Raw genomic sequence first — 40,396 nt, forward strand, 5'->3', positions numbered from 1 at the left:
TTGCAGCCGCTCGCTAGTAACCCCTTTCGACCCCTAGCTGACAGCCGTAGCCGTGCTGCAGCCAAAAGGAGGGCTCAGTTCACCATCACTTCGTCCAGCGCCCGTTCAAGGGTGCTGACCGTGCGCTCGATATTGTGCAGTTTTTCGAGCCCGAACAGACCAATACGAAAGGTTTGGAAGTCGGCCGGCTCATCACATTGCAACGGCACTCCGGCGGCTATCTGTAGGCCGTGTTCTGCAAATTTCTTACCGTTCTTGATGTCGGGATCATCGGTGTAGCTCACCACTACACCCGGGGCCTGAAAGCCGGCTGCGGCCACGCTTTTGATGCCTCTGCCGGTCAACATGGCGCGGACGCGATCGCCCAACGCCTGTTGTTCACCGCGCACCTTGTCGAAACCGTAGGCTTGCATCTCGTTCATCACGTCGTTGAATCGCGCGAGAGAATCGCTGGGCATGGTCGCGTGGTAAGCATGTCCGCCCTGTTCGTATGCCTGCATGATCTGAAGCCACTTTTTCAGGTCGCAGGCAAAGCTGCTGCTATGCGTCTGCTCGATGCGCTCGAGGGCCAAAGCACTGAGCATCACCAGCGCGCAGCAAGGGGAGGCGCTCCAACCTTTCTGCGGCGCGCTGATCAGCAGGTCGACTGCGCACTTGTCCATATCAACCCAAAGCGTGCCTGAGGCGATGCAGTCCAGAACGAACAGCCCCCCCACTGCATGCACAGCGTCGCCAATGGCCCGCAAGTAATCGTCGGGCAGGATAATCCCGGATGACGTTTCAACGTGTGGTGCAAAGACAATCTGCGGTTTGTGCGCCTCAATCGCCGCTAACACTTCGTCCAGAGGCGGGGGCGCGTAGGCTGGCTGGCGACCCGTGTCGATCGGTTGGGCTTTCAGCACCGTGGTAGCCGCCGGAATGTTGCCCATCTCAAGGATCTGGCTCCAGCGATAACTGAACCAACCGTTGCGGATCACCAGGCACTGCTGGCCGGTGGCAAACTGCCGCGCTACCGATTCCATGCCGAATGTACCGCTACCCGGCACTACTGCAACAGCCTGAGCGTTATAGACCTGTTTCAGGGTGCTGGAAATGTTCTTCATCACGCCTTGAAATGCCTGCGACATATGATTGAGCGAACGGTCGGTGTAGACCACCGAATACTCAACCAGCCCCTCAGGATCAATACTTGGATATAGCTTTGACATGCGGTGACTCCTTTGGCAGAGATGTCATTGGTATGGACCCAGTCCTAAGCCTTGGCAACTGAGAAGTTAGAACATGGCTCGGACGGAGGTCGTTCACGTCCGGTTAGTCGACAGCAGGCGGTGGTGACTGTCTGCTATCACCCCACCCAACAAGCCATTAAGCTACCGCACTGTCTGACCGCTCTCTCAGGACGAGGCCAACCATGTTCGATCACCCGATCCACCCCGAAATCGCTGAATGGTTTACCCAGTTCAATGTCCCTGAGGTGTCCTACAGCGTCTGCTCCATTGACCTGAGCAATGAGCCGCCCGAGCACTGGTTTTACAAACGCAAGAAGTTGCGGCCTGAAAGCCTGAAACTCGATCTGCACATCCCGGCCAACGGCAGCTGGTGGGTCGACCTGTCGCGTCATGACAAGCTCTTCAACGTCCAGTGGCGCCCCAACGATGACCTGCGCATCGAGTCGCAGCAACTGCGCTACCGCAAGCAGATCAAGTGGCCCCGCCTGCACAACCTGATGGGCTTCCCCTTGCTGGTCGAACAGTTGCAGCAGTGCCTCGAGGTGACCTTCCTGCGCCATGCCAATATAGGGGCGCGCTTGCTGGAACCCGAAGCGTTGGCGCGCAATCCAGAACTACGGCAATGGCTGGCACCCTGTGCCGACACTTTTGGCTGGAACAGGCGAATGCAGCCGGAATAACAGGGCCGTGCGATTCACTTACGAGCTCAAGCGTCGCCCGCTACCCATCAATCCGATCAATCTCCTCCTGGCTCAGCGCACGCCAATCAGCCGGCAAAATCCCGTAATCGGCGCGCGCGGACTCAAGGGCCTGCGCCAATGACAGCATCAGGTGATCGCCTTCAACCTGTTGAGCGCAGTAATCGATGAAGCGAATCTCCAGATAAACCGGCGGGTCCTCCCCTCCTTCGACCTCAAGACCAAACAGCACGATGGCCGTTACGTTGGGACGATATTCACAGGGTTGCCGCACCTTGGCGAACAGGTACACGGGCTTTTCCGTCATTCGTTCAACTCCGTTACATGCCCGGGTACAGACCCGCAGGGGGTTGGTAGTCGGGGTCTTCGAAGCGACTGTTACTGTAAGTCGTTTTGGCCGTTGGCCCGCTGTGGGGGTACGTCACTTGCGGGTTGGGGACGAGGTGCCACTCGGCGCCGTCTTTGTCGTGCTCAATCAACGTGGGATACAGCGTGCAGGTACCGCCTGAACCGGAGGTCAACCTGAACTGATAGTAGCGCCCTGCCTGGGGCGTGAACTGAGTTACGACCATGCAGGATTGCGTACGCGGCCCCTCCCAGAACATGCCCACCTGCGTTTTGATACCGGGCCTGACACGGGTTTCGAAGTAGTCGAACGTCAAGTCCTGCCCGGCTTTGGGCATCCCCTGGTCCTGTGTATTGATGAACGGCAGCGGCCCGGTGCGGATCACGCCGCCCGAGCGCACGCCGTTTTCGTATTGGTAAATAGTGGCATGCTGCGTGAAGTTGACGACGCGAACCCACGCGGGATCCGGCTCGTTTTCAGGCGCGACGAAGTAATCGGTATGAGGTAAATATTGGCAGCCCGCAAACAACGGCAGAAGCAGCAAGCAGCGTGCAGTACGTATCGACATGGCGCATGTCCTTTGCAAAGTGCCTGTACAGACCACACGAGCGGGGATGCATTCCCTAGCTGCTTCAAGAATGTCACGCTTAGCCGTCGGCCAAACGGTCATGGCGAATCGCCTTGAGGGGGCTATCGTTGCTTGTCTGGGCAACGACTACCGACCGAGGGCGGGGCGATGAACACCAGTGATCTTCTTGAACAGTTACTCCGGGCCGGGCAAGGCTCGCAAGCGCAACAAGGCAGCGGTGGCCTGTCATCGCAAGATGGCCTGGGCGGTTTGGGCGGCTTGCTGGGTGGTTTGCTTAACGGCGGCAGTGCCGCGGGTGGCGGCGGTGGCCTTGGCGGTCTATTGGGCGGCCTGTTACGGGGTGGCGGCAGCGCAGGCGGCGTTAGCCAGGGGCGCGCCACGGGTGGCACCAATTACGCGGCCCTGGCGTCGCTGGGCATGATGGCGTTCCAGGCCTATCAAAGCTGGCAGCGCAGCCAGGCGGCAGCCCCGCAACAGGCCATGCGTACTGTCGATCAATTGTCCGGCCCCGAGGCCGAGGGCCACAGCCATGCAATATTGCGCGCGCTAATTGCGGCAGCCAAAGCTGACGGGCGCATCGACGAGCAAGAAGAACAGTTGATCTACGCAGAAATCAAACGTCACACCAGCGACCCGCAACTGCAGCAGTGGCTGGATGACGAAGTCAGCAAACCCCTCGATGCTGCCGAAGTGGCACAGTCGGCACAGGACCCGGCCATGGCTGCGGAGATGTACCTGGCCAGCGTGATGCTGGTGGATGACCAGCAGGCCGCAGAGCGGGCCTACCTTGATGAACTGGCCAGCGCTCTGCAAATCGACCCGACCTTGCAGGTGCACCTGGAACAACAGGCCAAGGGAGCCGCCTGACCGGGCTGAGATGCCTGCGCGCTTCATCAACCTGAAGCCCGCGCAGGCATGGCCCCGAGCGTAAACAGCCTGTGAGGTTGTGCTGTTTAGCTGTCACCTTCCTGCACACTGACCCTCACGCCCGTGCTAGCGATTTCGTACTCGGATTCCGATATCTGCCGCACGGCCCCACCGAATTGCATTTCATAATGCACCGGACCTTCATGCCGAATCATTCCATTGGGCGAGCGCTCAACGGTCTCATCCTGATAGATGTTGATCACGTAGACCACATTATCCGTACCCACCCCGACTTTTTTCCCAACGTATTTGTCCGCCATATCCTTACGCCTTGAGTGAAACCTCACAGCCGCTGCACCTGGGATGCAGACCGTTAAAGCCTGTGCGCAATGGCGCAAGCGGTCTGTGCGCTACCGTACAGACGCTTCGAATTAGATAGCTGCCGCAGGCTAATTAGACAGGCTGGATGGTATCCTCCAGCGGTTTTACCCCGTTGGCAGTAGCGGACGGCGAACAGGACAAAAGGAAAATGTCATGCGTACACGCACCCTCCTCGCGGCATTCGGCGCCGCGTTCACACTGCTGTCAGCCCCGGCATCGGCCACCCAGCCGGCGCCCGTGACGCCGGCACAGGTGAACAAAGACCGCATTTCGGTAACGGTCGAAGGCAGCGGCCCTGATGTGATCTTGATCCCAGGCTTGGCGTCTTCCCGCGAGGTGTGGCGTGATCTGGCCACCCGCTTGCAGCGCAGCCACCGCCTTCACCTGGTACAGGTCGCAGGTTTCGCCGGGGCACCTGCGGTGTCCGACTCGCGTGGAGAAGTCGTGGCGCCAACGGCCGAGGCCATCGCTGACTACATCCGCACCCAGCACCTCAAGGCCCCGGTCATCATTGGTCACTCGTTGGGTGGCGAGGTGGCGCTGATGCTCGGCGCGCGTCACCCCGATCAGGTCGCGCGCTTGATGGTCGTCGATGCCCTGCCCTTCTACACACTGCTCATGAACCCTTTCGCAACCCGCGAGACAGCCGAACCGCAGGCGGCTGCATTCCGCGATTCGCTGCTGGCGTCAACGCCTGAGCAGGCTGAAGCCCTGCAGCGTGTATCCATTGCCCGCTTGGTAAAAAGCGAAGCAGCCCGGCCTGTGCTGCTTGCGGCGGCGACAAGCTCGGATCGGCAGACCACGGCCCAAGCCACTTACGAACTGATGACCACCGACCTGCGCCCGGAGCTTGATCGCATCCAGGTGCCGGTCGAGGTCGTCTATGCCTATGACCCGGTGTACGGCATCCCCGCGGCCAATGTCGAGGCGACCTTCCGCAACGCCTATGCCAATACCCCGCACATCAACTTCACGCGCATTGACGACAGCTTCCACTTCGTCATGCTCGACCAGCCAGAAGCGTTCGCCAACGTGGTCACCGATTTCCTGCAGCCCTAGCGGGCGCCTGCCACCGCCGTTCAGCGCTTGAGCAGGGCAATGAAAAACAGCCCGCCAAGCGCTGCGGTGGCAATGCCGATCGGCAGGTCTTGCGGGGCGATCAGGGTGCGTGCAGCCACGTCTACCCAGACCAGGAAAATCCCCCCCAGCAGTGCACTCACCGGCATCAGCCGGCGGTTTTCCGCCCCCACCAGCGCCCGCGCCATGTGCGGTACCATCAAGCCGACAAAGCCGATGGCACCGGAGAGCGACACCAGCACACCGGTCAGCAACGAGGTGCAGGTGAACACCTGCAGGCGCAGGCGTCGGCCGCTGAAGCCCAGGCTCACTGCGGTCTGCTCACCGCTCATCAGCGCATTCAGCCCGCGCCCCATGACCTGCAAGGCCACCAGCCCCAGCACCACGCAAAGCGCCGGCAACCAGAGGACATGCCAACGCGCCGCCCCCAAGCCTCCCAGCATCCAGAACACCACCGAGGCGGCGGCGTGCTGGTCGCCCGTGTACAGCAGCAGGTTGACCACGGCCATCAACACGAACGACACGGCGACGCCCGCCAGCAGCAGGCGGTCGCTTTCCATGCGGCCATGGCGCCGCGCCACGGCGATCACCAGCAGCATGCTCGCCGCCGCGCCCATGAACGCCGCCAACGGCAGGCTGAAGGCGCCGATGAATTCGCCGAGGTAGAGCATCACCAGCACCGCCCCCAACGCCGCGCCGGAGCTGACGCCCAGCAGGTGCGGGTCTGCCAGGGGGTTACGGGTCACGGCCTGCAGCGCCGTGCCGACCAGTGCCAAGCCGGCACCCACCAAGGCCCCCAGTAAAACCCGGGGGGCGCGAATCAGCCAGACGATCTGCGCCTGGCTCTGGGCCCACTCCCCTGGCATGTCGATGCCCAGTTGCTGGCCTACAATCCCGGCCACGTGGGCCAGCGGTACCGATGCGGGGCCGAATGCCAGGGCGATCAGGCACGACACCAGCAACAGTGCGCTCAGCATCACGATCAACCACCGGTAGGCCACAGGGCTGTGCCCGACCCTCATTGAACGGCACCTTGGAACAGCTGTGGATGCAGGGCAGCAGCCAGCTTCTCGATGGCCAAGGCGTTCTCGACAGCGGGCGTTACCTCCAGGTAAGTCAGCACAATGAAGCGCTGCTCACGAATCGCCTGCACGTCTTTCAACGCCGGCTGGCGCAGCAAGAAATCGCGCTTCTGCTGCCAACTGCTCGGGCCATAGTCGACGATCAGAATGACCTGCGGGTCGCGCTCCACCACACTCTCCCAGTTCACCTGGGTCCAGCTGGCAGACACGTCGTCCATCACATTGCGACCGCCTGCCGCCTCGATCAGGGCCTGGGGTACGCCCAGCCTTCCCGAGGTGGTCGGGCGGTCTTCGCCACTGTCGTACAGAAACACACGGGGCGCAGCCTGCACGTGTTCAAGCCGGCGCTGCACGTCACCGATGCGCGTGCGCATGCTTGCGATCAAGGCGTCGGCCTGGGGCTGGACGGAAAAGATCCGGCCTAGATTGCCCAGGTCGCGATAAACGTCATCCAGGCTAGCCCGTTGCTGGGCCATGACCCACGAACACGACTCGCTCAGCTCGTACACCGGGATACCGAACGGCGCGAGGGTGCTGGGCGTGACTGGCCCACCGACCTGCATGCCGTAGTTCCAGCCGGCAAAGAACAGGTCGGTTTCAGCCGCCAGCAAGGTTTCGATGGCAGGGTAACGGCTGGCCAGCGGTGGTACGCCCTGCAGCGCTGCATCCACCCACGGGTCGCGGTGTTTGCTGGCAGTGAAGCCGGTGTAGCCGATGATGTGCTCGCGCAGCCCCAGGTGCAGCAACATGGCGGTCATGTTCACGTCGTGCACCACGACCCGCTGCGGTGGCTGGGTGAACGTTACGTCGCGGTCACAGCTGCGCACGCTCAGGGGGTAATCGCTGGCCATCGCAGGCAGCGCGGTCAGCAACGCCAACAGGCCGATCAGGTAGCGGACAGTCATGTTCGGGTGATCCAGGTAATGCGTGGGTAGGGATGCAGAGGATGCGGGTCGACCAGCGCCTCGACGCCGAAAACCTGCAGCAGCAGCGCGGGGGTCAGCACCTGCTGTGGCGTACCGCAGGCGACGATGCGCCCGCCATCGATGACGTACAGCCGATCGCAAAACGCAGCCGCCAGGTTGAGGTCGTGGAAGCTGGCCAAAATGCTCAGGCCCAGGCCACGCAGGTGCTGAAGCAGCTCCAGCTGGTAGCGTGGGTCGAGGTGGTTGGTTGGCTCGTCGAGTAGCAGCAGCTGTGGCGTCTGCACCAGCGCCCGGGCCAGCAGCACGCGCTGCTTCTCGCCGCCAGACAGGCTGGCAAAGGCCCGTTCGCCCTGGCCGGCAAGGCCAACTTGCGCCAGTGCCTGGGCCACTTGCCGGGCGTCCTCGGCCGTGTCGCCGTCGAACAAGCCCTTGTGCGGTGCGCGCCCCATCGCAACGATGTCGCCAACGCTCAAGCCAAACGCATCGGGAAACTCCTGCAGCACCACCGCGATGCGTTGTGCGCTCCAGCGTGCGCTGCGTTGCCAAAGGTCATCACCGCCAAGGCGCACACGGCCCTCGGCAGGTTCGTTGGCGCGGTAGGCGCACCGCAGCAGGCTGGTCTTGCCGCTGCCATTGGGGCCGATCAAGCCGACGAACTCGCCCTGCTCCACCCGCAGGTCCACACCCTGCAGCAGCGGGCGCGGCGGCTGTCCCCGTTCAAGCAGGGCCCAGTCCAGGGCCTCGATGTGCAGTTGCGTCATGGGCATCACCTCCAGGAAGCACCGGCCAGGGGCCGGTGCGACAGGCTCAGAAGCTGTAGTCAGCCGTGACGAAGAACGAACGCGGTTCGCCCAGGTACCACTGCCGGCCGTTGTTACCCGTGGTGGTGGCGTACTGGCGGTCGAACAGGTTGTTCAACTGCAGGCCCAGGGTCAGGTCCGGTTGCACGTGCCAGTCGATGTTGGCGTCAACCACGGTGTAGCTGGGCACCTCGACGGTATTGGCGTTGTCGGCGTAGCGGCTGTCGACATAGCGCGCCCCGGCGCCGGCACTGAAGCGTTGGCCGAAGTCTTTGCTCAACCACAGGTTGGCGGAGCGGCGCGGCACGTTGATCGGCTGGTTGCCGGCGTAGTCGTTGGCGCCACTGGCAAACTCGTCATACTCCGCGCGCACCCAGGCGGCGTTGGCAGACAGTTGCACGTCATACGGCAGGCGCAGTTCGAGGGTGGCCTCGATGCCGTCCGACGACTGTTGGCCGACCTGCTGTTGCAGCGTGGGGTTGAGCGGGTCGGTGCTCAGCAGCTTTTTCTTGACGATGTGATACGCCGCCAGGGTCCACTCGCCTCGCCCGTCAGGCAGCCTGTGCTTGATGCCGGCTTCGGTCTGTTTGGCGGTGCTCAGGTCCCATTGCTGCTGCGCGGCGTTGAGGGTGAGCAGGTTGCTCACACCTTCGGTACTGGTAGCGTACTGGCCATAAACCGACAGGTCCTCGGTCAGCGCGAACACCAGGCCGGCGCGCCAGTTGTCGCCAGACAAGCTGCGATCGGTGCGGGTATCGGCATCCAGGTCGTCGCGGTTCAGGTGCACCTGATCGCGGCGTGCACCGGTGATCAACGACAGGCGCTCGGTGAGTTGCGTGCGGTTTTCGGCGAACAGCGAGAATTGCTTGGCCTGGTTGGCTTCGCGCGAGCGGTAAGGGTCGTTGCTGATGTACTCGCCCCCACCGGAACCGGACAGCGGCACGGTATCGGTCAGGGTGTTGCCGAAGTCGTGCTTGCGCACGAAACGGATCGTGTTGTAGTCGGCGCCCACCACGGTCTGGCTGTCCAGGCCGAACAGTGGGTGTTGCAGGGTGAACGACTGGCGATCGCCGAGCTGTTCCTGGGTCTGCTTGATGCTGATGAAGCTGCTGCGCCGCACCTGGTCGCCTGGCAGCCAGGTGTAGGTCTCGGCGTTGCGCCAGCGGCGCTGGGCCTTGAGGAAGTACAGTTGGTTGCTGGCGGTGAGGTTGTCGTTGATTACCCAGTCGGTGACTAGCCGTGTGGACTGGTCGTTGTAATGCACTTCGGCGTTGTCGACGTTGTAGTTGTGATCGCGCAGCGACTCGCGGTAATGCCCGTCCACCAACGGCGTCCCCATGTACTGCTGCGGGTCTTGGTCACCGTAGTCGTGGCTGAGGGTGAAGCTCAGTTCATCGCTGGGCTGCCAGCGCAGCGCGCCGCTGATGGCGAGGCTCTGCGAATCGCCCCGGTCGACCCAGCCGTTGCTGGCCAGCTTGTTGAGGTTCAGGCGGTAGCTCAAGGTGTCGGTCAGCGAGCCGCCGCTGTCCAGGGCCATCTGCCGACGGTCATCCGAGCCGTAGCCCAGGCGCAGGTGATTGCGGATTTCGCCTTCAAAGGGCTTCTTCGGCACGACGTTGACCACCGCACCGGTAGCGCCCTCTCCGTACAGCACCGAGGCCGGGCCGCGCAGCACATCGATGCGCTCGACCGACCAGGTATCGACCGGGAAGGTCACGGTGCCGGCGCCCACGTACAGCCGGGTACCGTCGTACAACTGCATGGTCGAGCTGTGCCCGGTGAAGCCGCGGGCCGACAAGGCCGTGCCGCCGTTACCGGGGGTACCGATGAAGGTGATGCCGGGCGAACGGGTGACCGCGTCCTGCACCGTGGCGTTGTTACGCGTGAGGATTTGCTCGGCACTGATACTGGTCACGCTGGCTGGGGTTTCCAGCGGCGTCAGGCCAAGCCTCGAGCCACTGGTGCCTGGGGTATGCAGGTCGGGCTGAGGGTTGTGCTCGGCCGTGCCGGTAATGTCCGTGGCCGGTAGCGCCAGGGCGTTGTCCGCCTCGGCGGCGTGGGCGGCAACAGAGAGAAAAACACAGGGCACCAGGCTGGCGTGCAGCAGCGTACCTGGCAGAGAATTGAACAGCGAATAACGGGACATGTCGTTCCACTTGAAGCAGGAATGAAAGAATCCCGGAGGGAACAACGCAAAGAGGAATCGCGGGCGAGCACGCCCACGGAAACCGGCCTGCGCCCGCCCACCGCGGGTTTGCCAAACGATGCTTCAGGCCGGTCTCCGGGCTCGCGAGGGTCATGAAGCCTTCACCTTCCCATGCCAGGGCACAGTGGTGTCTTGAATGCTTCGCTCGCATACCGTTGCGGGGGCAGCGCCGGACTGATCATCGAACGATGACGAACCGGCTTCCCGTTTCACCCCATGCACGGCGGCAGGGGGCACCTGAAACAGGCGCGCAGATGACCATCAAAAGCCCGCTGCGTCAACCGGCTTGTGGCAAACAGGCCGCCTGAGCTCGCCACTTCAGGCCCTGGGCGAACGCGTCACGGTTCAATCATCGCCAGGGCTTTCTATTGCCTTTTGTGGCGCGGCATTTTGTAACGTTCAGTAAGAAGTTTTTGCATGGACATCATTCCCACCACTCTTTAGCCTTACGCCTCCGTCGAAGTGGGGACCCCGTGTGAAGCAGCAGTCAGCTAAACGAAAGCCCGCCCTCTGGGGCATTCTCATGGTCGCCGCGAGCCTCTGCGCACACGCAGACAGCACACCCCAACAAAGCCCGACGCTGGTGTATTCCTGGCCCGTTAACGCAGGCCCGCTCGACCCACGCGGCTACTCGCCCAATCAGATGTACGCCCAGGCCATGGTGTATGAACCGCTGGTGCGTTACACCTCGGCGGGCACTGTAGAGCCTTGGTTGGCACAGGCTTGGCAAGTCTCCGACGATGGCAAGACCTACACCTTCAACTTGCGAGATGGCGTGCGCTTCAGTGACGGCACGCCATTCGACGCTGCAGCTGCCAAGGCCAACCTGGATGCCGTCCTGGCCAACAGCCAACGCCATCGCTGGATGGAGCTGGTCACCACCCTCGACCACATCGAGGCCCCTGACCGGCTGACCTTGCGCCTGGTGCTCAAGCACCCGTATTACCCAACGTTGATGGAACTGGCCCAAGTGCGCCCGCTGCGCTTCGGCGCCCCACAGGCCAAACCTGGCGAACCCGCCGGCACCGGCCCATGGATGCGCGTCGAATCGCGCTTGGGCGAGTATGACCGCTTTGCCCGCAACCCCTTTTACTGGGGCGCAAAGCCGGCCTATGGCGAGGTGCGGGTAAACGTCATCCCTGATCCCAACAGCCGCGCGCTGGCCCTGCAGGCCGGCGAGCTCGAGCTGATTCAAGGGGCCGCCGGCGAGATTACCGCCGGCACGTTCATGCGCCTGCGCGACCAAGGCTTCGCCACCGCCCTCTCGGCACCGCTGGCTACCCGCACCCTGGCGATGAACACCGGGCATGGCGCCACCCGTGACCTGGCCGTGCGTCAAGCGATCAACCAAGCGGTGAACAAGCAGGCCATCATCGACAAGATTCTGTATGGCCTCGAGCCCCGTGCCGATACCCTGTTCGCCAGCAACATGCCCTATGCCGACATCGGCCTGAAACCCTACGCCTACGACCCTGCCCAAGCCGCCCGCGAACTTGACGCTGCCGGCTGGACCCTGACGGCAGGCACAACGGTACGTAGCAAGGCCGGTGAACCGCTGTCGATCGAACTGGTGTTCCTCGGCACCAGCGCACTGCAGAAGAGCCTGGCCGAAGTGCTGCAAGGCGAGCTGGCTAACGTCGGCATGCGCATCGAGCTGCGTGCGGTCGAAGAAGGTGGGCTGGTCCGGCGCCAGCGCGATGGCGACTTCGGCATGATCTTCGCCGACACCTGGGGAGCGCCCTACGACCCGCACTCCTTTGTCAGCTCCATGCGCTATGCCGGCCATGCCGACTACATGGCGCAGCGTGGTTTGGCGATCAAAACGAACTGGACCAACGCATTGGCCAGGTACTGGCAAGTACCGACGCGCAGCAACGCGCCGAACAGTACCGGTTCATCCTCACCACCTTGCATGAGCAAGCCGTGTACCTGCCGATTTCCTACCTTACCGCCATCAGCGTTCGCCGCGACTCCGTTGCCCATGTGCAATTCGGCAGCACGCTGTTCGACGTGCCGTTCGAAGCCATGACACCGAAGCAGGGAGACTGACATGCTGCGCTATATCCTGTTGCGGCTGGCACTGCTGGTACCGGTAATGCTCGGTGTTTCACTGCTGGTCTTCGTGCTGCTGCACCTGGGCAGCACCGACCCGGCCCTGGACTACCTTCGCCTGTCGCACATCCCGCCGACTGACGCGGCCATTGCCGAAGTCCGCCATACCTTGGGCCTCGACCGGCCGTTGCTTGAGCAGTACCTGACCTGGCTCGCGAAGGCCGTGCAGCTGGACTTCGGTATTTCATACCTCACTGGGCGGCCGGTGCTCGACGACCTCCTTTACTACCTGCCCGCCACCTTGCAACTGGGCGGCCTGGCCCTGGCCTGCACCCTGCTGCTGTCGATTCCGCTGGGCCTGGTTGCTGCGCGCTGGCAAGGGCGCTGGCCCGATCACGCCGTCCGCGCGGTGACGTTCCTGGGTGTCTCGATGCCCAACTTCTGGTTGGCGTTTCTGCTGATTGCGCTGTTCTCCCTTTGGCTGGGCTGGTTACCGCCACTGGGCCGCGGCAGTGCCGGGCATCTGGTGATGCCGGTACTGGCGATTGCCCTGATGTCGATGTCGATCAACGCCCGCCTGTTGCGGGCAAGCCTGCTGGAGGCCAGCGGCCAGCGTTATGTCACCTACGCCCGTGCCCGCGGGCTGCCCGAGCGCCGGGTATGGCGTGACCACGTGCTGCGCAACGCCTGGCTACCCTTCGTCACGGCCACCGGTATGCACATTGGGGAATTGATCGGCGGGGCACTGGTAATCGAGACCATCTTCGCCTGGCCGGGCGTAGGCCGCTTCGCGGTGTCGGCGGTGCTCAACCGCGACTTTCCGGTCATGCAGTGCTTCACCTTGCTGCTGACAGGCCTGCTGATGGTCTGCAACCTGGTGGTGGATGTCTGTTATGCCTGGCTCGACCCTCGCAGCCGTCTTGAAGGGGTCGACGCATGAGTGTACTGGCCATCTTCCGTCGCGCTACGCTGGCCGGCCAGGCCAACCTGATTGCAGGGCTGGTACTGGTCAGCGTGCTCTGCATGTTGGCCGTGTTTGGCCAATGGCTTGCCCCGCACGACCCGGACCTGGTCGACCTCGGCCGACGCCTGCTGCCACCGGACAGCAGCCACTGGCTGGGCACCGACCACCTTGGGCGCGACGTGCTGTCCCGGTTGATCGTCGGCACACGGCTGTCGCTGGGCAGCGTAGTGCTGACACTGGCGCTGGTGCTGTTTCTGGGCCTGCTGGTGGGCGGGGTGTCCGGTTTTGTCGGTGGCAAGGTCGACCTGCTGCTGATGCGCCTGTGCGACATGTTCATGACCTTCCCCACGCTGGTGCTGGCGTTCTTCTTCGTCACCCTGCTGGGTACTGGCCTGAGCAACGTGATCATTGCCATCGCCCTGTCGCACTGGGCATGGTATGCACGCATGGTGCGCGGCATGGTCATCGCCCAACGCGGCCGCGAATACGTGATGGCATCACGCCTGGCCGGTGCTTCACGTTGGGCACGGCTGCGCCAGCATGTGCTGCCGAACATTGCCGGCCCCTTGCTGGTGCTGGCCACGATGGACATCGGGCACATGATGCTGCAAGTCTCGGGGCTGTCCTTCCTCGGCCTTGGCGTCACCCCGCCCAGTGCCGAATGGGGGGTGATGATCAACGATGCCAAGGAGTTCATCTGGACCCAGCCGCAACTGCTGCTGTTGCCTGGGCTGATGATCTTCTTCTCGGTAATGGCGTTCAACCTGCTGGGCGATGCGTTACGTGATCGCCTGGACCCATCCCAGGAGGCTCATTGAATGCCCGTGTCGACGTTACAGCTCAAAGGCCTGTGTATCGAAGGGCGTGCTGGCGTGTTGGTGGACGACGTCGACCTGCAGCTGCGCCGAGGTGAAGTCTGTGCCCTGGTCGGTCACAGCGGATCGGGCAAATCGCTCAGTTGTCTGGGTTTGCTTGACCTGCTGCCGCCAGGCCTGCGCCGTACACGCGGCCAGTTGCTGCACGATGGCAAGCCATTGGCGGCCGATCAGGTGCGTGGGCAGCTTGCCAGCCTGATCCTGCAGAACCCACGCAGTGCATTCAACCCTGTGCGCAACATGGTTAGCCATGCCCAGGAAACCCTGAAACTGCGGGGGGTCGTCGGCAGCGCTGCACGTACGCGGATGGATGAATGCCTGGAGGCCGTGGGGTTGGATGACCGCAGTCGGGTCTTGCAGTCGTTCGCGTTCCAGCTTAGCGGTGGCATGTTGCAGCGCATGATGATCGCCCTTGCGCTCATGGCCGAAAGCCCCTTTCTGCTGGCGGACGAGCCCACCAGCGACCTCGACGCCGTGAGCCAGGCGCGCTTTCTCGACCTGCTCATGAAGCTGGTGCAGCAGCACAGGCTTGGCGTGCTGTTGGTGACCCATGACATGGGGGTGGTTGCCCGCTGCGCCGACCATGTCGCGGTGATGGAAGCAGGGCGCGTCGTCGAGCGGCAAACAGTGCATGGCCTGTTCGATCAGCCGGCCAGCGCCACCGCCCGCACCCTGCTTGAAGCCCATCAGCTACTGAACGGGAGCCAGCCATGAGCCTGCTGCACGTTAACCAACTCGGGCATGGCTACCGTTCCGGAGGGCTACTGAGCAGACGCGGCTGGCTGCAGGTGCTCGACGGCATTGAGCTTGAGTTGCAGCCCGGTGAGTCGCTTGGCCTGCTCGGCAGCAGCGGCAGCGGCAAGAGCACGCTTGCTCGGTTACTGCTCGGCCTGGAGAAACCCGCGTGTGGCCAGGTGACATTTGCCGGCCAAGAGGTCAGCCGACTGCGCGGCGGTGAGGCCCGTGCTTTCTTGCGCGCCGTTCAGTTGGTACTCCAGGACGCGCCCAGCGCGTTCAACCCGCAACGCAGCATCGGCTGGAGCATTGCCGAGCCGTTGCGTCACCTGAGCGAGCTGGACGAAGCTGCACGCAACGCCCGTACCGTGGAGCTACTAGAGCACATGGGCCTGCGCAGCGAGCATGCCGAGCGCCTGCCGCACCAACTCAGTGGCGGCCAGCTGCAGCGCGCCAATATTGCCCGCGCGCTGGCCATCTCACCCAAACTGGTGATATTGGACGAGGCCTTGTCAAACCTGGACCGGGTGTTGCAACTGCAGCTGCTGCAGCGCCTGGATGCACTTCGACGCGAGCACGGCACCGCGTTCTTGCTGATCACCCATGACCTGAGCCTGGTGCGCTACTTCTGCCAGCGGGTGGTCGTGTTGGACGCCGGGCGTATCATCGAGGAGCGTCAGATAGACGGTAGGCTTTCGTTCGATCACGCCGTTGGCAAGCAGCTACAGGCCGCAGTACTGCCGGTGCGGCCAACAATGCGCGAGCCTGAGGCAGGGTCGCCGGCGGCCTTGTCACCTGCGGCAGTTCGGGCGACGACTAGACTGAGTGTCTGACCCAGCCGGTGGCTAGCAAAGCTGCCTGCCTGCGCCAGCCCCAGAGCCCGACGCCGTGGAGGCACTGCGCACATGAGCTTCATCGTCTGGGTGGCCATGCTCGGCGCAGTCTTGTTGCTGCTGGCGTTGACCTCCTCTTACCTGCGCTGGATCCCGGTCACGACCTCGGTCGTGTGCCTGGCCCTGGGCGTCGCGCTGGGCCCCGGTGGCCTCGGCTTGCTGCAACTCGAGCTGCCCGATGCGCACGGCTGGATGGAGCACCTGACCGAGGTCGCCGTGCTGTTTTCCCTGTTTGTCAGCGGCCTCAAGCTGCGCCTGCCGCTGAGCAGCCGCAGCTGGCGGGTGGCGGTTTTCCTGGCTGGGCCGGTCATGCTGGCTTGCATCGCCGGGGTCAGCCTGGTGCTGCATTACGGCCTGAACCTGGGCTGGGGCGTGTCGGTGTTGATTGGCGCCATCCTAGCCCCGACCGATCCGGTGCTGGCCACCTTGGTCCAGGTCAATGACGCGCAGGACTACGACCGCGTGCGCTTCAGCCTGTCGGGTGAGGCAGGGCTCAACGATGGGGTCGCCTTTCCGTTCGTAATCCTGGGCTTGCTGCTTGTGCAGGGCGCAGCAGGCAGCCAATGGCTGACTGACTGGTTGTGGCAAGACGTGCTGTGGGCGGTGCCCGCCGGCTTGCTCAGCGGTTATTGGCTGGGGCGCGGCCTAGGGCACCTGACCCTGTACCTGCGCACCCGGCACGAGGACAGCACCCTCTCGCCCAACGACTACCTGGCGCTGGCGCTGATCGCGATGGCTTATGTGGTCGCCGACCTGATCCATGGCTATGGGTTTCTCGCCGTGTTCGCTGCCGGGCTGGGCCTGCGACAGGCCGAGGTGCACGCCAGCCCCACCCCACAAGCGCCTGCAGAACACCTTGTGCAGCCTGTGGTCGGCCACCAGCATGTCGCCCCGGAGCACGCGGTCAAAGGCGATATAGCCACGCTGGAAGACACGCAGGTCGCAGCCGGCATCATGCTAGGCGACATGCTCTCGTTTGGTGGGCTTGTGGAGCGGGCGATGGAGGTGTTTCTGGTGACCTTGCTCGGTGTCGTGTTGATCGAGCACTGGGACTGGCGCGCACTGACCGTAGGCGCGGCGCTGTTCGTGTTCATTCGGCCATTGAGTACGCTGATCATCCCAGGGCGTGGCCTGCTGGACCTTCGCCAGCGCGGCATGCTGGGCTGGTTCGGCATACGCGGTATCGGCAGCCTTTACTACCTGTTCTACTCGGTAAACCACGGCCTAAGCGCCAGCGATGCCGCGGCCATCACCAACCTCACGCTGTCGGTAGTGGCGCTGAGCATTGTCGTGCATGGGTTAAGCGTGCAGCCTCTTCTGTCGCGTTATGAAGCAGGCCGAAAACGCCGTGACGGCTAGCGTGACTCGGGTCAAGCACACAGCGCCGGCAGTTCGCTACGCAGCAGTGCCGCAGCGGCGGGCTTGAGGAGGGAGGTATTCAGTGCATCGCGCTCAATCCACTTGCAAGCGACGATCTCGTTCTTCGGCACCGGCTTGTCCTGATCGTCCAGCTGCAGGGTAAAAATGTAATGGAGGGTGTTACCGACTTGCAGCGTGCACAGCGCCACCAGGCGCTCACGGCAAATCCCTGTTTCCTCTTTCAGCTCTCGGCTGGCGGCGTGCAACGGTGCCTCATTCGTGCCCACACCGCCCCCCGGAAAGCCCCATTTCCTGGCCTTTCTACGCACCAGGAGTATTTTGCCACTGCGAAAGCACAGCACCGTCGCTCTGCTCCTGAGGCTGCTCCTGTCAGACATGTCTACCTCCTACTTACCAAAACACTGCCCTGCGCTCGCAAGCGGGTAGCGTTATTCACATGGATGCGAATATCGCGCCACTTTCAAAGCAGGCAGCTAGCCTTGAGAAAGCGTGGCCCGGGCGGTAGTTCCGTTCGGCGGTAGAAGATTGTGCAGCGCTGTGGGCCAGCGCTGCACTTAGAGGGGAGTTGTGAGCAAGCCGTTACGCGTCAGGGAGCGCTGCGATAATCGAGATTTCGACCAGCACGGCAGGGTCATACAACTTGGCTTGCACCGTTGCGCGCGCTGGAGCACACCCCTGCGGCAACCATTGATCCCACACCTGATTCATGCCCGCGAAGTCGGCATCGATGTCTTTGAGGTAAAGGGTTGCGGACAAAATCCGTGTCTTGTCTGTGCCGGCCTGGTCGAGCAGTCGCTCGATGTTCTGCAAGGTTTCACGGGTTTGCTGCTGCACATCGCCCGCAAAATCGTTGGCAACCTCACCGGACAGGTACACGGTGCCTTGGTGCTTGACCACAAGGCTCATGCGAGCGTTAGTGTGCAGGCGTTCGATCGTCATCCTGATATTCCTTGTCGTGTCGAGATAGAAAACCACTGCGTCGAGCAGGCCCCCGTTCTACCCATTAATGGATGCCTTGTCCACGCGGGGCTTTTAGCCTGGATGCATTTCGACACCTTTCAGCGGCTTTTCACCGCGGCCAGCGCAAGCGCACACACCAGCCCTGCTGGCTGGCCGCATCGATAAAGCCAACGTCTATCTGCCCCCCGGTGCGTTGCACAATGGTCCGCACGATGGACAACCCCAACCCGGAACCTTCCTCCTGGTTTCCCTGCCCTCGGTAGAACGGGTCGAACACCCGCTCCCACTCTTCAGGCGCGATGCCGGGCCCGTCGTCACGGACGCACAGCTCTACCGCCTCCGCCGATTGCTGCATCGACACTTCGACATGCCCCGCCTCGGGCGCGTGGCGAATGGCGTTTTCGACCAGATTCTTGACCACTGCGCGAAGCTCGACTTCACGGATGGTCAGGCGCACATCATCCCCTTCGACGCCAATGTCGAGCTGCTTTCGCTCCGCCAGCGGTATCAGGTCTTCCAGCACCAAGCGGCAAACTTCATGTACCGACACACTGCCGGAGGGCTCTGCACCCAGCTGAGCGCCCGCCAGGGCAAGCAACTGCTCGACCAGTTTGCGGCTCCTGCCGATACCCCGGCGGAGCTGGCTGACTTTGGCCTGGGCTTGCGGGGACATCGGCTCGCACGCCAGCCCCTCGCTCTGCAGGGACAACGCTGTGAGGGGTGTGCGCAGCTCATGGGCTGCATCTGCAACAAATCGCTGCTGGCCCTCCAGCGTGCGCGCGACACGCGCCAGCAGCCGATTGATCGCATGCACGAAGGGGCGGATTTCACTGGCCAGCGCTTGGTCATCGATGGGACGCATGTCTTGATCCTCTCGGCTATCGAGCTTCGCCGCCAACGCGGTGACGGGCTTGAACAGCTTGCGGATCAGGTCGGCAACCACGAGCAGCAGCGTCGGAAAGAGAATGGCGAATGGCAGCAATGCTCGCCAGGCACTGTCGCGTGCATCACGGTTGCGGCTGCCGATTTCCTGGGCCACCACGAAGCGCGCCCCTGAGGCGTCTTTGCCGACCCACACGCGAAAGGGCTCGTCACCCACCTGCAGGGTGGACAAACCATCGGCGACCGTGACGGGAATAGGCAGCGGCAGCCGGCTGTCATCGCCATGGCCTGCCTTGGCGCCATCCGCCAGGTACTGAATCACGATCCGGGTTTCTTCGTCGTCTTCGGCCGCAATGGCCTGGTTGTCGCCGTAGTAAAACGTCAGGCCCTGTCGCATATGCAACGCCGCGACTTGGCGCAGGCTGTTGTCCTGGAACTCCAGTGCTTCATCGTAGGCCGACACATAGCTGAACAGGCCGGTCAGGGTCGCCACCAGCAGAATCGCAATCGTCAGCGCCAACGACAGCCGCAGTTGCAGCGAGTACTTCAGACGTCTTTTGAGACCATCCATCCCAGCCCCCTGACATTGCGGATGACATCCTTGCCCAGTTTGCGGCGCAAACCGTGGATCAGAAACTCCACGGCGTTACTCTCGACTTCGTTGCCCCAGCCGTAGAGCCTGTCTTCGAGCTCCGCACGCGACAGGATCGCGCCGGGCCGTAGCAACAATGCCTGCAACAGCGTGAATTCACGGTTGGACAACTGCACGGCGTCCTGGCCTGGCACCCACGCGCATTTTGCGGCCGGGTCCAGGGTCACCCTGCCGTTACCCAGCTCGGGCGCCGCACGCCCGCCTTTTCGGCGCATGACCGCACGCATTCTGGCCAGCAACTCGGCCATCTCGAAGGGCTTTTGCAAAAAGTCATCCGCGCCGCCATCCAGGCCACGCAAGCGGTCATCCAGGCCTGGCCGGGCCGTGATGATCAGCAACGGCACCGGGTTGTCCGCTGCTCGCAGGTGTTGCAGCACCTGCAAGCCGTCCTGCCCAGGCAACCCTAGGTCGAGCAGGACTTGGTCGTAGGCTTGCGTACGCAGTGCCGCCTCCGCTGTCAGGCCATTGTCGACCCAATCCACGGCATACCCAGCTGCTTCCAGTGCAGCCTGCAATGCCTGCGCAATCATGGTGTCGTCTTCGACCAACAGAATTCGCATGGCGTCTCCCTCGGTGCCAAGCTTTGAGGGAACGATAGCCTCCCCGGTATCTACAGGAAAGCTGTCACCCCGCTCCAGCCCTGCTTAGCCCTGTCGCGGGCCCTGCAAGGTATCGAAGGCCTTGAGCAGGTCACTCATCGCCGCCTTGCAATCGCCCTGCTGTGGCTGGCCTGCCCGCAGCGCATCGAGCGAATGATCGATGGCTTTGTCCAGCAGGTGCCAGTCACTGGCAGCACGCGGCTTGATGCCCGCCTCGGCATCGTCCCAGGCCTTTTCCAGGTCTTTGATGCGCGCCTTGGCGCCAGGCAGGTCCTGGGCGTCCACCTTCGCCGCGACGTCCTCGGCGATAACCCGAAATGCGCTCAGGTCACCGAGCTTGCTGGGGGCATGAACCCCAGCGGTAGGCTGTTGCGGGTCATCTGCCTTGGAGCAGCCTTGGGTGATGCCGAGGACCGAAGCCAGGCAGGCGACCGCCAAGGCAAAGCGCAGTGTGCGTTGTGAAATCATGGATAAGTACCTCATGTTCAAGGGGCGAGCCGCCGGGACTGGGCGGCACCGATCTGGGCGACGCCAACCAGGATGAAGATGACGCAGAGGAATATCGCGCTGGTCCAGGTAGCGCCCATGCCGAGGCCTCCATAGGCGTGTGCCTGGGTAAGCAGGTCGCCGAGGGATGCGCCCAGGGGGCGGGTAAGGATGTAGGCGACCCAGAACACCAGCACCGTATTGACGCCCAGCCGCCAGGCAATCAGGCAGGCGGCGATCAAGGCGCCGAAAATCAGCGTACCGATGCCAAAGCCCAGGCCCAGTGCCTCAGTCGCTAGGTCGCCACCTGCGGTGCCCAGGGCAAAGGTGCAAAGCACCGTGCTCCAATAGAACCACTCGCGCCGGGCGGTGACGATGTGACGAATCGAAAGGTTGCGCTCCAACGCGTACCAGGCTGCAAAATTGGCCATCAACAGCACTGAAAACACGGCGGTGCTGGTGTAGAGGCTGACATCCAGCACATCGGTCAGGATATCGGTGATCTGGGTCCCCAGAATGCTCACCAGCACAACACACAACCAGTAAATCCAGGGCTCGCATTCGCGCTTGCGCAGCTGGAGCGCCAGCGCGGCGCTCAGCAGCAAGGCCATCACCACGCTGGTGATGCCCAGCCCCCAACCGACATCGACGGCCAGGAAGTCGGCAAACGTCTCGCCCACGGTGGTGGACATGATCTTGATGATCCAGAAGGACAACGTCACTTCCGGGACTTTGTTCAGCCAGCCTGTGCTCACTGTATTCATCGCAAGTACCTCCTCGGATCCTGTCGCGGTCAGGAGGCACATTACGGATGAAAACTTAGCTGGGCCTGAGCTGCGCAGGCTGGTTGTCGGGCGCGGCCTCTGCGACACTTGCCCGGCCAACGATGATTGACCCAGGAAGGCCTCGTGTCCTCACCCCCCTCAGCCGCGCAGCGCCTGCCAGTGCTGATCGAAGCCAAGCACCTGAGCCGCGTGGCGGCCTCAGGCAGCCCGCCATTGCTCGCACCGACCGACTTTTCGCTGTGCGCAGGCGAGCGTGTGGCGGTCAGTGGCAACTCAGGCTCGGGCAAAAGTGTGCTGCTTCGCTTGCTGGCGCTGCTGGATGCACCCAGCACCGGCGAAGTCCGGTGGATGAACAGCGCCATCGCCGCCCAGTCGATCCCCCACTACCGGTCATGTGTCTGTTACCTGGCACAACGGCCTGCGCTGGTGGAAGGTTCAGTCATGGACAACCTGCAGATGCCCTTCAGGCTCAAGTCGCTGCGCCACCGCCGTTTCGACAGCCGCGTGCTCGATGAGTTGCTGGGCCAGGCCGAAAAACCCCAGGGCTTTCTAGACAAGCTGGCCACCGACCTGTCGGGCGGCGAAGCACAACTGGTTGCGTTGATCCGCGTGCTGCTGCTGGAACCCCAGGTGATCCTGTTCGACGAACCCACTTCAGCGCTAGACCCGCGCTCGGCAGCCACCGTGGAACGGCTGGTGATGAACTGGTTCAACACAGCCAGGCATTCGCGTGCCTATATTTGGGTATCGCATGATCGTGAACAGGCCCTGCGCATGTGCACCCGCCAGATGAGCATGCGGCAAGGTGTGCTTTGCGAGAACATCACATGACCTATCAGAACCTCTCTTATGCGGACCTGGCGATTGCGTCATTGCTCATCTTGATCAATGGCGTGCTGTCCGTTCTGTTGAAGCTGCAACTGGAGCGGCAACTGCTGTGGGCCGCCCTGCGCACCGTGGTTCAGCTGTTGGCGATCGGTTACATACTGGGCTGGGTTTTCCAGTTTGCCGAATGGTATGTGGTACTGCCCTTGATGCTGGCCATGACGCTTGTCGCAGGCAGCTCTGCGGCGGGGCGCGGCAAGCATCGTCACCGCGGCTTGCTCGTCGACAGTATCATCTCTGTCTGGCTGAGCGCTTGGCTGGTCACGGCCATCGGCCTGTTCGTGGTGCTGAAGGTACACCCCTGGTACACCCCCCAGTACGCCATCCCTATCCTCGGCATGGTGCTCGGCAACACGCTCACAGCCGTGTCATTGGGCATCGACCGCATGACACGCGAGCTCACTACCAACCGCGCCACCGTGGAAACAGTCCTGAGCCTGGGCGGCACTCGCTGGGAGGCGGCTCAGGCCGCTGCTGCGCAGGCGGTGAAAGCCGGCATGATGCCAACCCTGAACCAGATGACGGTGGTTGGCATCGTCAGCCTGCCTGGGATGATGACCGGCCAGATCCTCGCCGGGCAAAGTCCGGCAGAGGCCGTCCGTTACCAGATCGTCATCATGTTCCTGATCGCCGCAGCCTCGGGGCTGGGGACCGTGTGCGCGGTGTTGCTGACGTTCCGGCGACTGTTTTCGGCCTCACACCAGTTCATGTCGCACAGGCTCTCGAAGCAGAAGTAACACCCTACAAACGCGCTGAACGTTATACGCAGCAGTCAGCCCACCACCGGCTTCAACAACGCCTGCGCCTCGTAGAGCGGTGGCAGGTAGCGCAGCCGTATCTCGTCGACGCTCAACCGCGAGGCGTGGGTGGTGATCGTCAGCGTCGCCTTCAACTGACCGCTACGGTCCAGCAGCGGTACCCCCAGCACGCGCATGCCGATTTCGTATTCCTGGTCGACGATGCTGTAGCCCTGCTGGCGCACGCGCTGCAACTCTGCTTCCAGCAGCGCCCGATCGGTCTGGGTATAGGGCGTGAGCGGGCGGAGCGGGTTGCGTGAGAAGTAGTCATCGCGTGCGGCCTCCTCCAGTGCCGCCAGCCAGACTCGCCCGCCGGCGGTGCAGTACATCGGCACCCGCGAGCCGGGCCTGATCGACAACGAGGCGATGTGGCTGTAGCGGCTGCGCACCAGGTGGATGATTTCATCGCCGTCACGGGTGCCGACCGAGACATGCTCCTGGGTCTGCCGCGCCACCTGCTCGACGATGGGCCGCAGCATGCGCGGCAGCTGGGCCGAGTCCACGTAGGCCTGGCCGATGCGCAACGCCTTGGGCGTGAGCCAGTACTGGCGGCTGTCGGTGTCGGCAAAGCCTTCGTGTACCAACGTCAGCAGGAAGCGGCGCGCGGCGCTGGGGGTAAGGCCCGATTGCCTGGCTGCCTGGGGCACGGTCAGGCGCGGCTGATCGACGCTGAACAGCTGCATCAATGCCAGGCCTTTCTGCAAGCCCGCGATCAGGTCGCGGGGGTGGATATCGGGTTTGTCCATGGGGGTTCTCCAGTGATGCGCGAGCCCGGGTAGGAGCAGCCTTGTGCTGCGAAGAGGCCGGTGGCAAAACCCTCGATCTTCACTGTTTTTACTGGCCTCTTCGCAGCACAAGGCTGCTCCTACAGTGAGAGAGCGTATTTCTGACGCACATTTTTCAGCATTGCCCGCCAATAATCGCTACCTGACTGCGATTATCGCACTACCCGCCCGACAAGCGCATTTCCCCGCGCCCTGCACCCGGTCACCCTTGCTGCACAACAACAGCAAGCACGGAGGTCAGCATGATTCGGGGTTCGACAGAACTGGTCGCCATCGTCGGTTCACCCATCGCCCAGGTGAAATCGCCTGAAAACTTCAACACCTGGTTCGCCAGCAACGGCTGCGACCTGGCAATGCTCCCCATCGACCTGCAAGAGACTGCGCTGCAAGCCTTTGTCGGCAGCCTGCGCGGCTGGCAGAACCTGCGCGGTTGCGTGGTCACCGTGCCCTACAAACAGGCACTGGCCGCACGCCTGGACGGCCTCAGTGCGCGCGCCGCCGCACTGGGTTCGGTCAACGTGGTGCGCCGCCACAGTGACGGCCGCCTGCTCGGCGACAATGTCGACGGCGCAGGCTTTCTTGGCGCCGCACGCAAACAGGGCTTTCAACCGGCAGGCAAACGCGCGCTGGTGATTGGTTGTGGTGGGGTGGGCAGTGCAATCGCCTACGCACTGGGCGAAGCGGGCGTGCGCCAGATCACCCTCAGCGACCCCAGCACTACCCGCGTTGGGGCGCTTTGCGAAGTACTCGGCACGGCCTTCCCCAGTCTCGAAATCGCCACCCACTACCGCTCGCTGGAAGCGTTCGACCTGGTGGTCAACGCGTCGCCGGTTGGCATGGGCAGCACCGATGAGTTGCCGCTCCCAGCGCCGATGCTGACAACCCTGCAACCCTCCACGTTGGTTGCCGACGTGGTCACCTCGCCAGAAATCACCCCGCTGTTGCAGCAGGCACGCGACCGGGGCTGTGCGATCCAGACTGGCCCGCAGATGGCCTTCGCCCAACTCGGCCACCTCGGCGCCTTCATGGGCGTCACCCCGCAGGAGATCTGAGCCATGGCCGCTACCGAACACGCGCAACCGGTGTACGACTTGGTGGTCCTCGGCAGTGGTGCCGGGGGCTTTGCCGCCGCCGCCACGGCCGCCAGCCTTGGCCTGAAGGTACTGGTCGTGGAGAAAGCCGACACCTTCGGCGGCACGTCGGCGATTTCCGGCGGTGCGGCGTGGGTGTATGGCACCGATCAAGCCCGTGCAGCCGGCGCCAAAGACTCCCCCGAAGCCATGCGCACCTACCTGAAAACCGTGATTGGTGCCGGCTACAACGCACCGCTGGTAGACGCCTTCATTGCACGCGGGCATGAAGCGCTGCGCTGGCTGGAGCGCCACACCGAACTGCGCTATGCCCTGCGCCCGCACTCACCGGACTATTACCCGGATGAGCCCGGTGCCACCCAGTTCGGCCGAGCACTGGAAATGGTCGAATACGACGGCCGCCGCCTCGGCCCGCGCTTCAAGGACCTGAAAATGCCGCCGCCGGGCATGCTGTTGTTCGGCGGGATGATGGTCAACCGTGTGGATATCCAGCATTTTCTTGGCCTGCGCAAATCACCGCGCTCCCTGTGGCATTGCTTGAAGCTGATGGCTCGCTATGCGCTGGACCGCCTTCGCCACCACCGTGGCACCCGCCTGACCACCGGCAATGCGCTGATTGCACGCCTGGCCACCACGGCCTTTGCCCATGGCACGCAACTGTGGCTGCGCAGCGAGGCTAAGGCGCTGATCGTCGAGCACGGCGCGGTGACTGGCGTGGTGGTGCAGCACGAAGGCCGGCGCGTGCAGGTGCGTGCCCGGGGTGGCGTGGTCTGCGCCATGGGCGGCTTCGCAGCCGGCGAACTGGCTGCCGCCTACCGCCCAGGCGTTGATGCGCCGCACCTTACCATGTCGCCGCCAACCAACGACGGCGCCGCGCTGCACCTGGGTGAAGCGGTGGATGCTGCCCACGGCGAGGGGCTGGCCGCTAACTTCTTCTGGGCACCCGTTTCCGAATTGCGCCATGCCAATGGTGAGCGCGAACGCTTCCCGCACCTGGTCACCGACCGTGCCAAACCGGGGGTGATCGCGATCAACCCGGCCGGGCAGCGCTTCGTCAACGAGTCGAACTCCTACCATCACTTCGTGCAGACCATGTTCGCCAGCAACCTCACCACCTGCTGGCTGATCTGCGACGCCGAGGCCATGAACCGCTACGGCCTGGGCCTGGCACGCCCGAAACCCGTGAACAACGCGGCACTGATCGACGCCGGCTACCTGTACCGCGGCGACACACCGCACGCCCTGGCCGAGGCCATCGGCGTCGACCCTCAGGCATTGCAGGCGACGCTGGAGCGCTTCAACGCCGACGCCCGCAACGGCATCGACCGCGCATTCGACAAAGGCGGCAACAGCTACAACCGCTACATGGGCGACCCGCATCACACGCCCAACCCCTGCCTGGCGCCCTTGGTCAAGGCGCCCTTCTACGCCATTCAGCTCCACACCGGCGACCTGGGCTCGGCACGCGGCCTGGTGACCGACGCCCATGCCAACGTGCTCAACCGCGCCGGCACGCCGGTTGCCGGCCTTTATGCAACGGGCAACGACATGAACTCATTGATGAACGGCACCTACCCCGGCCCAGGCATCACCCTAGGCCCTGCCCTCACCTTCGGCTGGATCGCCGCCAGCCATATTGCCAACCGCCTGCAGGCGCAGGCCCACCCTCTGGAGACAAACGCATGTACTACGAACTGAGAACCTACACCCTCGACCCACTGAAAATGGCCGACTGGCTGGCCCTGTACCAAAGCCACGCGCTGGCGGTGCAGAGCGAGCACCTGGGCAAGCTGGTCGGTTTCTTTACCAGTGAATTCGGCGAGGTCAACCAGGTGGTGCACCTGTGGGCCTACACCAGCCTCGACGACCGCATGCAGCGCCGCGCGGCGATGGCGGCGGACCCGCGCTGGGCGGAGTTCTCGCAGCGCAATCGCGAGCTGGGCGCAGTGTTGCGGTTGCAGTCGCGGTTGATGCGGCCGACCGGCTTTTCGCCGCTGCAGTAACTGACGCACCCTCCAACCTGACCGGAGCCCCTCCATGCAACCCCTGGAATGTGACGTACTTGTCCTCGGCTCCGGCGCCTCTGGCCTGGCTGCCGCAGTAACCGCCGCCCATCACGGCCTGAAGGTGATCGTCGCGGAAAAGGCCAGCCAGTTCGGTGGCACCAGCGCCTGGTCGGGGGGCTGGTTATGGATACCCCGCAACCCGCTGGCGATCGCCGAAGGCACCGTCGAAGCCGACGATGCGCCCGAACGCTACCTGCGCGCACAGACCCACGTCGCCGAACTGGACCCTCGCCAGCAGGCGTTTTTGCGCCATGGACCCGAGATGGTGGCGTTCTTCCAGCGACATACCGCCGTGCAGTTCCAGTCCGGGACGAAAATGCCCGACATGCACGAGGGGGATGGCAGTGCGCGTGGCGGGCGCTCCCTGTGTGCGCAGCCGTTCGACGGGCGCCTGCTTGGGCACTGGATCCACCGGCTACGGCCGCCCCTGGATATCGTCAGCCTGGCCGGCATGGGCATCGCCGGTGGCGCAGACATGGCCGCCTTCTTCAACGCCAGCCGCTCACCCAAGGCGGCCTGGCACGTCGGCAAACGCCTGCTGCGCCATGGGCGCGACTTGCTGCTGCACCGTCGCGGCCTGCAGTTGGTCAACGGCAACGCGCTGGTGGCGCGCCTGCTGCGCAGTGCCCTCGACCTGGGCGTGACGCTGTTGCATGACCGGCAGGCCACAGGCTTGCTGAGGGATGGGCGTATCACAGGCGTGCAGTTCAGCGATGGCCAGGTGATCCATACGCGACGCGGTGTCGTGTTGGCCTGCGGCGGGTTCCCCCATGACCGCCAGCGCATCGCCCAGCTGATACCCCATGCCCCTGAGGGCGATCGCCATTATTCCGCAGCGCCGCCGCAGAACAATGGCGACGGCCTGCGCCTGGGCGAACAGGTCGGCGCACAGGTCGCCACCACGGCGGCCCACGCCGGGGCCTGGGCGCCGGTCTCACTGGTGCCGCGAAGCGACGGCAGCCTCGGCCACTTCCCGCACCTGATCGACCGCGCCAAGCCGGGTTTCATTGCCGTGCGCGGTGACGGTCGGCGGTTCGTCAACGAGGCCGACAGCTACCACGCCTTCATGAATGCACTGTTCACCTCCACGCCACCCGGTGAGGAGCACGAAGCCTGGTTGATCTGTGACCACGCCGCGCAACGTCGCTACGGCATCGGCTGGGCCAAGCCGTTCCCCTTCCCTGCCGGCTTCTATGAGCGCCGTGGCTACCTGTTCAGCGGCCCTACCCTGGGGCAGCTGGCCGCACGCTGCGGGATCGACGCAGCGCAACTGCAGCGCACCGTGGCACATTTCAACCACCATGCGGCGCAGGGCACGGACCCGGACTTCCAGCGTGGCGCATCGCTGTATAACCGTGCGCAGGGCGACCCCTTGCACGCGCCCAATCCGTCGCTGAGGCCGCTGCTGCACGGGCCCTTTCATGCGGTAAAACTGCTGCCCGGCAGCCTCGGCACCTTCGCTGGCCTGCACACAAATGCTTCGGCCCAGGTGCTGGACAGCCTGCAGCGGCCAATACCCGGCCTGTTCGCGGTCGGCAACGACATGCACAGCATCATGGGCGGGCACTACCCCAGTGGCGGTATCACCCTTGGCCCTGGGATGACCTTCGGTTACCTGGCAGGCATGGCACTGTGCAATCAGCCAGAAGACGCCGCGTCACTTTTGTTCGATCATCGAACAGTAGCCCCATCTTTGAATTGACGCTCCCCCCTTCACTGCTCACCATAAATGACCTTGCACGCCCAGCCTTGCCCAGGGCAAAACCGCGTTCCAGACGCATTGCCGTTCAAAACAATTTCAAGAAACGACTTCACATGACCCCTTCCAAGTTCGACACTGCCAGCCCCCGCCTCGCCCATGGATCCATCGGCGACAAGGTGCGCGGCGCCTTCGCCGTCGGCAAGACCCGCTGGGGCATGCTTGCCCTGGTGTTCTTCGCCACCACCCTGAACTACATCGACCGTGCCGCCCTCGGCATCATGCAGCCCGTTCTCGCCAAGGACATGGGCTGGACGGCGATGGACTACGCCAACATCAACTTCTGGTTCCAGGTCGGCTATGCCATCGGCTTTGTGCTGCAGGGCCGGCTGATCGACAAAGTCGGGGTAAAGCATGCCTTCTTCGGCGCCGTCCTGCTGTGGAGCCTGGCCACCGGCGCCCATGGCCTGGCGACCTCGGCAGCAGGCTTCATGGTCTGCCGCTTCATTTTGGGCCTGACCGAGGCGGCCAACTACCCGGCGTGCGTAAAGACCACGCGCTTGTGGTTCCCCGCCGGCGAGCGCGCCATCGCCACCGGCCTGTTCAACGCCGGCACCAACGTCGGCGCCATGGTCACCCCGGCGCTGCTGCCACTGATTCTCGCTGCTTGGGGCTGGCAGGCCGCGTTCATCGCCATGGGTAGCCTCGGTCTGGTTTGGGTGGTGTTGTGGGGTTTGAAGTATTTCAACCCTGAGGCGCACCCGCACGTTCGCCAGAGCGAGCTGGACTATATCCAGCAAGACGTGGAGCCCGAAGCCAAACCCGTGCCGTTCAGCCGCATCCTGCGCCAGCGCGGCACCTGGGCCTTTGCCGTGGCCTACTCGATCACGGCGCCGGTGTTCTGGTTTTACCTGTACTGGCTGCCGCCGTTTCTCAACCAGCAGTACGACCTGGGCATCAGCGTCACCCAGATGGGCATCCCGTTGATTCTGATCTGGCTGACCGCAGACTTCGGCAGCATCGGCGGCGGCATTCTGTCGTCCTGGCTGATCGGCCGCGGCATGCGCGCCACCCGTGCCCGGTTGATCTCGATGTTGATTTTTGCCTGCACCATCGTCAGCGTGGTCTTCGCTGCCCACGCCAGTGGCCTATGGGTCGCGGTGCTTGCCATCGCCGTGGCGGTCGGCGCGCACCAAGCCTGGACCGCGAACATCTGGAGCCTGGTCATGGACTACACGCCCAAGCATCTGGTGAGCACGGTGTTCGGCTTCGGCAGCATGTGCGCGGCCATCGGCGGCATGTTCATGACACAGATCGTCGGCAGCGTGCTGACGGTCACCCACAATAACTATGCGGTGCTTTTCACCATGATTCCGGTGATGTACTTCATTGCCCTGGTGTGGATGTACTTCATGGCGCCGCGTGGGATTGAGGCCGCTTAAGGGCTAACCAGGTTTCCTCTATGGGGCTCTTCGGAGCCTCTTTTTTTGCCTGCAGACAGGCCATTGGACCTTTGCGCTAACTTGGACCGGCCTTGAGGTTTACTGTCATACGCTGCTTTGCAGCGCTTGGCTGGCTTGCCCGCGAACACCGGCTTCGCCGGTGCCATATACCGCGTCGCGTGCATCGCCGGCAAGCCGGCTCCCACAGGGTCAGCGACTCGCTTGCGATCTTTGTTCTCTTCGCGGCAACGCAACCAAAAGGGCTGGGTTACCTCTCACAGAACAACACATACCTGATTGATTTAGCAGGGACCTGTGGGAGCGGGTTCACCCGCGAACACCGGCGAAGCCGGTGCCATACACCGCGTCGCCTTCTTCGCGGGTAAACCCGCTCCCACAGGGTCAGCGACTTGCTTGCGATCTTTGTTCTCTGCTCTACAACGCAGCCCAAAGCGCTAGGTTACTTCTTACAGAACAACACATACCTGATTGATTTAGCGGGGACCTGTGGGAGCTGGCTTGCCAGCGAACACCGGCGAAGCCGGTGCCATACATCGCGGCGCCTGCTTCGCGGGTAAACCCGCTCCCACAGAGTTCAGTGATTTGCTTGCGATCTTTGTTCTCTGCTCGACAACGCAGCCCAAAGGGCTGGGTTACCTCTCACAGAACAACACATACCTGATTGATTTAGCAGGGACCTGTGGGAGCGGGTTTACCCGCGAACACCGGCGAAGCCGGTGCCATACACCGCGGCGCCTTCTTCGCGGGTAAACCCGCTCCCACAGGGTCAGCAACTTGCTTGCGATCTTTGTTCTCTGCGCCCGCACAGTGGCCCTTGAAGCTCAAACCCGCGCCAATACCGCCTTGGCTTTCTCCAGCGCCATCCGCGCACGCTGCTCGCCACTCACGCCCTGCTCCAGTAACTGCCGCGTCGGAATCTCCAGGCTCAGCGGTACGGTGGCCGGCAAGCCACGCAACAGGCCGATCAAATCAGCATCGCCATCACCCGGGAAGCGCCGTTCGTTGCGGGCCTGGCGCAGGATCTCGTCCATGTCGTCCGGCACCGGGCCGGCCACGTCGCACAGCTGCGCATAGCGCATGCGCTGCGGTGCCAAGTGGGACAGGTCGTCGAGTGAGGAAGCGGAGCGGTTGAAATGGAAGGCGTCCACCAGAACGCAGCCGTTTGCCCGGTCAGCGTTGGCAACCACACGCATGGCCTGGCGCAGGTCGCGAACGTCGGTCCAGGGCATGAACTCCAGGTGCGGATGGATACCATAGCCCGCCGCCAGGTCGCACAGTGCGGCAAAGCGCTCCGTGAGGCGTGCCTCGTCCGGGTCGTTACCGGCCACCAGCAGTTCGGTCCCGCCCAGCTCGGCACCCACCGCCAGAATGGCTTCGAAATCGGCAACACAGGTTTCGGGCTTGAGGCGCAGGATTTCCAGGTCGAGTACCTTGATGCCGGTATCGCGCAGGCGCACCTGGGTCTGCCGACGCAGGTCAGCATCGGCCACCAGCGGGAAGTGCTGTTCCTCTGCGGTAGCCGGCACCAAACGCAGGCCCACGTGGCTGTAGCCGGCACGGGCAGCGGCCTCCACCATGGCCGGCGGCGAAAGCTCGAGCACCGTCAGCGCGGCAAGGGAAAAAATACGGTCAGTCATGTTCGTTACCTGAAGGCAATTAAAGGTGTGAAGGGGGCTCGCGTCAGGCAATCGTCTCGGGGGCACAGGCCCGGCCGCTTTCGGCTGCCTGGCGGATCGCCTCGACCAGGGCCAGCGTGCGGCCACCATCTGCAGCGTCGGTCAAGGGGGCCTCTTCACCGCGGGCGACGCGAATGAAGTGCTGCAATTGCAAGGTCAACGCTTCACCTGCCGGCGTTTCGGCGCCACTTTGCAGCAAGGGTGTGTGCCAGCCGGAGCCTGCTTCGCCGTACTGCCAGTGCTTGAGCTGCGGAATGCTCAGTGCGCCGTGGCTGCCGGCCAGCAGGTAGCAGGGCTGGCCATCCTGACGCGGGTATATCGGGCTCTCGCCGGACGTCAGCTCCCAGCTCCAGGGGGCAGCCACCGCGTCCGAACCTGTCAGGCTGCCCAGCGCCCCGTTGGCGAACTGCAGCAGCACGGCGGCGCTGTCTTCATTGGCATACCCACGCACATCGTTGCGGGTGAACGCCTGCACCTGCACGACCTCGCCGCACAGGTAGCGCAGCAGGTCGAGGTCGTGAATCAGGTTGGTCAGCAAAAAACCGGCGCCCGGCTCGCGGCGCCAGGGGGTGTCGAAGTAGCTGTCGGGCTTCTGCAACTGCCACAGCGCAGTGACATTGATCAGCCTACCCAGCGCCCCCTCGGCAATCAGGCCGCGCGCGCTGGCGATCAGCGGGTTGTGCCGGCGATGGTGGCCAACCAGCACAGGCACGCCACAGCGCTTGGACGCTTCGACCAACGCACGGACTTCGTCCAGGTGCACGCCCACAGGCTTTTCCACCAGCACCGGCACGCCGGCTGCGATGCAATCGAGCGCGGTGGCCACGTGCAGGTTGTTGGGGTTGGCGACGATCACGGCCTCGGGTTTGACGCTGGCCAGCATCTGCCGGTGATCGGCGTAATAGGCCACCCCGCATTCGGCGGCGAAAGACTCAGCCTGCGGGCCGGGGTCTGCCACCGCGCACAACTGCGCCTGCGGCAGCTGGCGCAGGTGCTGGTAGTGCTGGCGGCCCATGATACCGGCGCCAATCAGGGCGATACGAAGCGGTGCATTCAACGGACTGTCCTCTTGTCATTGTTGTCGGGCATAAATTACGGAACAGTGTTCCAGAATTCATACTCGACAATTTAGAACTCGGGTCCGCTTTACAAAAGCGCCGCCTGCACAGACTGTGCGGTTATCGACCACTAATGAACAGGCGACGCTTTAGGCAAACAGCTCACTGGCCTGGCTGGCCGACGAGAGTTCGCCCACTGCCGCCAATAAAAGGCTAGCCAGTTCAGGCAGGCGCGCTTGCGCCAGCCGGGCACTGGGACCGGCGATGCTCAGCACCCCGATCACCTCGTCAGTGCGTGGGCGCCGCACCACGGCGGCCAACGCTGACGTGCCCACCGCTGAGGTCTGCTCGACCCAGGCATAGCCACGCTCCCGTGCACGCTGTAGGTAGCCCAGCAGTTCATCCGTGGAACGCGGCGCATTCGGGCCGAACTGTGCCGGGTCGGCGATGCCTTGGCGCAAGACCATCTGCAGCGCCTCGTCGTCGCTCAGGCTGGCCAGCCAGGCATGCCCGGAGGCGGTGTAGAACAGCGGGGCATCGCGGCCCATGTCGGGGTCGTAGCGCAAGCCGGAGCGCGCGCCCTGAGACTTGGCGATCCAGGTCTGGCGGCTGCCCTCGATCACGCCCAGGCGCACTAGCTCGCCGCTATCCTGGGCCAGGCGATCAAGAATCGGCTGAATGATGTCGGCGCCACTGCTGGACAGGTAGCGAAAGCCCATCGCCACCAGCTTGGCAGAGAGCTGATAGCGGCTGTTGTCGCGGTTCTGCCGCACGTAGCCCAGGCGGATCAGCTCGGCCAGCATGCGGTGGGTGGCGCTTTTGGGGATCTCCAGGCGCTCGGCCAACGTCTGCAGAGCAAGGCCCTCAGGCTCGCCGGTCAGGCTTTCTACAAGACTGAAGGCGCGTTCGATCTGACTACCAGCCATGGCTAAGGTCCCTGAAAAATGGATGAATTTTGGAAGATGATTCCACAGCCACGGCCATCGGCGCAGCAGGCGGGCGTTGAAGTGTCCGGTTATCGACCAGTTCTGCACGGCCTCACTTGCATCCGGCACCGTCTCACATAAAGAATATGGAATCACGTTCCAATAATAATACCGGAGACCCTGCGATGCCTACCGACACCTTGCAAGCCGAATACGACGTTCTGGTCATTGGCTCAGGCGCAGCCGGCCTGGCCGCAGCGGTAACGGCAGCCTGGCATGGGCAGCGCGTGATGCTGGTAGAGAAAGCGCCGGTGTTTGGCGGTGCCACGGCCTGGTCCGGCGGCTGGGCCTGGGTACCCCGCAACCCGCTGGCCCGCCGCGCCGGCATCGTCGAAGACATCGAACAGCCTCGCACCTACCTGCGTAACGAATTGGGCACGCATTACGATGCTGAACGGGTTGATGCCTTCCTCGAGGCCTGCCCGCACATGGTCGCCTTTTTCGAGAAACACACTGCGCTGCAGTTTGTCGACGGCAACGCCATCCCCGACATGCATGGCGACACACCCGGCGCCGCCACCGGTGGGCACCAAGTGATCGCCGCGCCCTATGATGCCCGCGAGGTCGGCGCGCTGTTGCCCCGCCTGCGCAAGACCCTGCGCGAGACCTCGTTCATGGGCATGCCGATCATGGCCGGCCCTGACCTGGCCGCCTTCCTCAACATGACCCGCTCGCCACGGGCCTTCTTGCATGTGTGCAAGCGCTTTGGCCGCCACCTGTACCACCTCGCCCGCCATGGCCGGGCCATGCACCTGGTCAACGGCGTGGCCCTGGTGGCGCGCCTGGCAAAATCGGCTGAAGACCTGGGCGTGCGGCTGCTGGAATCTGCCCCGGCCAAGCGCCTGCTGATTGAGCACGGCCAAGTGCGCGGCGCCGTGATAGGCACACCGCAGGGTGACCTTACCGTCCGGGCGAAAGCCGTGGTGCTCGCCGCCGGGGGCTTCCCCAACGACAGTGCGCGGCGCCGGCAGCTGTTTGCGCGTGATGCCAGTGGCCATGACAACCTCGCCCTGCCCCCGCAGTCCTGCTCGGGCGATGGCCTGCGCCTTGGCGAATCGGCAGGCGGTGTGGTGGCCACCGACCTGAAATCTTCAGTGGCCTGGGCACCGGTCTCCAAAGTGCCGCACCGCGACGGCAGCGTCGGCCACTTCCCGCACATCATCGAACGCGGCATGCCCGGCGTTATTGGCGTGTTGGCCAGCGGTAAGCGCTTCGTCAACGAGGCGCACGGCTACTACGACTATGTGTCAGCCATGCTCGAGGCGATCCCACCGGGCGAGGAAGCCTGCTCGTGGCTGATCTGCGACCACCGCTTCCTGCGGCGTTACGGCCTCGGTCACGCCCGGCCTGCGCCGTTGCCGGTATGGCCGCACCTGCGCAGTGGCTACCTTAAGCGCGGTGCCAGCATCGAACAATTGGCCCGCGCCTGCGGCATCGACCCTGTCGGCTTGAGTGCCACCGTCGCGGAGTACAACAGCCATGCGCGCCACGGCCAGGACCCGGCTTTCGGCCGCGGCTCCACGCCGTTCAACCGCAAGCAGGGTGACCCGGCGTACAGCGGGCCGAACCCGTGCGTGGCGCCGATCGAACAAGGGCCGTTCTATGCTGTGAAGGTTCAGCCCGGTTGCTTTGGTACCTTTGCCGGCTTGCGCACCGATGGCCATGCGCGGGTACTGGATGAGCAAGGCCAGCCGATTGTCGGGCTTTATGCCGCCGGTACCGACATGGCCAGTGTGTTTGGCGGCTGGTACCCCTCAGGTGGCATCAACCTGGGCCCGGCGCTGACGTTCGGTTACGTGGCCGGGCGGCATATTGCTGGGGCGCAGGCGCCGGAATAAGGCCACCGTTTGGCGGCCACCCGGTAAAAACTGTACAAAAAAATCATCCTGTATAGCTTTGCGGTGAAAGCTAAACTATACCTGTACAAGAAAACTTTTTTGTACAGGAAAGTGAATGCACAGCTACCTGCAAACCTTCGCCGAACGCTTTGCCAGCCTCGATGCGCACACCCTCGACATGCTCGGTGACCTGTACAGCGAGGACGTGACCTTTCGCGACCCCCTGCACCAGATCAGCGGCTTGCCTGCGCTGCGGGGGTACTTCGCGCAGCTGTACGCGAACGTGCAGGAGGTACGCTACACATTCGAGGGTTACGACGAAGTGCAGCCGGGGCACGGGTACCTGCGCTGGACCTTGCATTTTCGCCACCCTCGCCTGGGCAATGGCGCGCTGATCAGCCTGCAAGGCTGCAGCCACCTGCGTTGGCACGAGCGGGTTCACTTTCATCAGGATTACTTCGACGCCGGTGCGCTGCTTTACGAGCACGTCCCGATCATGGGCAGCGCGGTCCGCTGGCTCAAAGGCAGGCTGGCATGAGCCGCTGCTGGGTGACCGGTGCCAGCAGTGGCATGGGCGCGGCGCTGGCCCTGCGCTTGCTGGAGCAGGGGCATCAGGTGGCCTTGGGTGGCCGCCAGGCCGACCGCTTGGCACCCTTAGCGGCGCGGTTTGCGCAGCAGGCCATGCTGGCCATCGGCGATAACGACGAACCGGGCCAGGTCGCCAAGGTCGCCGAGCAGATCGAGCATGCCTGGGGTGCACTCGACCTGGTGATCCTCAACGCGGGCACCTGCGAATACCTGGAGCCGGGTCACTTCGACCCGGCGCTGGTCGAACGGGTGATGCGCACCAACCTGATCGGCACCAGCCACTGCCTTGCCGCTGCCCTGCCCTTGCTGCGCCGTGGCAAGCACCCGCACCTGGTGGTGGTGGGCAGCTCGGTGAGCTGGCTGGCCCTGCCCCGCGCCGGCGCCTATGGCGCGTCCAAGGCGGCCCTGCGTTACCTGGTGGAGTCGTTGCGCATCGACCTGGTCCGCGAGGGCATTGATGTCACCCTCGTCAGCCCTGGCTTCGTCGACACGCCCTTGACCCAGCGCAACGACTTCCCCATGCCACAGCGCTGGAGCGCCGAGCGCGCCGCCGGGCACATCGTCACGCGCTTAGCCAAACGCCCGCTGGAAATCAACTTCCCCGGCGCTTTCACCTGGGTGTTGCGCCTGCTCGGCGCATTGCCGGTGCGCTGGCGTCTGCAGCTAGGCCAACGCCTGGCACGAAACCCACGGGAATAGCACGCCATGCGCATCGCAATCATCGGCAGCGGTATCGCTGGCCTCACCTGTGCCCACTTGCTCTCACGCCAGCATGCGCTGACGGTGTTCGAGGCGGCTGACTGGGTGGGTGGCCACACCCATACCGTCGACGTGAACTGGGGCGGCCAGCAGTATGCGCTGGACACCGGGTTCATCGTCTTCAACGACTGGACTTACCCGCATTTCATTCGCCTGCTCGAACACCTGGGGGTGGCCTCGCGGCCGACCCAGATGAGCTTTGCGGTGCATGACCCCGCCAGTGGCCTGGAGTACAACGGCCATGACCTCGACACCTTGTTCGCCCAACGGCGCAACCTGTTGTCACCTGGGTTCTGGGGCATGCTGCGCGACATCCTGCGCTTCAATCGCCAAGCCCTGGCCGACCTGGACAACCGGCGCATCGAAGAGGACACCACGCTGGGCAGCTACCTGCGCACACACGGCTATGGGCGGCGCTTCATCAACCACTACATCGTGCCCATGGGCTCGGCGATCTGGTCGATGTCACGCGCCGACATGCTGGGCTTTCCGTTGCAGTTTTTCGTGCGTTTTTGCCGCAACCACGGTTTGCTGTCGGTCAACCAGCGCCCGCAATGGCGGGTGATCGAAGGTGGCTCGCGCAGCTACGTGGCACCGTTGTGCCAGCCCTTTGCCGAGCGTATCCGGCGCAACTGCCCCGTGGCCCGGGTGATCCGTGACGCCGACGGCGTGACTGTGATCAGCGCTGCCGGTACCGAGCGCTTCGACAAGGTGGTGTTCGCCTGCCACAGCGACCAGGCCCTGGCCCTGCTGGCAACACCCAGTGCGGACGAGCGTGCGGTGCTGGGTACCCTCACCTACGCCAGCAACGATGTGGTGCTGCACACCGACACTCGCCTGCTACCGCGTCGGCGCAAAGCCTGGGCCAGCTGGAACTATCGGCTGGGCGGCGCCGAGCAGGCACCTGCGGCACTCACCTACAACATGAACATCCTGCAGGGCATCGACGCCCCGGTCACCTTCTGCGTGAGCCTCAACCAGACCGCACAGATTGACCCGGCGCAGGTGCTCGCCCGCTTCAGCTACAGCCACCCGCAGTACAGCCTCGCGGCCTTGGCTGCACAGGCCCGCCAAGGCGAATTGCAGGGCCGCCAGCACAGCTACTACTGCGGTGCCTACTGGGGCAACGGCTTCCATGAAGACGGCGTGCTCAGCGCGTTGAAAGTGGCAGAATACTTCGGAGAGCGCTTGTGAACAGCAGCCTGTGTCATGGTTGGGTCAGCCATCGGCGGCTGACCCCGCGGCACCATGCATTCCGCTACCGGGTCGGCATGTTCTACCTGGACCTGGACGAGCAAAAACACTGGCGCGGCCTGTCGCGCTGGCTCGCGCGCTCGCGGCTAGCGCCCTTGTGCTGGCGGGAAACCGACTACCTGCCCGCACTGACCGCGCGCGGCATACCGTTGGCCCAGGCCGCCCGCCAGCTGGTCGGCCAAGCAACCGGGCACCCCCCCGAAGGCGCGGTGCACCTGCTCACGCAACTGCGCTGCTGGGGGCTGTCGTTCAACCCGGTGAGCGTCTACTTCTGCCATGACCGCGACGGCCACCTGGTGGCGATACTGCTGGAGGTCCGCAATACGCCTTGGCGGCAGCGCCACCACTACGTGCTGCCGGTGCAAAACGGCCAACCCGACGCATTTAGCCTGGCCAAGGCGTTTCATGTATCGCCGTTCATGCCGCTGGACATGGACTACCGCCTGCGCTTCGTGCTCGACGGCCAGCGCGTGCACGTGCACATGGCGAACTGGCGCGAGGGGCACAAGGTATTCGAAGCCCACCTGGCCCTTCGCCGCGAACCGCTGGACCGGCCCGCCTTGCACCGCTACATCCTGAGCTTCCCGTGGATGAGCCTGCGTACGGTGTCTGCCATCTACTGGCAGGCCCTGCGCCTGCTGCTCAAGCGCACCCCTGTCTACAACCACACCGCCAGCCAGGGCGACCTGAGCCTTGGCCACGCCTGTAAGGAACCTGATCATGTCCGACCCCACACTGAGCGTTAGCAAGTCGGCCGGCCTGACGCCGGTGCTTGGCAGCCTGGCCCGGATGGCCGTGCTGGCGCAATTGCGGCGCTTGAGCCAAGGCTCCCTGCGTTTGATTTGCAATGACCAGCACTGGAACTTCGGTGACGCCGGCAGCGCGCTGTATGCCGAAGTCGAGATCGTCGATGACGCCGCCTGGGGCCTGATCGCCGGCAACGGTTCGATCGGTGCTGGGGAGGCTTATATCCATGGCTACTGGCGCACCCCCGACCTGGCGGCGGTAACCCGCCTGTTCGTGGCCAACCTGGACGTGCTGGATGCCCTCGAAGGTGGCCTGGCGCGCTTCGGCCGCCCAGCACTGCGCCTGCTGCATCGCCTAAACCGCAACAGCCGACGCGGTGCGCGGCGCAACATCCTGGCCCACTACGACCTGGGCAATGCGCTGTTCGAACGGCTGCTCGACCCAACCCTGATGTATTCCGCGGCACAGTTCGACAGCCCCGAGCAGAGCTTGGAGCACGCCCAACTGAACAAGCTGGAGCGCATCTGCCAGAAGCTTGAGCTCAAGCCCCACGAGCACCTGCTGGAAATCGGCAGCGGCTGGGGCAGCCTGGCCATCCATGCCGCTACCCACTTCGGCTGCCGCGTGACCACCACGACGCTTTCCGAGGCGCAGTACGCGCACACGCTGCAACGCGTGCAGGCGGCAGGCCTGGAGCAGCGCATCACGGTACTGCGCGAGGACTACCGCGACTTGCAAGGGCGCTTCGACAAGTTGGTGTCGATCGAAATGATCGAAGCCGTCGGCCATCGTTACCTGCCCCTGTACTTTCGCCACTGCGCCGCGCTGCTCAAGGACGACGGCCTGATGCTGTTGCAAGCCATCACCATTCGTGACCAGCGCTATGAAAAGGCCCGGCGTTCGGTGGACTTCATCCAGCGCTATATCTTCCCCGGCGGCGCCCTGCCCTCGCTAAGCGTCCTGCTCGACACCGCCAGCCGCCAGACGGCGCTGAACCTGGTGCACCTGGAGGACTTCGGCACCGACTATGCGCGCACCTTGCGCCATTGGCGCGACAACCTGCGCCATGCGCGCAACGCGTTGATGGAGTTGGGCTATGACGAAACCTTCCAGCGCCTGTGGGAGTTCTACCTGTGTTATTGCCAGGGCGGTTTCGAAGAGCGCGCCATTGGCGTGGCACAGCTGCTATGGGCCGCGCCCCAGGCCCGCCGCGCCCCCCTACCAGGCGCCTGACCAGGCA

At 63.8% G+C, this 40,396-nt stretch carries 40 protein-coding genes and 1 riboswitch; of the genes, 22 read left to right on the forward strand and 18 right to left on the reverse strand.

Annotated features, from left to right (window positions below; genetic code table 11):
* Nucleotides 1-74: 74 nt before the first annotated feature.
* On the reverse strand, nucleotides 75-1,208 hold the full coding sequence (locus GIB19_RS26005) for an aminotransferase class V-fold PLP-dependent enzyme (protein WP_274888563.1): 1,134 nt from the start codon (nucleotides 1,206-1,208) through the stop codon (nucleotides 75-77).
* A 203-nt stretch (nucleotides 1,209-1,411) separates the two neighbouring features.
* Here GIB19_RS26005 and GIB19_RS26010 point away from each other — a divergent pair, with 203 nt between their 5' ends.
* Entirely contained in the window at nucleotides 1,412-1,909 is a 498-nt protein-coding gene (locus GIB19_RS26010) for a hypothetical protein (protein ID WP_274888565.1), read from the forward strand.
* 40 nt (nucleotides 1,910-1,949) lie between these two features.
* Here the strand turns inward: GIB19_RS26010 and GIB19_RS26015 are convergent, their stop codons facing one another.
* Together GIB19_RS26015 and GIB19_RS26020 are read right to left on the reverse strand one after the other, a co-directional pair.
* Nucleotides 1,950-2,234, reverse strand: coding sequence for a hypothetical protein (locus GIB19_RS26015; protein ID WP_099429730.1), 285 nt, complete (start codon nucleotides 2,232-2,234; stop codon nucleotides 1,950-1,952).
* A 13-nt stretch (nucleotides 2,235-2,247) separates the two neighbouring features.
* Complete coding sequence (locus GIB19_RS26020) at nucleotides 2,248-2,841, reverse strand: hypothetical protein (protein ID WP_099429731.1); 594 nt, start codon at nucleotides 2,839-2,841, stop codon at nucleotides 2,248-2,250.
* A 168-nt stretch (nucleotides 2,842-3,009) separates the two neighbouring features.
* Here GIB19_RS26020 and GIB19_RS26025 point away from each other — a divergent pair, with 168 nt between their 5' ends.
* The gene (locus tag GIB19_RS26025; protein WP_099429732.1) at nucleotides 3,010-3,729 is read left to right on the forward strand and encodes a tellurite resistance TerB family protein; all 720 of its coding nucleotides are present in this window, start codon (nucleotides 3,010-3,012) and stop codon (nucleotides 3,727-3,729) included.
* An 86-nt stretch (nucleotides 3,730-3,815) separates the two neighbouring features.
* On the opposite strand, the gene GIB19_RS26030 is transcribed toward GIB19_RS26025, so the two are convergent.
* Nucleotides 3,816-4,049: a hypothetical protein gene (locus GIB19_RS26030; RefSeq protein WP_099429733.1), complete on the reverse strand. Its 234-nt coding sequence runs from the start codon at nucleotides 4,047-4,049 to the stop codon at nucleotides 3,816-3,818.
* A gap of 214 nt (nucleotides 4,050-4,263) precedes the next feature.
* On the opposite strand from GIB19_RS26030, the gene GIB19_RS26035 reads away from it, so the two are divergent.
* Nucleotides 4,264-5,169 (forward strand): alpha/beta fold hydrolase, encoded by a 906-nt coding sequence (locus tag GIB19_RS26035; protein WP_085273171.1) that lies wholly within the window; start codon nucleotides 4,264-4,266, stop codon nucleotides 5,167-5,169.
* 20 nt (nucleotides 5,170-5,189) lie between these two features.
* Here the strand turns inward: GIB19_RS26035 and GIB19_RS26040 are convergent, their stop codons facing one another.
* The 4 genes from GIB19_RS26040 to GIB19_RS26055 are packed head-to-tail and all read right to left on the reverse strand — an operon-like array spanning nucleotide 5,190 to nucleotide 10,141.
* The gene (locus GIB19_RS26040; RefSeq protein ID WP_274888566.1) at nucleotides 5,190-6,209 is read right to left on the reverse strand and encodes a FecCD family ABC transporter permease; all 1,020 of its coding nucleotides are present in this window, start codon (nucleotides 6,207-6,209) and stop codon (nucleotides 5,190-5,192) included.
* On the reverse strand, nucleotides 6,206-7,174 hold the full coding sequence (locus GIB19_RS26045; protein WP_274888567.1) for an ABC transporter substrate-binding protein: 969 nt from the start codon (nucleotides 7,172-7,174) through the stop codon (nucleotides 6,206-6,208). Before GIB19_RS26045 ends, GIB19_RS26040 begins: the two co-directional genes overlap by 4 nt.
* Nucleotides 7,171-7,956, reverse strand: a complete 786-nt coding sequence (locus tag GIB19_RS26050) for an ABC transporter ATP-binding protein (protein WP_274888568.1) — start codon at nucleotides 7,954-7,956, stop codon at nucleotides 7,171-7,173. Before GIB19_RS26050 ends, GIB19_RS26045 begins: the two co-directional genes overlap by 4 nt.
* Nucleotides 7,957-8,002: 46 nt before the next feature.
* On the reverse strand, nucleotides 8,003-10,141 hold the full coding sequence (locus GIB19_RS26055) for a TonB-dependent receptor (protein WP_027596263.1): 2,139 nt from the start codon (nucleotides 10,139-10,141) through the stop codon (nucleotides 8,003-8,005).
* Nucleotides 10,142-10,250: 109 nt separating this feature from the next.
* A riboswitch (cobalamin riboswitch) is annotated at nucleotides 10,251-10,457 on the reverse strand.
* Between the two features lie 267 nt (nucleotides 10,458-10,724).
* Between GIB19_RS26055 and nikA the strand changes: the two genes are divergently transcribed.
* The 6 genes from nikA to GIB19_RS26085 all read left to right on the forward strand — a co-directional run bounded on the left by nikA (nucleotide 10,725) and on the right by GIB19_RS26085 (nucleotide 17,079).
* Nucleotides 10,725-12,230, forward strand: coding sequence for a nickel ABC transporter substrate-binding protein (gene nikA / locus GIB19_RS26060; RefSeq protein ID WP_274888570.1), 1,506 nt, complete (start codon nucleotides 10,725-10,727; stop codon nucleotides 12,228-12,230).
* A 21-nt stretch (nucleotides 12,231-12,251) separates the two neighbouring features.
* Nucleotides 12,252-13,193 (forward strand): nickel ABC transporter permease subunit NikB, encoded by a 942-nt coding sequence (gene nikB / locus GIB19_RS26065; RefSeq protein WP_274888571.1) that lies wholly within the window; start codon nucleotides 12,252-12,254, stop codon nucleotides 13,191-13,193.
* A complete protein-coding gene (gene nikC, locus GIB19_RS26070; RefSeq protein ID WP_274888573.1) occupies nucleotides 13,190-14,035 on the forward strand; it encodes a nickel ABC transporter permease subunit NikC in 846 nt (281 codons plus the stop codon). The genes nikB and nikC overlap by 4 nt, the downstream gene beginning before the upstream one ends.
* Entirely contained in the window at nucleotides 14,036-14,806 is a 771-nt protein-coding gene (gene nikD / locus GIB19_RS26075; protein ID WP_274888574.1) for a nickel import ATP-binding protein NikD, read from the forward strand. It begins immediately after the preceding gene.
* Entirely contained in the window at nucleotides 14,803-15,660 is an 858-nt protein-coding gene (gene nikE, locus GIB19_RS26080; RefSeq protein WP_238216905.1) for a nickel import ATP-binding protein NikE, read from the forward strand. The genes nikD and nikE overlap by 4 nt, the downstream gene beginning before the upstream one ends.
* 72 nt (nucleotides 15,661-15,732) lie before the next feature.
* On the forward strand, nucleotides 15,733-17,079 hold the full coding sequence (locus tag GIB19_RS26085; RefSeq protein WP_274888575.1) for a cation:proton antiporter: 1,347 nt from the start codon (nucleotides 15,733-15,735) through the stop codon (nucleotides 17,077-17,079).
* 11 nt (nucleotides 17,080-17,090) lie between these two features.
* On the opposite strand, the gene GIB19_RS26090 is transcribed toward GIB19_RS26085, so the two are convergent.
* The 6 genes from GIB19_RS26090 to GIB19_RS26115 form a co-directional block, all read right to left on the reverse strand.
* Nucleotides 17,091-17,477: an NUDIX domain-containing protein gene (locus GIB19_RS26090; protein ID WP_099429745.1), complete on the reverse strand. Its 387-nt coding sequence runs from the start codon at nucleotides 17,475-17,477 to the stop codon at nucleotides 17,091-17,093.
* 202 nt (nucleotides 17,478-17,679) lie between these two features.
* Nucleotides 17,680-18,039, reverse strand: coding sequence for a RidA family protein (locus GIB19_RS26095; RefSeq protein WP_027596256.1), 360 nt, complete (start codon nucleotides 18,037-18,039; stop codon nucleotides 17,680-17,682).
* Nucleotides 18,040-18,169: 130 nt separating this feature from the next.
* Nucleotides 18,170-19,513, reverse strand: coding sequence for a sensor histidine kinase (locus tag GIB19_RS26100; protein WP_274888579.1), 1,344 nt, complete (start codon nucleotides 19,511-19,513; stop codon nucleotides 18,170-18,172).
* Entirely contained in the window at nucleotides 19,489-20,154 is a 666-nt protein-coding gene (locus tag GIB19_RS26105; protein ID WP_274888583.1) for a response regulator, read from the reverse strand. The genes GIB19_RS26100 and GIB19_RS26105 overlap by 25 nt, the downstream gene beginning before the upstream one ends.
* Nucleotides 20,155-20,238: 84 nt before the next feature.
* Nucleotides 20,239-20,676 carry a hypothetical protein gene (locus GIB19_RS26110; RefSeq protein WP_412765279.1) on the reverse strand — a complete coding sequence of 146 codons (438 nt, stop codon included), beginning with the start codon at nucleotides 20,674-20,676 and terminating at the stop codon, nucleotides 20,239-20,241.
* Nucleotides 20,677-20,678: 2 nt separating this feature from the next.
* Nucleotides 20,679-21,443: a COG4705 family protein gene (locus tag GIB19_RS26115; protein ID WP_274888586.1), complete on the reverse strand. Its 765-nt coding sequence runs from the start codon at nucleotides 21,441-21,443 to the stop codon at nucleotides 20,679-20,681.
* Nucleotides 21,444-21,617: 174 nt separating this feature from the next.
* Between GIB19_RS26115 and GIB19_RS26120 the strand changes: the two genes are divergently transcribed.
* Both GIB19_RS26120 and GIB19_RS26125 read left to right on the forward strand, forming a co-directional pair.
* Nucleotides 21,618-22,295, forward strand: a complete 678-nt coding sequence (locus GIB19_RS26120; protein WP_274888602.1) for an ABC transporter ATP-binding protein — start codon at nucleotides 21,618-21,620, stop codon at nucleotides 22,293-22,295.
* Nucleotides 22,292-23,086 carry an ABC transporter permease gene (locus GIB19_RS26125; protein ID WP_274888587.1) on the forward strand — a complete coding sequence of 265 codons (795 nt, stop codon included), beginning with the start codon at nucleotides 22,292-22,294 and terminating at the stop codon, nucleotides 23,084-23,086. Before GIB19_RS26120 ends, GIB19_RS26125 begins: the two co-directional genes overlap by 4 nt.
* A 35-nt stretch (nucleotides 23,087-23,121) precedes the next feature.
* Here GIB19_RS26125 and GIB19_RS26130 read toward each other — a convergent pair whose 3' ends face one another.
* Nucleotides 23,122-23,892: an IclR family transcriptional regulator domain-containing protein gene (locus tag GIB19_RS26130; protein ID WP_274888589.1), complete on the reverse strand. Its 771-nt coding sequence runs from the start codon at nucleotides 23,890-23,892 to the stop codon at nucleotides 23,122-23,124.
* Nucleotides 23,893-24,173: 281 nt separating this feature from the next.
* Between GIB19_RS26130 and GIB19_RS26135 the strand changes: the two genes are divergently transcribed.
* From GIB19_RS26135 to GIB19_RS26155, 5 genes are all read left to right on the forward strand, one after another.
* Nucleotides 24,174-24,983, forward strand: a complete 810-nt coding sequence (locus GIB19_RS26135; RefSeq protein WP_274888590.1) for a shikimate dehydrogenase family protein — start codon at nucleotides 24,174-24,176, stop codon at nucleotides 24,981-24,983.
* 3 nt (nucleotides 24,984-24,986) lie between these two features.
* Nucleotides 24,987-26,720, forward strand: a complete 1,734-nt coding sequence (locus tag GIB19_RS26140; protein ID WP_274888591.1) for an FAD-dependent oxidoreductase — start codon at nucleotides 24,987-24,989, stop codon at nucleotides 26,718-26,720.
* Nucleotides 26,705-27,025: an NIPSNAP family protein gene (locus GIB19_RS26145; protein ID WP_085273160.1), complete on the forward strand. Its 321-nt coding sequence runs from the start codon at nucleotides 26,705-26,707 to the stop codon at nucleotides 27,023-27,025. Before GIB19_RS26140 ends, GIB19_RS26145 begins: the two co-directional genes overlap by 16 nt.
* A gap of 34 nt (nucleotides 27,026-27,059) precedes the next feature.
* Nucleotides 27,060-28,790, forward strand: a complete 1,731-nt coding sequence (locus GIB19_RS26150) for an FAD-dependent oxidoreductase (protein ID WP_274888592.1) — start codon at nucleotides 27,060-27,062, stop codon at nucleotides 28,788-28,790.
* Nucleotides 28,791-28,903: 113 nt separating this feature from the next.
* Nucleotides 28,904-30,229 (forward strand): MFS transporter, encoded by a 1,326-nt coding sequence (locus GIB19_RS26155; RefSeq protein WP_186680567.1) that lies wholly within the window; start codon nucleotides 28,904-28,906, stop codon nucleotides 30,227-30,229.
* A gap of 842 nt (nucleotides 30,230-31,071) precedes the next feature.
* Here the strand turns inward: GIB19_RS26155 and GIB19_RS26160 are convergent.
* From GIB19_RS26160 to GIB19_RS26170, 3 genes are all read right to left on the reverse strand, one after another.
* A complete protein-coding gene (locus tag GIB19_RS26160; protein ID WP_274888594.1) occupies nucleotides 31,072-31,887 on the reverse strand; it encodes a sugar phosphate isomerase/epimerase family protein in 816 nt (271 codons plus the stop codon).
* Nucleotides 31,888-31,930: 43 nt separating this feature from the next.
* Complete coding sequence (locus GIB19_RS26165) at nucleotides 31,931-32,983, reverse strand: Gfo/Idh/MocA family protein (RefSeq protein ID WP_274888595.1); 1,053 nt, start codon at nucleotides 32,981-32,983, stop codon at nucleotides 31,931-31,933.
* A 150-nt stretch (nucleotides 32,984-33,133) separates the two neighbouring features.
* On the reverse strand, nucleotides 33,134-33,910 hold the full coding sequence (locus GIB19_RS26170) for an IclR family transcriptional regulator (protein WP_274888596.1): 777 nt from the start codon (nucleotides 33,908-33,910) through the stop codon (nucleotides 33,134-33,136).
* Nucleotides 33,911-34,095: 185 nt separating this feature from the next.
* Between GIB19_RS26170 and GIB19_RS26175 the strand changes: the two genes are divergently transcribed.
* The 6 genes from GIB19_RS26175 (at nucleotide 34,096) to GIB19_RS26200 (ending at nucleotide 40,389) form a co-directional block, all read left to right on the forward strand.
* Nucleotides 34,096-35,808 carry an FAD-dependent oxidoreductase gene (locus GIB19_RS26175; protein ID WP_274888597.1) on the forward strand — a complete coding sequence of 571 codons (1,713 nt, stop codon included), beginning with the start codon at nucleotides 34,096-34,098 and terminating at the stop codon, nucleotides 35,806-35,808.
* Nucleotides 35,809-35,923: 115 nt separating this feature from the next.
* Nucleotides 35,924-36,346, forward strand: coding sequence for a nuclear transport factor 2 family protein (locus tag GIB19_RS26180; RefSeq protein WP_027596246.1), 423 nt, complete (start codon nucleotides 35,924-35,926; stop codon nucleotides 36,344-36,346).
* Nucleotides 36,343-37,095, forward strand: coding sequence for an SDR family NAD(P)-dependent oxidoreductase (locus tag GIB19_RS26185; protein WP_274888598.1), 753 nt, complete (start codon nucleotides 36,343-36,345; stop codon nucleotides 37,093-37,095). Before GIB19_RS26180 ends, GIB19_RS26185 begins: the two co-directional genes overlap by 4 nt.
* Before the next feature lie 6 nt (nucleotides 37,096-37,101).
* On the forward strand, nucleotides 37,102-38,349 hold the full coding sequence (locus tag GIB19_RS26190; RefSeq protein ID WP_274888599.1) for an NAD(P)/FAD-dependent oxidoreductase: 1,248 nt from the start codon (nucleotides 37,102-37,104) through the stop codon (nucleotides 38,347-38,349).
* Complete coding sequence (locus tag GIB19_RS26195; RefSeq protein WP_274888600.1) at nucleotides 38,346-39,155, forward strand: DUF1365 domain-containing protein; 810 nt, start codon at nucleotides 38,346-38,348, stop codon at nucleotides 39,153-39,155. The genes GIB19_RS26190 and GIB19_RS26195 overlap by 4 nt, the downstream gene beginning before the upstream one ends.
* Nucleotides 39,130-40,389, forward strand: coding sequence for an SAM-dependent methyltransferase (locus GIB19_RS26200; protein ID WP_274888601.1), 1,260 nt, complete (start codon nucleotides 39,130-39,132; stop codon nucleotides 40,387-40,389). Before GIB19_RS26195 ends, GIB19_RS26200 begins: the two co-directional genes overlap by 26 nt.
* Nucleotides 40,390-40,396 lie beyond the last annotated feature (7 nt).

It is taken from the genome of Pseudomonas sp. ITEM 17296, from assembly GCF_028895205.1.
GTDB lineage: Bacteria > Pseudomonadota > Gammaproteobacteria > Pseudomonadales > Pseudomonadaceae > Aquipseudomonas > Aquipseudomonas kermanshahensis.

Bases quoted from the DNA above. Each gene is read 5' to 3' on its own strand.
- GIB19_RS26005 (WP_274888563.1), bottom strand. From the start codon at position 1,208: ATGTCAAAGCTATATCCAAGTATTGATCCTGAGGGGCTGGTTGAGTAT.
- GIB19_RS26010 (WP_274888565.1), top strand. From the start codon at position 1,412: ATGTTCGATCACCCGATCCACCCCGAAATCGCTGAATGGTTTACCCAG.
- GIB19_RS26015 (WP_099429730.1), bottom strand. From the start codon at position 2,234: ATGACGGAAAAGCCCGTGTACCTGTTCGCCAAGGTGCGGCAACCCTGT.
- GIB19_RS26020 (WP_099429731.1), bottom strand. From the start codon at position 2,841: ATGTCGATACGTACTGCACGCTGCTTGCTGCTTCTGCCGTTGTTTGCG.
- GIB19_RS26025 (WP_099429732.1), top strand. From the start codon at position 3,010: ATGAACACCAGTGATCTTCTTGAACAGTTACTCCGGGCCGGGCAAGGC.
- GIB19_RS26030 (WP_099429733.1), bottom strand. From the start codon at position 4,049: ATGGCGGACAAATACGTTGGGAAAAAAGTCGGGGTGGGTACGGATAAT.
- GIB19_RS26035 (WP_085273171.1), top strand. From the start codon at position 4,264: ATGCGTACACGCACCCTCCTCGCGGCATTCGGCGCCGCGTTCACACTG.
- GIB19_RS26040 (WP_274888566.1), bottom strand. From the start codon at position 6,209: ATGAGGGTCGGGCACAGCCCTGTGGCCTACCGGTGGTTGATCGTGATG.
- GIB19_RS26045 (WP_274888567.1), bottom strand. From the start codon at position 7,174: ATGACTGTCCGCTACCTGATCGGCCTGTTGGCGTTGCTGACCGCGCTG.
- GIB19_RS26050 (WP_274888568.1), bottom strand. From the start codon at position 7,956: ATGACGCAACTGCACATCGAGGCCCTGGACTGGGCCCTGCTTGAACGG.
- GIB19_RS26055 (WP_027596263.1), bottom strand. From the start codon at position 10,141: ATGTCCCGTTATTCGCTGTTCAATTCTCTGCCAGGTACGCTGCTGCAC.
- nikA (WP_274888570.1), top strand. From the start codon at position 10,725: ATGGTCGCCGCGAGCCTCTGCGCACACGCAGACAGCACACCCCAACAA.
- nikB (WP_274888571.1), top strand. From the start codon at position 12,252: ATGCTGCGCTATATCCTGTTGCGGCTGGCACTGCTGGTACCGGTAATG.
- nikC (WP_274888573.1), top strand. From the start codon at position 13,190: ATGAGTGTACTGGCCATCTTCCGTCGCGCTACGCTGGCCGGCCAGGCC.
- nikD (WP_274888574.1), top strand. From the start codon at position 14,036: ATGCCCGTGTCGACGTTACAGCTCAAAGGCCTGTGTATCGAAGGGCGT.
- nikE (WP_238216905.1), top strand. From the start codon at position 14,803: ATGAGCCTGCTGCACGTTAACCAACTCGGGCATGGCTACCGTTCCGGA.
- GIB19_RS26085 (WP_274888575.1), top strand. From the start codon at position 15,733: ATGAGCTTCATCGTCTGGGTGGCCATGCTCGGCGCAGTCTTGTTGCTG.
- GIB19_RS26090 (WP_099429745.1), bottom strand. From the start codon at position 17,477: ATGTCTGACAGGAGCAGCCTCAGGAGCAGAGCGACGGTGCTGTGCTTT.
- GIB19_RS26095 (WP_027596256.1), bottom strand. From the start codon at position 18,039: ATGACGATCGAACGCCTGCACACTAACGCTCGCATGAGCCTTGTGGTC.
- GIB19_RS26100 (WP_274888579.1), bottom strand. From the start codon at position 19,513: ATGGATGGTCTCAAAAGACGTCTGAAGTACTCGCTGCAACTGCGGCTG.
- GIB19_RS26105 (WP_274888583.1), bottom strand. From the start codon at position 20,154: ATGCGAATTCTGTTGGTCGAAGACGACACCATGATTGCGCAGGCATTG.
- GIB19_RS26110 (WP_412765279.1), bottom strand. From the start codon at position 20,676: ATGAGGTACTTATCCATGATTTCACAACGCACACTGCGCTTTGCCTTG.
- GIB19_RS26115 (WP_274888586.1), bottom strand. From the start codon at position 21,443: ATGAATACAGTGAGCACAGGCTGGCTGAACAAAGTCCCGGAAGTGACG.
- GIB19_RS26125 (WP_274888587.1), top strand. From the start codon at position 22,292: ATGACCTATCAGAACCTCTCTTATGCGGACCTGGCGATTGCGTCATTG.
- GIB19_RS26130 (WP_274888589.1), bottom strand. From the start codon at position 23,892: ATGGACAAACCCGATATCCACCCCCGCGACCTGATCGCGGGCTTGCAG.
- GIB19_RS26135 (WP_274888590.1), top strand. From the start codon at position 24,174: ATGATTCGGGGTTCGACAGAACTGGTCGCCATCGTCGGTTCACCCATC.
- GIB19_RS26140 (WP_274888591.1), top strand. From the start codon at position 24,987: ATGGCCGCTACCGAACACGCGCAACCGGTGTACGACTTGGTGGTCCTC.
- GIB19_RS26145 (WP_085273160.1), top strand. From the start codon at position 26,705: ATGTACTACGAACTGAGAACCTACACCCTCGACCCACTGAAAATGGCC.
- GIB19_RS26150 (WP_274888592.1), top strand. From the start codon at position 27,060: ATGCAACCCCTGGAATGTGACGTACTTGTCCTCGGCTCCGGCGCCTCT.
- GIB19_RS26155 (WP_186680567.1), top strand. From the start codon at position 28,904: ATGACCCCTTCCAAGTTCGACACTGCCAGCCCCCGCCTCGCCCATGGA.
- GIB19_RS26160 (WP_274888594.1), bottom strand. From the start codon at position 31,887: ATGACTGACCGTATTTTTTCCCTTGCCGCGCTGACGGTGCTCGAGCTT.
- GIB19_RS26170 (WP_274888596.1), bottom strand. From the start codon at position 33,910: ATGGCTGGTAGTCAGATCGAACGCGCCTTCAGTCTTGTAGAAAGCCTG.
- GIB19_RS26175 (WP_274888597.1), top strand. From the start codon at position 34,096: ATGCCTACCGACACCTTGCAAGCCGAATACGACGTTCTGGTCATTGGC.
- GIB19_RS26180 (WP_027596246.1), top strand. From the start codon at position 35,924: ATGCACAGCTACCTGCAAACCTTCGCCGAACGCTTTGCCAGCCTCGAT.
- GIB19_RS26185 (WP_274888598.1), top strand. From the start codon at position 36,343: ATGAGCCGCTGCTGGGTGACCGGTGCCAGCAGTGGCATGGGCGCGGCG.
- GIB19_RS26190 (WP_274888599.1), top strand. From the start codon at position 37,102: ATGCGCATCGCAATCATCGGCAGCGGTATCGCTGGCCTCACCTGTGCC.
- GIB19_RS26200 (WP_274888601.1), top strand. From the start codon at position 39,130: ATGTCCGACCCCACACTGAGCGTTAGCAAGTCGGCCGGCCTGACGCCG.